The sequence below is a fragment of the Vibrio rotiferianus CAIM 577 = LMG 21460 genome (assembly GCF_002741985.1).
Classification (GTDB): Bacteria; Pseudomonadota; Gammaproteobacteria; order Enterobacterales; family Vibrionaceae; genus Vibrio; species Vibrio rotiferianus.
The window spans coordinates 1-57671 of sequence record NZ_APHW01000021.1 but is presented as its reverse complement, the minus strand read 5'-3'; the positions used below and the strand labels follow the sequence as shown (position 1 = coordinate 57671).

Here is a 57671-nt window from a genome sequence, read left to right as displayed (position 1 = left end):
AATACTCTAAGAGGGCAACTATGACTAAGTCAGAACTGATTGAAAGACTCTGCGCTGAGCAAACACACTTGTCAGCGAAAGAGGTAGAAGATGCTGTAAAAGATATTTTGGAGCATATGGCCTCTACACTAGAGACCGGTGATCGTATCGAGATCCGTGGCTTTGGTAGTTTTTCTCTTCATTACCGCGAGCCTCGCGTAGGTCGCAACCCTAAAACTGGCGACAAAGTGGAATTAGAAGGTAAGTACGTTCCTCACTTTAAACCAGGTAAAGAATTGCGTGAACGCGTAAATATTGGCAGTTAATTGTCAACTAACGGTTTGAAAAAGCGGCATACTCTACAGTATGCCGCTTTTTTATAGCCAAAAAGTGAGCAAGTAGAGTTGAATCTAGCACCTAGAAGTGACTTCGGTATAATATACGTGGTCTGAAGAAACATTTTCCTGCATAATCTTACCTACTTACTCCTCTAAGGGTGATGTAATATGAAAATTATAAAAATTATCGCTGTACTAGCTCTCTTTTTAATTGCACTGGCTTTAGGTTCTCAAAACCAAGAGATCGTAGCTTTTAACTACTTAATTGCAAAAGGTGACTTCCACCTTTCAACATTGTTAGGTGTTGTATTTGTGGTTGGCTTCGCATTGGCATGGGTAATCTTTGCTAGCATTCAGTTTAAGACGCAGCTTCAAGTTCGTCGTTTGAAAAAGAAACTGAAAAAATACGAGCCGATAGAAGCACAGAAACCTGCAAAACCTGCAGTAGAAAAACAGGCATAAGGATAAGGCCCAACTTTAATGCTTGAACTACTCTTCTTGTTATTGCCGATAGCCGCCGCGTATGGCTGGTACATGGGGCATCGCAGCGCTCAGCAAGACAAGCAGAAGCAATCTCATCAAATATCCCGTCAATACGTGACGGGTTTAAACCTGCTTTTGTCTGACCAGTCAGACAAAGCGGTTGATCACTTTATTGAATTGCTCCAAGTCGATAATGAAACGATAGATACCCATCTAGCGCTGGGTAATCTTTTCCGTTCTCGAGGTGAGGTGGATCGCGCAATTCGTATTCACCAAAATCTCATCTCACGTTCTGGCCTGACCTTGGATCAGAAAAATCTCGCTCTTCAGCAGCTAGCTAAAGATTATATGGCTTCGGGCTTTCTCGATCGTGCTGAAAAGATATTCGAGCAGTTAGTTGAAGAACCCGATCATAAAGAAGGCGCTTTGCAGCAGCTTGTCACCATTTATCAACAGACCCGAGAGTGGGATAAAGCAATTTTCTATGCCAATCAGCTTTCCAAGCTGGGTAAAAAGCGCACTCGAATTCGTGCCAATATCGCCCATTTCTGGTGTGAGCTTGCCATGCTTGACCAAGCTGACGGTAATACCAATAAAGCCATTCAACACTTCAAGAAAGCACTCTCGGAAGATCCGAAATGTGTCCGCGCCAGTATTTCGTTGGGACGACTGTATTTAGAGTCTGAAGACTATAAGCACACTATTAAGTATTTGACTGGCGTACTAGAGCAAGACAAAGACTTCGTCAGTGATGTACTGCCTACCATTGCGGAGTGTTACCATCACCTTGGTCAAGAAGAAGAGTTGGTAGAATTTCTACGTACCTGTATAGGTAAAAAAGCGGGCGTGTCGGCCGAGTTAATGTTGGCTCAGCTTGTTGCTCATCATGACAGTGTTGGTGCTGCTCAAGAACTGTTGACTAAACAGTTATTGAAAAATCCTACCATGAAGGGCTTTTATCGCCTTATCGACTACCATATTGCAGAGGCGGAGGATGGCCGTGCAAAAGACAGTTTGTCGACGCTTCAAGCAATGGTTGGTGAACAGTTAAAAGTTAAACCACATTACCGATGCAGGAAATGTGGTTTCTCCACTCATTCCCTTTACTGGCATTGTCCATCTTGTAAAGGATGGGGGACGATCAAGCCAATCCGAGGATTGGACGGTGAATAATTTTAATGCAGCTGGCAGAGTTTCTGTCCGCTGCATTTTTTTAACCTTTTATTTAATAAGAACCAAAACTAGTTAGGAGATGAAATGATCGACCAAAAAGTTATTGTCGCACTGGATTATGACAACCAAGCAGATGCACTTGCGTTCGTAGATAGAATTGATCCTGCGTCATGTCGCCTAAAAGTAGGCAAGGAAATGTTTACGCTATTTGGTCCTGATTTCGTACGTGAGCTTCATAAACGTGGTTTCTCTGTGTTCCTAGACCTGAAGTTTCACGATATCCCGAATACGTGTTCAAAAGCAGTTCGCGCTGCGGCTGAGCTAGGTGTATGGATGGTGAACGTTCACGCGAGTGGTGGTGAACGTATGATGACGGCATCTCGTGAGATTCTTGAACCTTACGGTAAAGACCGTCCACTGCTGATCGGCGTGACTGTGCTTACAAGCATGGAGCAAAATGATTTGGCAGGTATTGGCTTGAACGTTGCGCCTCAAGAGCAAGTGATTCGCCTAGCAACGTTGACAAAGAATTCAGGTCTTGATGGCGTAGTATGTTCTGCGCAAGAATCATCGCTACTGAAGAATGAACTTGGCAAAGAGTTTAAGTTAGTGACTCCGGGTATTCGTCCAGCAGGCTCAGAGCAAGGTGATCAACGCCGCATCATGACGCCAGTAGATGCAATCCAAGCGGGTTCTGATTACCTAGTGATTGGTCGTCCTATTACTCAAGCTGCTGACCCTTCAGCAGTACTCGCTACAATCAATGCAAGCTTGTTAAACATGTAAGTTGGAACAACATAAAATTAAGAAGGCGGAGTGGAAACACTTCGCTTTTTTGTTTACAGCTTCCCTCAAAAAGTCGAAAGGCTAGCGTCTTGATATTCTCGAAGACGCTAGGACTTCTAACTATAACGATCACACTTTAGTAACATAATGAGTTGTGATGATGGAAATGTGCAACCATGTGTTATTGATGGGTTGCGTTACAAATACGTAACGAATACTATGCAATAGATGCATTCACTGCGTTGTAAGGTCTAGGATGACCTAGTGAAACTCTCTGATTTTAATACTGAAATAGAATGGAACTTGCTTAGTATTATCTCCTTCATGATTTCTTGAACTGCGTTCACCGCATTCTCTCTGGGGTTCACTTGTTTTTCCTAGTTTACGACGTAAACACAACAAGGAAGAATACAATGATAAGAAACCTGCCACTTACGGCACTGGCAACCTTGGTCGCTACGAGCTTTCAAATAAACGCTACGGAACTGCCAGCTGATATCGAATGGATTTCAAATAATAACGAACCATTATTTGCTTCAGAAGAAGCAGTAAGAGGCGGGACGCTGCGTACTTATATGCTGAGTTTTCCTCAGACTCTTCGTAGTGTAGGCCCTGATGCTAACTCTGGCCTTCGTCAGTACTTTATGGATGGTGCTCCAAAACTGGCTCAGCGTCACCCAAATACGGGTAAATGGATTCCTCAGCTTGCTAAAGAGTGGGCGTTTGGTGATGACAATAAAACCGTTTACTTCAAGCTTGATGACACAGCGAAATGGTCGGATGGTGAAAAAATCACCGCGGACGATTACGTGTTTATGATGAAGTACTACACATCTAAAGACATTATTGACCCTTGGTATAACGACTTCTTCAAAAACAGCATCCTGAGCGTCGAAAAGATCGACGAGTATACCATTAAAGTTGGTCTCGCCGTTGCGCAAAGCCATGACTCATTGATGGTAATGATCAACATGCCAAGTAATGGTTTTCAACCTCGTCCAGAGCATTTCTTTGCTAAAGAAAAAGATGAAAATAATGATGGTATGCCGGACAACTTTGTTCGTAAGTTCAACTTTAAGGCTGAACCTACCGCTGCGCCATACTACTTAGATAAAGTTAAGAAAGGTAAGAGCGTAACGTTTAAACATGTTGGTGACGATTGGTGGGGTTACAACAATCGTTATTACAAGAATCGCTACAATGTAGATAAAGTGCGTATTACAGTGATTCGCGATCAAGACATTGCGATGAAGCACTTTGAAAAAGGCAATCTAGATTACTTTGACATGGTATTACCAAACCTTTGGCATGACAAAACAAGCGGTGATGTCTATAAAAATGGTTATGTGCAGAAGTATTGGGGATTCAACCAAGCACCTCAAGGCGCTGGTGGCTTATGGATGAATACTGCTATGCCAATGCTAGACGACTTAGAAGTACGTAAAGGTGTCATGGCTGCAACGGATTATGACGGCATGATTGAAAACATCATGCGTGGTGACTACTCGCGTAAACCTCATGGTCTTGGCTTTGGTCATGGTAACTATGATGATCCTAATAACACACCTCCAAAGTTTGATGCCGCAGCTGCGATTAAGCACTTTGAGAAGGCAGGCTTTGATAAAATTGGCGCTGACGGTGTTCGTATTAACGACAAGGGGCAACGCTTAAGTTTTGCAATTACCTATGGTTACAACTCATGGACTCCACGTATTGCTTACTTAAAAGAGCAAGCAAAACTGGCTGGCTTGGAATACACACTGAATCTTGTTGATGGTTCATCGGCATTTAAGTATATCCTTGAAAAGAAACACCAATTAGCCTTCTTGAATATGGGCTCTGGTGAGATTCCTGCGTACTGGGAGTACTTGCACTCTGATAACGCGAACAAACCACAAACTAACGCGCATACGAATTACAGCAGTCCTGAGCTAGATAAGCTGATTGAAGCGTATGACAATGAGTTTGAGCAGCAGAAACGCTACGACTTATCACGCCAGATCCAAAAGTATGTATCTGAAGCGAATATCATTGTTCCTGGATACATGGTTCCTTATACACGCGAAGCACACTGGCGTTGGGTTAAAGTACCAAAAGATGGTATGACGAAGAGCACAGATTGGATGTTCCACCCAATGGATGTTGGTAACTTCTGGATTGATAAGACAGCGAAGAAAGAAACAGAAAAAGCAATGAAAGCGGGGAAAACCTTCCCAGAAGTCACTTTCATTGATGAGCGATACAAGCTGTAATCGAACAGAGAATAAAGAGCCCACCATTAGGTGGGCTTTTTATTTTAAGCAACTTTAGAACTGGGTACGCCACTATGAAACTTAAAGTCGTCGTCTAGAGTGCTAATTAGTTCCGCTTCGATTTGGCCGAAATAAGTCACACGCTCACTAATATCTTTACCAGCAATTTGCTCTGCGAGTATCAAATAATCTTGATAGTGACGCGCTTCTGAACGTAGTAGGGATACGTAGAATTTTGCGATATCGTCATCCATGTGTGGGGCTAGTTTTGCAAAACGTTCACAAGAGCGAGCTTCGATGTACGCACCAATGATGAGCTTATCAATCAAAGTTTCTGGCTCATGTGTTTTCATGTGCGAAATTAGAGTTTTTGCATAGCGACTAGCTGGAATGTTTTTGTATTCCACCCCACGGCTCTCCATGATTTCCAATACTTGGTAGAAATGGTGCAATTCTTCTTTGATCAGCAAAACCATCTTATCAATTAGATCTTGGCTATATGGTGAATCTGATTTTGCAATGATCGCTTTAGAGATATTACTTTTACCCTTCAATGTCGCAAGTGAGCCCGTTTTGCGATAAGCGAAATCTTCGTAGGGTTTGAACCAATCGAGTAGGGTGTGGGCACTAGTCTGGTCTACTGCGTATTTACGGATTAAGAACATCGCTGACTGCCCAGCCTTGAGTTCACACAGTAGATGATCCAACAAAATAGTTTGAAGGTTTTCTGGCTTTTTTGCTTCCTCAACCCATTCATCTGGGGTGCTGCATTGTAAGAATTGGTTAATTGGAGCAAGAAGATCCTGATAGGCGTCGAGATTAATCATTTTAATTTTTAGCACTTTACATTCAAATTTTATTTATTCAGCTTATGCCTATTCAAAACGATAAGACGTAAAAAAGGCTGCAAACGCAGCCTTTAATCGAATAGGGTGGAAAGCTTTTATCGAGTTTACCACTTTTTCTTTTCACCGAAGAGTGCTTCCATATCATTGTCACGCTCTTTATCGGCAATTTGCTGGACCTCGGCATCATTCTTATCTTGACGTTTCTTATCTAAGTCACCAAGCATTTCTTCCAGTTTTTGTTTAGCTTGAACAGAGTAAGCATCATTTTTTGTGCTTAGAGCATCAATACCTTTACGAAGCAATTGTAGTGCAGTACCAGGCTGACCTCGAGCGATAGAGTCATTCGCTCGTTTGATTACGTTTTCGATGTTGATGCGGATTTGCATTGTTTCAAGACGAGCGTTCTCAGTCACGTACGTCTGAGTATCTAGGCGGCCTTTGTTGTGCTCATTTCGGATAGTGTCACGTAGGCGCTTAACCAGCTTAAGCATAACAATCGCTTGCTTATCACTGGTTGGTAGCTTAAAGCTGGTGCTATCTCCACCTTTATAGTTGGCTTTCAACTGGTCGATTTGTTGCTTCATATTTTCGATTCGTTGAACAAGCTGCTTATTCTTTGGATCTAGCTCTCGCATGCTTTCCAGTGCATCGAGAATGCGGTTATTAAGACACACTAAAAGTTCTTTACTGAAAGGAATATGGTGCGCATGTCCGATAAGTTCTTCAGTCCCATCTATGAGTGCTACATATCGAGCTGATTCCTGTCTTCTCGCAGTTTCAACTTTAACTTTATATTGCAGCATGATGTTATAGCCGAGCACCAACACCAATAAGATGGCAACTAAGGCAATGATTAAACCAATATTCATATCTTCTGTGTCTGCTTATATTTTTTTGATGGCTAGCGTTCAAGAATACATGAATCTTATCTTACTCGGCACCCCATTTGTTTGATTATTTTGCATTAGGCACATTTTGATGATGAATTGAACAAAGAATGCGGCCTAAAGAACAAATAAAGCGTTCTACGCGCAAGGATTTATGAAACTAGATTGCGCTGAGATACCGCTTTGCGGCATCAAATAGCAGCATGAGGATGACGTACTTGCGATTTTACCTAACGAATAGTGTGTTAACTTAACTCGCTGATCTTATATGGGTATAAGTTAGAAAGATCTGTTAATTTAATGGTTAACACGTTATAACTAAAGATTATATCGTGCCAGCTAAATAGCTTGATGCGCTTATGCGTTCGGCAAGACGACACGATGTCCAATGTTCATCTCCATTTGAGTAAGGGATTACTATGAAACTGCAGCAACTGAAGTACATTGTTGAGGTTGTTAACCATAATTTAAATGTGTCTGCTACCGCAGAAAGTCTATATACGTCCCAACCTGGTATCAGCAAGCAAGTTCGTTTGCTTGAAGATGAGCTTGGTATTCAAATATTTGAGCGTAGCGGAAAACATCTAACTCAAGTGACGCCTGCAGGTGAGGAAATTATTCGAATTTCTCAAGAGATTCTTGCTCGCGTTGAAAGTATCAAGGCGGTCGCAGGTGAACATACACACCCAGAAATGGGTACGCTGAACATCTCTACAACTCATACTCAAGCACGTTATGCATTGCCAGATGTAATCAAAGGCTTTACGGCTCGTTACCCGAAAGTATCGCTGCACATGCACCAAGGTACGCCTTCACAGATGTCTGAAGCGATTGCCAAAGGCACGGCGAACTTTGCGATTGCAACAGAAGCGCTTCATCTCTACCAAGATGCCATCATGTTGCCTTGTTACCACTGGAATCGTTCTATCGTGGTACCTAAAGATCACCCTCTTGCGAAAAAAGAGACGGTAACCATTCATGATTTGGCTGCATATCCTCTAGTTACCTACGTGTTTGGATTTACAGGGCGTTCGGAGTTAGATACCGCATTTAATCGTGAAGGCCTAACGCCACGCGTTGTGTTTACGGCAACGGATGCAGACGTAATCAAAACTTATGTCCGTATGGGTATTGGTGTTGGTGTGATAGCAAGTATGGCTGTCGATGAGGAGCAAGACGGTGATCTGGTTGCGATTGATGCTAGCCACTTATTTGGTGCAAGCACAACGAGTATTGGTTTCCGTCGTGGTACTTTCCTGCGTTCATACATGTTCGACTTCATGGAGCGTTTTGCTCCACATTTAACTCGCCCTGTCGTTGAGCAGGCGATTTCACTGAAGTCGAACGCGGAAATCGAAGAGATGTTTAAAGACATCGAACTTCCGGTTAGATAACACTTCATTGATGTTTCGATTCCCTCTACAATGCGCTCGTTGTAGGGGGAGCTATGAAAACGCAATTTCAATTTATTAATGACTGCTTAATCGAAAACCAATCTTTGTGGCGATTCGAGCCATTTAAAAGCAGCATTTACACATCACTACCATGGCAAGAACAACATCCTCAGCTGTGCCAGTGGCTAGCGTCTCTTAGTCCCTCTCAAATCGAAGAATACAAAGCAGAGCCCGAACTTGTGTTGAAAGCGCTTAGCCCGTTTTTACCTGAACTTGAGCAACTCGCTGATCTTACCCATTTAGAAACGTTGACTTTAAACGGTTTGGAGCTTGCCCGTGGTTTAGATAACGGCATCCCCGGTCGTAAATTGGAGCAAATTAGCTCGATGGGGGAAGCGGCTATTCAGTTTCATCATGGTGAAGAATGGTTAGAGTGGTGTTCAGGCAAAGGTTATTTGGGGCGAATCCTGACGACGCAAACCGATCAGCCCGTCACCAGTTTCGAATACCAACAAGCGCTGTGTGACTCGGGGCAACAAGTGGCGAATGAGCATCATTGGAAGATGACTTTTATTCAAGGTGACGCGTTCGATAGCAAAGCGAAGGCGGTGTTTAAGCCGACGCAACACGCGGTGGCACTGCATGCGTGTGGTGATCTCCATGTTCGTTTGATGCAGTATGGCAGCGAAAACGGTGTGGCAGCAATGACGATCTCGCCTTGCTGTTATCATTTGATTCAGTCTGAGCAGTATCAGCCGATGTCGGAGCGGGGCAGAGCGTCTTCTCTCTCGTTGTCTAAGCAAGAGCTACGTATTCCGCTACAGCAAACTGTGACAGGTGGTGAACGTGTACGCCGTCATCGTCAGCAAGAAATGGTATTTAGGCTGGGGTTTGATTTAATCACTCGACAAGGTTTGGGTATGGAAGGGTATCAGCCGGTGCCAAGCATTCGTAAGTCGCAGTTAAGTTATGGTTTTGAGTCTTTGTGCCGCTTGGCGGCGGATCAGAAGGGCATCGATCTTTCTCAACAAATCAACTTCGATTATTTTGAAAAGTTAGGCGAGCAACGCTTTTGGCAAATGGAGCGTTTGAGCCTGGTTCAGTTGGTCTTTCAACGGCCGTTGGAGATTTGGCTTGCTTTGGACAAAGCACTTTATCTTGAAGAACGTGGTTATCGTGTTAGATTGGCAGAGTTTTGCGCTAAATCTGTCACACCTAGAAACATATTAATTTGTGCTTATAAGGTTTAGTTATTTTTTATAATTAAATGCTCTATGCAAAAAAGCCCACTTTAGAGTGGGCTTTTGTAAACAAAACGTGACAATTTATGCGTTATTTTGTCATTAGTTGAACATTGCGATAGCTTGCGCTGGTTCAACGTATTCTAGGTCAAAGCTCTCAGCAACTTCTTTACAAGTCACTTTACCGTGGATAACGTTTAGACCTTCAAGGAAGCCGTTGTCTTCTAGAAGTGCTTCACGGTAGCCTTTGTTTGCAAGCTTCACGATGTATGGAAGCGTTGCGTTGTTCAGCGCGAATGTTGAAGTACGAGCAACTGCACCTGGCATGTTTGCAACACAGTAGTGAACTACTTCGTCAACGATGTAAGTTGGGTCTGCGTGCGTTGTTGCGTGAGAAGTCTCGAAACAACCGCCTTGGTCGATTGCTACGTCAACGACCGCCGCGCCTGGCTTCATCTTAGCAATGTGCTCTTTTGTTACCAGTTTAGGTGCTGCTGCACCAGGGATAAGAACCGCACCGATAACTAGGTCTGCTTCTAGAACATGCTTCTCAATAGCGTCTTCTGTAGAATAAACCACTTTAGCGCGACCTTGGAATTCCTCGTCTAGTTTACGTAGTGTGTCTACATTACGGTCTAGGATTGTAACGTCTGCGCGAAGACCAACAGCCATACGAGCTGCGTTTGCGCCAACGACACCACCGCCCACAACAACGACTTTCGCTGGTTCAACACCAGGAACGCCACCTAGAAGTAAACCACGACCCCCGTGTGATTTTTCTAGAGTTTGGGCACCAGCTTGGATAGACATACGACCAGCAACTTCTGACATTGGTGCTAATAGTGGCAAACGACCCATATTATCTGTTACAGTCTCATAGGCTATACAGACAGCTTTGCTCTTGATTAGCTCATCAGTTTGTGGAAAATCTGGTGCTAGGTGTAAATAAGTAAATAAAATCTGCCCTTCGCGGAGCATTGCTCTCTCGATAGCTTGGGGTTCTTTTACTTTGACAATCATGTCTGCTTTCGCAAACACGTCAGCAGCAGTAGGAAGAATGGATGCGCCTACAGCGATGTAGTCATCGTCTGAAAAACCGATGCCGGCACCTGCATTGGTCTCAACAAAAACTTGGTGACCATGTGAGATGAGTTCTCTCACGCTAGCTGGGATCATGCCCACACGGTATTCGTGGTTCTTGATTTCCTTAGGTACGCCAATGATCATCCTGTGTCCTCTTTCTATAATGGTTGTATTAACTGTTTGTAGGGTGTTATTGTCGAATTAATATCTAGTATAGATATTGTTTTACAAAATTTGGCCCTAAATATTAAAAAGTTGTAGTATATTTTTTTGCAAGGAAGTAATAAGGTGGAATAAAAAATGGCAGACAACTATAAAAAGCCGTCCAAGGAACTAGACCGTATCGACCGCAACATTCTTAATGAATTGCAGAAAGACGGTCGTATTTCAAACGTAGAGCTTTCAAAACGTGTAGGACTTTCTCCGACTCCATGTCTGGAGCGTGTACGTCGATTGGAGCGTCAAGGCTACATCACAGGTTACACTGCGTTACTAAACCCGCAGTATCTAGATGCATCTCTACTCGTGTTTGTAGAAATCACTCTAAACCGTGGTGCACCAGATGTGTTTGAGCAGTTTAATGCCGCTGTTCAAAAACTAGACGACATTCAAGAGTGTCATCTAGTATCAGGTGATTTCGACTATCTTCTAAAAACCCGTGTATCTGACATGGGTGCATACCGTCGACTACTAGGCGATACGTTACTGCGTCTTCCAGGCGTAAATGACACTCGTACCTATGTAGTTATGGAAGAAGTGAAACAAACTAACCAGCTAGTGATTAAAACTCGTTAAATTATTGCAAAGAAAGCGGTATATGCTTCCGCTTTCACCATTGAATAATTGGGTTTTTCTCTTTGATATGGTTAAATCAATTTACCGAGCGGCTTTTGCCGCTCGGATTGTTTTGCTTATTTATTACTCATATCGTATTCAAGTTGATTTATGTTCAAAGAGAACGCTAAGAAAGTCGAAACTATTATCAAAACCAGTGAAGAGCCTCAGTCTTCACGACTCAATGGCTTCCAACGCTTAAAAGAATGCTGCCTGATTGTTGGCGTTCTCAGTTCAGTTTTACTCGCCGTCGCATTATTCACTTTTAGTCCAGCCGATCCTTCATGGTCACAAACGGCTTGGGGAGGGGAGATTAATAATGCTGGCGGTGTGTTTGGAGCTTGGCTTGCTGATACCTTATTCTTTACGTTTGGTTCGCTCGCTTATCCTATACCTTTCCTATTGATCATCGGAGCGTGGGTTGCTTTTCGTAAACGCGGAGAGGATGACCCTATCGATCTGATGCTTTGGGGTACCCGCCTGCTTGGCTTGGTTATTTTGATCTTAACCAGTAGCGGCCTTGCGGATATTAACTTCGATGATATTTGGTACTTTTCATCAGGTGGTGTAGTCGGTGATGTTCTGACAAGCTTATCGCTGCCAACTCTAAACGTGCTAGGTACCACTCTGGTTCTATTGTTCTTATGGGGTGCCGGTTTTACCTTGTTTACTGGTATTTCATGGCTTTCGATAGTTGAATGGCTTGGAGATAAATCTCTAAGTTTGCTTTCTGCTATTTTGAACAAGGTTCGCGGAACAGAAAAAGAAACCATCGAGCCTCAGCTAGATGAAGTTGTTGCTGATAGTGTGCCTCAACGTCTCAATGAACAAGAGACTGAGACTGAGACTGAGACTGAGGATGAAGTACTTCCGCATCTTACTGCTTATGATATTGATGACAGTAAAGAGCCAGAGCCTGTACATGAATACCCAATCTACATGCCTCAATCGGCAGCAAAACCGTCTCAACCGCCAGAAGAGGCGCCAACTCCTGCTACGCCGGCGGTAATGGTCAATACAGACAATGTTGATCCAGAGGTTGAGCGAACTAAGCAGCTAAATGTCACGATTGAAGAGCTAGAAGCGGCGGCGCAACAAGCCGACGACTGGGCTGACGAAGTGCCACAAGTTCAGCAGCCAGTTATTGATACTGTTGTTACTCAGCCTGAAGTCTCACAACCTGTTTCTCAAGATTCAGTTCTACAGCAAGCTGTTCCTCAACAAGCTATTCATAAACAAGTTATTCATCAGCAAGAATTGCCGCAAGAATCGTTTGTTCAGCCTGAACCTGCTGTATCAGAACAGTACGATAACGAGCCAAGTTATGACGAATACGCTCAGTTTGCAGCAGAGCAAGCTCAGCACGAACAGCCTTCAATTCATGCACCGTTTGAGCAAGAAAATACAGAGAAACCTCAACACGAAGAGCCTGTGATTAACGCTGCAGCACTGGATAACATTGTTGAACAAGCTGAGCCAAGCCAGCACATCGAACCAACTATTTCGAATCTAGATATTTTAGATGAAGAAGATGAGTACCAAGCGCAGCAGGCTCAACCAACTTATATGGAGCCGCAACAAGCAGCTGTTAACCCACAAGAAGCTATGCAGGCTGTTCAAGAGCAACCTGTGCAGCAACACGTTGCGTCACAACCACAACCTGCATCGCCTTCAGCTACCTTTGAACCTGCACCTCAAGAAGTTGAGGTAGAAGAAGTTCAAGAAGGCGACCAAGATGTGGCCGCGTTCCAAAATATGGTATCGAGCGCTCAGGCGAAAGTGGTTGCTCAGCAAAATCCATTCTTGGTACAGCAAGAGCAAAACTTGCCAGTACCAGCAGAGCCACTACCAACGCTAGAATTGCTTTACCACCCAGAGAAGCGCGACAACTTTATCGATCGTGATGCTTTGGAAGAAGTGGCTCGTCTCGTTGAAACTAAGCTTGCAGACTACAAGATTAAAGCGGACGTGGTCGGCATTTATCCTGGTCCTGTTATCACTCGATTCGAACTTGATTTGGCGCCAGGCGTAAAAGTAAGCCGCATTTCTGGCCTATCTATGGACTTGGCACGTGCGTTGTCTGCAATGGCGGTACGTGTAGTAGAAGTGATTCCGGGCAAACCTTATGTCGGTCTAGAGCTGCCTAACATGAGCCGCCAAACGGTATTCCTATCTGATGTAATCAGTAGCCCTCAGTTTGAACAAGCAACGTCACCAACGACCGTTGTTCTTGGTCAAGATATCGCAGGTGAAGCGGTTATTGCTGATATTGCGAAGATGCCTCACGTGCTAGTAGCGGGTACAACCGGTTCTGGTAAATCAGTAGGTGTAAACGTGATGATCTTGAGTATGCTATACAAAGCATCACCTGAAGATCTGCGTTTCATTATGATCGACCCGAAAATGTTGGAGCTTTCCATCTACGAAGGTATTCCTCATCTTCTTTCAGAAGTTGTAACGGACATGAAAGATGCGTCTAACGCACTGCGTTGGTGTGTGGGCGAGATGGAACGTCGTTACAAACTGATGTCGGCACTGGGTGTACGTAATGTGAAAGGCTTCAACGAGAAGTTGAAGATGGCAGCAGAAGCGGGTCACCCAATTCACGACCCATTCTGGCAAGAAGGCGACAGCATGGACACTGAGCCGCCGTTGCTAGAGAAACTGCCTTACATCGTTGTGGTTGTCGATGAATTTGCCGACCTAATGATGGTGGTAGGTAAGAAGGTTGAAGAGCTGATCGCTCGCTTGGCGCAAAAAGCGCGTGCGGCAGGTATTCACTTGATCCTTGCGACGCAGCGTCCATCGGTTGACGTTATTACCGGCCTGATTAAAGCAAACATCCCAACGCGTGTGGCGTTTACTGTATCTACGAAGACGGACTCACGTACTATCCTTGACCAAGGCGGTGCAGAATCGCTATTGGGTATGGGTGATATGCTTTACTTACCACCGGGCTCAAGCCATACGACCCGCGTTCACGGTGCGTTTGCATCGGACGATGATGTTCACGCTGTTGTGAACAACTGGAAAGCGCGTGGTAAACCAAACTACATCGATGAAATCATCAGTGGCGACCAAGGCCCAGAAAGCTTACTTCCAGGCGAGCAGATGGACTCGGATGAAGAAGTGGATCCACTGTTCGATCAAGTTGTTGAGCATGTGGTTCAATCGCGTCGTGGTTCGGTTTCTGGCGTACAGCGTCGATTCAAGATCGGCTATAACCGAGCGGCTCGAATTGTTGAGCAGCTTGAAGCACAAGGCATCGTAAGTGCTCCAGGTCATAACGGTAACCGCGAAGTATTGGCTCCTGCGCCACCAAAAGATTAATGAACTTGTGTTACTCACCTCAGTCCAAATGAGGTGAGTAACTTTAGGTCTTTGACCCTCTGATAGGTATTTGAATGAAAAAACTATTTTCAGCGAAACTTTTTTCTACGCTTGTTTTAAGCTTTTCTCTCTTCTCTACTGCACATGCAGCGACACCTAAAGATGAATTAAACAAACGCCTTTCTATGAACGATGGTTTCAGTGCGGACTTCTCTCAGCAAGTTATCAGCCCTGAAGGCGAAACGGTAATGGAAGGAGAAGGCACGGTTGAGATTGCTCGTCCGAGCTTGTTCCGTTGGAGCACCACATTCCCTGATGAAAACTTGTTGGTTTCTGACGGTAAAACATTGTGGTACTACAGCCCGTTCATTGAACAAGTGAGTATCTACTGGCAAGAGCAAGCAACCGAGCAGACGCCATTTGTTTTGTTAACGCGTAACCGTGCAAGTGATTGGGATAACTACCAGATCTCTCAAAAAGGTGATCAGTTTACTCTTATTCCTACTGCGGTAGACTCCACACAAGGACAATTCCAGATTAATATTGATGCTAAAGGTGTGGTGAAAGGCTTTAACGTGGTTGAGCAAGACGGTCAGAAAGGCTTGTTCACCTTTAACAATGTGAAGCTTGGTAAACCTAAGGCAGATAGATTCACATTCACAATTCCAGATGGCGTGGAAGTGGATGACCAAAGGAATTAATTGGCAGTGAGCAATTACACATTAGATTTCTCGGGGGACGAAGATTTTCGTCCCCTTGCTGCTCGTATGAGACCGGAAACGATTGAACAGTACATCGGTCAGCAGCATATTTTAGGTCCTGGTAAGCCACTACGCCGTGCGCTAGAGGCTGGTCATATTCACTCTATGATTCTCTGGGGACCACCAGGCACAGGTAAGACGACATTGGCGGAAGTGGCAGCAAACTATGCCAACGCTGAAGTTGAGCGTGTGTCTGCGGTGACGTCTGGCGTGAAAGAAATCCGTGCAGCGATTGAGAAAGCGCGAGAGAACAAAATGGCAGGCCGCCGCACCATCTTATTTGTTGATGAGGTGCATCGCTTCAACAAATCTCAACAAGATGCGTTTTTACCGCATATTGAAGATGGCACCGTTACCTTTATTGGTGCGACGACAGAAAACCCATCGTTTGAGTTAAACAACGCATTGCTGTCTCGTGCGCGTGTGTACAAGCTAACGTCTCTCGATAAAGATGAAATCTCGTTGGCGCTGAATCAAGCGATCAGTGACAAAGAGCGTGGGTTGGGTAATACGCCTGCACACTTCGCCGACAATGTTTTAGACCGCCTAGCAGAACTGGTAAACGGTGATGCTCGCATGTCTCTCAATTACCTTGAACTGCTTTACGATATGGCAGAGGACAATGCGCAGGGTGAAAAAGAGATCACATTGAAGTTGCTTGCGGAAGTAGCAGGGGAGAAAGTCTCTCGCTTTGATAACAAAGGCGACATTTGGTACGACCTAATTTCTGCGGTCCACAAATCCATTCGTGGCTCAAACCCTGATGCTGCACTTTACTGGGCTGCGCGGATGATTGCTGCAGGTTGTGACCCTTTGTATATTGCCCGTCGATTGCTAGCGATTGCCTCTGAAGATGTGGGTAACGCGGATCCTCGTGCAATGCAAGTGGCACTGTCCGCTTGGGATTGCTTCACCCGTGTTGGTCCGGCAGAAGGTGAACGTGCGATTGCGCAGGCAATTGTGTATTTAGCATGCGCGCCAAAAAGTAATGCGGTGTACGTAGCATGGAAACAAGCCCTCACAGACGCCCATAACTTACCTGAATATGAAGTGCCGCATCACCTTCGAAATGCGCCAACCAGTTTGATGAAAGACATGGGTTACGGTGCAGAGTATCGTTATGCTCACGATGAGCCTGGCGCTTACGCCGCGGGTGAGCAATATTTGCCACCTGAAATGGACGATCGTAGGTACTATCAGCCTACAAATCGTGGTCTAGAGACCAAAATCGGCGAAAAGTTAGATTACTTGGCTACTTTAGACGCAAATAGCCCACAAAAGCGCTATGAAAAGTAGGCGTTTTTGGATACATTTGTTCAGTAAATTTTTTTAACGCGTACGCTTGGAAAGTGCGCGTGATTTCACAACACAAAGCATAGGATTAACAATGCTGGATTCTAAATTACTTCGTACAGAGCTGGATGAAACAGCTGCTAAACTGGCGCGTCGTGGCTTTAAGCTAGACGTAGATACTATTCGTAAACTTGAAGAACAACGTAAGTCCATTCAAGTAGAAGTAGAAAATTTACAATCCACGCGTAACTCCATCTCCAAGCAAATCGGCCAAAAAATGGCAGCTGGCGACAAAGAAGGCGCAGAAGAGATCAAGAAACAAATCGGTACTCTAGGTAGCGATCTTGATGCGAAGAAAGTTGAACTTGAGCAAGTAATGGCTCAACTAGACGAATTCACGCTATCTGTTCCAAACATCCCAGCGGATGAAGTGCCAGATGGCAAAGACGAGAACGACAACGTAGAAATCTCGCGTTGGGGTGAGCCAAAGACTTACGACTTCGAACTTAAAGACCACGTTGACCTAGGCGAAATGGGTGACGGTCTAGATTTCGCAAGCGCAGTTAAGATCACTGGCGCGCGTTTCATCGTGATGAAAGGCCAATTTGCTCGTCTACACCGTGCAATCGCTCAGTTCATGCTGGATCTTCACACTGAAGAGCACGGCTACACAGAAATGTACGTGCCTTACCTAGTAAACTCTGACAGCCTATTCGGTACTGGTCAGCTTCCTAAGTTCGGTAAAGATCTTTTCCACACTGAGCCGCTAGTAGAAAAAGTAAACGATGAAGAGCCACGTAAATTGTCTCTAATCCCAACGGCAGAAGTACCAGTAACGAACCTAGTTCGTGACACGATTTCTGACGAAGCGGATCTACCGCTTAAGATGACAGCTCACACGCCATGTTTCCGTTCTGAAGCAGGTTCTTACGGTCGTGATACTCGTGGTCTGATTCGTATGCACCAGTTCGACAAGGTTGAGCTAGTACAAATCACTAAGCCAGAAGATTCAATGAACGCGCTAGAAGAGCTAACAGGCCACGCTGAGAAAGTTCTACAACTTCTAGAACTTCCTTACCGTAAAGTGGTTCTATGTACAGGTGACATGGGCTTCGGCGCTCGTAAAACTTACGACCTAGAAGTTTGGGTTCCTGCTCAAGAAACTTACCGTGAAATCTCTTCATGTTCTAACATGTGGGACTTCCAAGCTCGTCGTATGCAAGCGCGTTTCCGTCGTAAAGGCGAGAAGAAACCTGAGCTTGTACACACGCTAAACGGTTCTGGTCTAGCTGTAGGTCGTACAATGGTTGCTATCCTAGAAAACAACCAAGAAGCAGACGGCCGCATTGCAATCCCTACAGTACTTCAGAAGTACATGGCGGGCGCAACGCACATCGGTTAATGCATTAACCACTAGAACACCAAAACCCAGCCTTAGCGCTGGGTTTTTTGTTATCTGCGTCGAGTGAAAACACGTTTGTATGTAATTAGCACACGCATTAACGACGAACTCGCCCAGAATTTGGCAGTACGAGATAAATGATATTTTTCTTAGCGGTTTTTCACGTGACAAGCTAACGTCCTCATCTGTCTTTGTTGTGAAATGTTATGCCAGTAAATCATCTTTTATTACGTGTTATTTTTGCGCTTACCTTGCTCGTTTTCGGTAGGGTTGTCGCAAGCGAACTTATCCAGCCTCAATACTTAGATAGTGAGCGAACAGACCGCTTTTTCGTGCGCGAAGTAGCGAAACCTTCCAAAGAAAATATGCAACTTCGTAACTCCCTCGATTGGGGCTATGAACTTGAATTGAGACGTTCGCCTGACAAAGAAAAATTGGTATCTAATTGCCAAGATTTAGCTAATGCAAGCTCAGCGGGTTTTACTGCGGCTAAAGCTTATGAATACGGCGCGTTCAAAGCTTATTTAATACAGTGTCGAACATGGAGTGAGATGGCAAAGTTAACTGCCTCTAAGCGTTCATATATATCGAAATTTAAGTTAGATAATAGCTTTCCTAGTTTAGCCCCAAGTGCGCTTGCTTTTGTTATTTCTAACGAAAGCGCTGAGAAAGCAAAAACACTATCAACGTGGGATGAAGCGGATCGTATCCAAAGAACTCAGGTCGCCAGTCCAGTGAGAGCAGAGTACTTCGACGCGACCGATGGTTTTCAAGTCATTACGATTGTGGCAAAAGGGGATTACAACGCTGACGGCATCGAGGATATCGTTATTGAGAAAGAGAATAGCGTACTCAGTGGCTCGTATTCTTCTTCACACGGCTATGTATTAACTCGCATGTCTGAGCAAGCGCTATTTAGTGTGTTGGCTGAATGGTAATGAAACGATTGGCGGTTATTTGTTTTTTAGGTGTTGCCATGGTGAGTACGTTTGCTGTCGTTGATACCTCGCCTAGAAAAGTCTTTGAATGTTCAGTAAACCAAACTATGAACTTTAGTATTTCGATAGAACAAGGCAAAGGCGAGCTTCTCTTTAATAAGTCCATTGTGAATCAAAGCCCAGTTTTTCAGCGGATAAAACCTCAAGATTATCGTGTCGAACATTACCATCGAGCGTTGGTAGATGAGAAGTCACTGGAATTTAGTATTGGTGAGCGCGTCATATTAGTCAGTGAGTACTTTAGCGAGGAGTTTAATGAGGTAGAGAAGATACTCAGTGTTACGTTGAAGCAGTCAGGGCAAACGCAATATTATGAGTGTGAGGAAGGGAGTATGAGTAACCTTGCATTGCTTTTTCAAGAGAGTAGCGATTAACCGATGATATAACAATTATTACCAATACGTAATAGTGTTTTCTTATACGCCCTAATTATCTTGTTAATTGTAACCGATATAATCATCCACCTTACCACGGTAAGTAGATTTTCTCATTCAAGTAACGAGGAGGGCTTATGGCCGTAGGGTGGGCAAACGACGATAGCGTCAGCCAACAAATTCAACATACCATCGACGACGAGATTTCCCGTGTTCGTGGCAATATCAAACAGGGCGAAAGTGCTCATTATTGTGATGAATGCGGAGATGAAATTCCTGAAGCGCGTCGAATAGCCATGAAAGGCGTTCGTTTATGTATCGAATGTCAGTCAACAATCGAATTGGTGTCTCAACGCCAAGCGTTATTTAATCGACGAGCAAGTAAAGATAGCCAATTGCGCTAATCATATTTCGTAGCGGCATTTAGATTATTAGCACGACGCTTAATAATATTGCTCTAAATAGTAAAAACGGTTTGAGTGGCATACTCAAACCGTTCCTGTTTTTATTTTTTAAGTGTTCTTCAAATTTAATGAGCGCATTAAGCGAAGCAATCTTGACGTTGAAGCGCAGCATCAATTGCGTTAACTAGCTTCTCAATATCTTCCGGCTTGCTAATAAATGGCGGCATCATATAAATCAGTTTGCCAAATGGACGAATCCACACACCGTGCTCAACAAACAGTGCTTGGATGGTTTCCATATTCACTGGGCGGTGTGTTTCTACAACGCCAATGGCACCCAACCAACGGGTGTTTTTAACCAAGTCGTATTTGTCCAGTTTTGGCAGTAGTTCAGAAAACAACGTTTCAATTTGCTGGGTTTGTAGCTGCCAGTTGCCTTGTTCTATCAATTCTAAACTTGCGGTGGCCACGGCGCAGGCGAGCGGGTTACCCATAAAGGTTGGGCCGTGCATAAAACACCCAGCATCACCGCCACAAACGGTATCTGCGACGTGTTTGCTAGCTAGGGTCGCTGAGAGGGTCATGTAACCTCCAGTGAGCGCTTTACCGACACACAGAATGTCTGGTTGAATGTCTGCATGTTCGCAGGCAAACAATTTGCCGGTACGCCCAAATCCGGTTGCGATTTCATCTACAATCAATAACAAGCCGTATTTGTCACAAAGCCTACGCACACCTTTGAGAAATTCTGGATGGTAGATACGCATACCGCCTGCACCTTGAACGATAGGCTCTAGAATCACCGCAGCGAGTTCTTGGTGATGCGTTTCAATCTTGTGCGCAAAGTCGGCAAGATCTTCCGGCTTCCATTCATCCCAATAGCCACAAGTAGGTGACTGGGCAAAGATATGCTCAGGCAAAAAACCTTTGTAGAGAGAGTGCATGGAATTATCAGGATCGGTGACCGACATAGCCGCAAAGGTGTCGCCGTGATAACCGTGTCGCAAAGTAAGAAACTTCGGTCGGCGTTCGCCCTTCGCATGCCAATATTGCAACGCCATCTTCAAGCTGACTTCTACGGCAACGGAGCCAGAATCAGCCAGAAAGACATGTTCAAGGTTGCTTGGTGCAAGGGCCAATAGCTTTTTACACAAACTGATTGCTGGCTGGTGGGTAATACCGCCAAACATCACGTGAGAGACTTGATCGATTTGCAGGTGAGCCGCTTGATTTAAGTGCGGGTGGTTGTAGCCGTGGATCGTTGACCACCAAGAAGACATACCATCTACAAGCTCTGTCCCGTCTTCCAATTTAATGTGGACACCACTTGCTGATGCCACTGGGTAGCAGGTCAGAGGTGTCAACGTCGAAGTGTAGGGATGCCAGATGTGCTGGCGGTCGAAGGCGAGATCCATGTGCTATTCCAATAGTAATTAAGATTAAAAAATAAACAGATGTAAACTTTGTTGTTTGGTGTTGTGTTGACAGTTTATCGAGACTCAGTAGACTGTCAACACAACAAAAAAAGTGACTAAAGGAATACACGTGGAAGTTCGTCATAACTGGACGCACGCTGAAGTGCGCGATCTCATGGAAAAACCGTTCATGGATCTGCTATTCGAAGCACAGCTTGTTCATCGTCAATACCAACAAACCAACCATGTTCAAGTAAGCACGCTTCTTTCGATTAAGACAGGTGCTTGTCCGGAAGATTGTAAGTACTGTCCTCAGAGTGCTCGTTACACCACAGACATAGAAAAAGAGCGTCTGATGGAAGTAGAACGCGTACTCGACGCTGCGCAAAAAGCGAAAAACGCGGGTTCTACTCGATTCTGTATGGGCGCAGCGTGGAAGAACCCTAAAGAGCGTGATATGCCGCACTTGACAGACATGATCAAAGGCGTGAAAGGCATGGGTTTAGAAACGTGTATGACGTTAGGCATGTTGACGCCAGACCAAGCAAAGCAACTGGCAACTGCAGGTTTGGATTACTACAACCACAATCTAGATACCTCACCTGAGTTCTACGGCAACATCATTACCACACGTACCTATCAAGACCGTTTAGATACCTTGTCCCACGTTCGTGATGCTGGCATGAAGATTTGTTCTGGTGGCATTATCGGTATGGGTGAGAGTGCCAATGACCGAGCGGGCTTGTTGGTTGAATTAGCTAACTTGCCAGTGCATCCTGAAAGCGTGCCAATCAACATGTTGGTTAAGGTGAAAGGCACACCACTGGAAGAGGTGGACGATGTTGAGCCGTTCGATTTCATTCGCTTGATTGCGATTGCACGTATCATGATGCCTCAATCAGCGGTTCGTCTATCGGCTGGCCGTGAAAACATGAACGAACAAATGCAAGCGCTGTGTTTTATGGCGGGTGCAAACTCAGTCTTCTATGGCTGCAAACTTCTGACCACGCCAAACCCTTCTGAAGATAAAGACATGATGTTGTTCAATAAGCTCGGCATTAACAGCCAAGAAGTGTCTCAAAAACCTGATGAAATCGAAGAAAACGAGTTGCTGGATCGCGTTGTAGAGCGTGTTGCTGCTCGTCCAACAAAAGACGACCTTTTCTACGATGCCAGCGTTTAAATCTCGTATCGAGTCCGCCCTTGCCGACCGTAAAGCGCAGGGGCTGAATCGTTCGATGAATGTGGTGTTTTCCGGCAACCAATCGATTTTGGAGTACGAAGGCAGACGCTACATCAACTTCTCAAGTAACGACTACTTAGGCTTGGCCAATGACCAAGCGCTTGTTCGTGCTTGGCAACAAGGTTTGAGTGTATACGGCAGCGGTAGCGGCGCCTCTCCAATGGTGACAGGCTTTAGTGCGGCGCATAGTAATTTAGAAGCTGCATTGACCGAATGGCTGGGTTACGAACGGGCAATCCTGTTTGGCTCTGGATTCAGTGCCAATCAAGCGTTGTTATTCACCTTGCTAGAAAAATCAGACGTACTCATTCAAGACCGTTTGAACCATGCTTCTTTGATGGAGGCAGGGATGTTGTCGCCAGCTAAAATGAAGCGCTTTAAACATAACGACATCGAGCACCTAAAATCGCTGCTGAGTAGCGAAGACAATCATCTGGTCGTAACTGAAGGGGTATTCAGTATGGACGGGGATTGTGCACCGCTTGCTGATATCGCAGAAGTTACAAGCAGCCACGATGCTTGGTTTGCCGTCGATGATGCACACGGTATTGGTGTTCTTGGTGAATCCGGTGGTGGGTCTTGCGAGCTGGCAACAGTTAAGCCTGAGTTGTTGATCGTTACTTTTGGCAAAGCTTTTGGTATGTCTGGCGCGGCTATCTTATGTGACCACGCAACGGGGGACTTTTTAACTCAGTTTGCTCGTCACCATGTGTATTCCACGGCGATACCGCCAGCACAAGCGTATGCGTTGACGCATGCTGTCTCTATGATTCAAGAGCAGTCTTGGCGACGTGAAAAGCTTGCAGAGCTAAGTGAAGTTTATCGAGATAGCCTCAACGAACTCGACGGTTTTGTTGAAACGAAAACCTCGATTAAGCCATTTATGATTGGTGAATCCGAACTGGCTTTACAGGTTGCAAGCGCTTGTCGTCAAAACGGTATTTGGGTGACAGCGATTCGTCCACCGACGGTACCTAAAGGAACATCTCGTCTTCGAATTACACTCACTGCCAATCACACTAATGAACAAGTTAAAACGCTTTCAGTGGCACTGAAGCAAGCATTAGGAGCGCTGTAATGGATAATGCAACCACCGCTTTAGCAGAAACGGCCGCATTGGAGAGTTTCTATCAAGACAAGGATGCGATTGCCTCTTCGTTTGGCAAAGCAGCAGAAACGTACGACAAACACGCGGCGTTTCAGCGTGATGTTGGACATCGCTTGCTTGATAAGCTTCCAGAGGACTTAACGGGTAAACGCGTTCTCGATTTGGGCTGTGGTACAGGCTACTTCTCTCACCTGCTCCAACAGCGTGGCGCAGAAGTGGTTTGTGGCGATATCTCACAAGCGATGTTAGATAAAGCGCAGCAGCGTTGTGGTACACAGCGAATGCAGTACCAGTTAGCTGATGCCGAAAACTTGCCATTTGATGATGAGAGCTTCGATTACGTTTTTTCAAGTTTAGCTTTGCAATGGTGTGTGGATTTAAGCTACCCACTGCGAGAATTGCGTCGTGTGCTAAAGCGAGGAGGGACGGGATGCTTCTCTACTCTGGCGGATGGCTCGTTGTATGAGTTACGCGAGGCGTGGTCAAAAATTGATACACATCAACACGTGAATAACTTTATTACCCACAATCAGGTAAAAATTGCGTTAGCGCAATCTTGGTGCCACAACCATCATCTAGACTTGACCCCCATCACAGTTTGGTACGACTCAGCGTTTTCTGTCATGCGTGATCTCAAAGGCATTGGTGCAAATCACGTAAGCGGGCGCTCACATGGCTTGACGAGCCGTCGCACTTTGTTGCAAGTTGAGCGTGCGTACCAAGCATTTAGAAACGATCAAGGTCTTCTACCTGCAAGTTATCAGGTTTGTTTTGGAGTCATAGTTAAATGATTGATGCATTTTTTATTGCTGGTACGGATACTGATGTAGGAAAAACGGTAGCGTCTAAAGCTATTTTGCAGGCACTTGGTGCAAAAGGGCTTAACACCATTGGTTATAAACCAGTGGCAGCAGGAAGCGACAAGACGGCTGAAGGTTGGCGTAACTCGGATGCATTGCATCTGCAGAAAGCCGCGACGTTAGATATCGCATACGACGATGTAAACCCATATGCTTTGGAATTACCTTCTTCTCCCCACATCGCCGCTAAGCACGAACACGTAGAGATTAAGTACGAAGTATTGAGCGAAAAACTAGCTCAGCACAAAGAGCAGTCGGATATTGTTCTTGTAGAAGGTGCCGGTGGTTGGCGCGTACCTGTATCTGACACTGATAGTTTGTCAACTTGGGTTCAGCAAGAGCAATTACCAGTAGTACTGGTTGTAGGTATTAAACTGGGTTGTTTGAGCCATGCATTGCTCACGGCTGAGATCATCAAAGCGGATGGTCTGAATCTAGTCGGTTGGGTTGCAAACCGCGTTAACCCAGGCACAGAGCACTATGCGGAAATCATCGATATGTTGGAAGATCGTATTGATGCACCAAAGTTAGGTGAGATTCCGTACATTCCAAGTGCGAAGCGTAAAGAGTTAGGTAAATACATCAATGTTGAGCCACTGCTTAACATATAAACCTACGAATGAGCTGTAAATATCAAAAGGGCTGCACAATGCAGCCCTTTTCTCATGTAAACCTATGTGTCTAATCGTAAGATTCGACGTTTAGTTTATTTCTCTTGGCTAAGCCCCATCAAAGCTTGTTGCGTTTCAGCAACGCGCTTTGACATGTGAGCATCGGTTGAAATACCTAGCTGTTGTTTTGCCTCATCCTCTGAGATACCTAGATGACAACAAAGTAGATCGATAGCCATTTGATAGTCGTTAGTTTCTACCATGATTTTTCCCTCAAGACATGGAAGTTTGGAACTGCTTTTTTGTCCTTAAAGCTCGCCCCGTTTCGTTCATCTAAGCTGAATCTAGCACGTACAGATAGTCGCACAATAAGACCAAAGTCTATACCTAGGCTAAGGCGCTGTTTCTATGGGAGTTAAATTTTGCAGTTTGTGTAAATATTTCAATCTCGAAAACAAATGTTGCAATTTATTGCTTAACCTTGTTTTTATCGAGGATAGACTATATCTATAACGCAACGGAGCACGAAACCAAGCAGAGCGAGCTTTTCAGACGTTCTGTTACTTAGATATAAATCTTGTTCCATATAATAATCCGTTTTAAAAAAACGATAAGCTTCCTCGGAGAAAAGTAATGAAGCGAATTATGTTATTCCTAGCAACTAACCTAGCAGTCGTGCTAGTGCTTAGTGTTGTTCTGAATATTGTTTACGCTGTAACTGGAATGCAGCCAGGCAGTCTGTCTGGTCTACTACTGATGGCAGCAGTGTTTGGTTTTGGTGGCGCATTCATCTCGCTAATGATGTCTAAGAGCATGGCACTACGCTCGGTAGGCGGCATGGTGATTGAGAGCCCACGTAACGAAACTGAACATTGGCTTCTAGAAACAGTTGGGCGCCAAGCTCAACAAGCGGGCATCGGTATGCCAACCGTCGCTATTTATGATGCGGCAGACATCAACGCATTTGCAACCGGTGCTAAGCGTGATGATTCGCTAGTTGCAGTATCTACTGGTCTTTTGCACAACATGACTCGTGATGAAGCGGAAGCGGTACTTGCGCATGAGGTTAGCCACATCGCTAACGGTGATATGGTGACCATGACGCTAATGCAAGGTGTCGTGAATACCTTCGTTATCTTCCTATCTCGTTTCATTGCTAACATTGTTGCTTCGAATGACGATGAGGAAGGTCAAGGCTCAAACATGATGGTTTACTTCATTGTGTCCATGGTGCTTGAACTGGTGTTCGGCTTCCTAGCTAGCTTCCTTACTATGTGGTACAGCCGTCATCGCGAATTCCACGCTGACGCGGGTGCAGCGCATCTAGTGGGTAAAGAGAAGATGATCGCTGCGCTTGAGCGTTTGAAGATGAGCCACGAATCTCAACTGGATGGCACTATGATGGCGTTTGGTATCAACGGTAAGCGTTCGATGACTGAGCTTCTAATGAGCCACCCACCGCTAGATAAGCGTATTGCGGCACTACGTAGCCAACAGTACTAATCATTCAGCAAGTAAATAGTTAATCTCCTGAAAAGGCTTGGTTTTTTGACCAAGCCTTTTTTTGTATCTATTGATCGCTACCGCACTCCATCACGTATCACTCTACAGAAACAAAGTTATACAAAAATATTTTTGTACAACTTTTCATGATTGAGCTATCTTGTACATATAATAATTTTGTACAACTGTTGAAGGTGATATAGGAGCGTAAGAATGGACATTCAGTCAGTTGGCAACATTTATCAAAAGCTGAGCAAGGCAAATTTGCACTTGCTAGAAGAGGTTTACCACCAGGATGTAGTGTTTGAAGATGCTGCTCATCGTCTAGAGGGGTGGCCTGCGCTGTCGGATTACTTTCAATCACTTTATACCAATGTCATTCGTTGTGATTTCGTCATTCATGACCATCAACAAGTCGGGGAGACTGGATTCCTCACTTGGACGATGGATTTGCAGCACCCAAAACTACAGAAAGGCTCACCTATTTCGGTGAACGGCGTTTCGCATCTTAAATTCTGCGACGGGCAGGTTATTTATCATCGAGACTATTTTGACTTGGGTGAAATGCTATACGAAAACCTGCCGCTACTTGGCTCTGTGGTTAAAACCATCAAACAGAGGCTAGGACAATGAGTGGTTCGGTACTGATTACAGGGGCGACTTCGGGGATTGGACGTCAGCTCGCATTGGACTATGCAAACTCAGGCTGGAAAGTGATTGCCTGCGGACGCAATGAGGCCGTGTTGGCAGAGCTTGAGGGCGCGTCGAAGAACGTCTCAACCTTACGTTTTGATGTGACGCAGTATGACGAAACGCTCCAAACACTGTCTGAATTGCCTTTTAATCCTGAAAACTGGATTTTCAACGCTGGCGACTGCGAATACATGGATGACGGCGTTGTTGACGCGAAACTCATGGCGCGCGTTATGAACGTGAATGTGGTTGGTGTCGCTAATTGTGTTGAAGCTTGTCAGCCTCGCTTTGAACGTGGTCATCGTGTCGTGATTGTTGGTTCCATTGCATCGGAAGTCGCATTGCCTCGAGCAGAGGCTTACGGCGCATCTAAAGCCGCAGTGAGTTATTTCGCACGCACGCTGGCAGTCGACTTAAAGAAGAAAGGGATCAAAGTCGTCACGGTTTTCCCCGGCTTTGTTGAAACGCCTCTCACTGACAAAAACACTTTTGATATGCCGATGATTGTGTCGGTAAAGCAGGCTTCTGCTGCCATCCGCAAACAGTTGGACGCAAATAAAAGCCACATCTATTTCCCAGCGAGATTCACTGGCATTTTGCGCTTTATCTCGCTGCTTCCCTACAGCTGGCAAGCACGGCTAACCGCAAAACTCGTATCATAAGAAGGAAGAAGCATGAACGTTGCAGGAAGAAAGAAAATCGCCATCGTTGGTACCGGGATTTCTGGTCTCACTTGTGGCTATTACTTGCATAAAGAACATGACGTAACGTTGTTCGAGGCGAATGACTACATAGGCGGGCATACGGCGACTGTCGACGTGAGCCTTGACGGAAAAGAGTACGCGATCGACACCGGCTTTATTGTTTACAACGACCGGACTTACCCAAACTTCATCAAAATGATGAACGAAATTGGTGTCGAAGGTTTGCCGACCCAAATGAGCTTCAGCGTCAGAAACGATGGTAATGGCTTGGAGTACAACGGCCACACCGTGTCGACATTGTTTGCTCAAAAACGAAACTGGGTGAACCCAAAATTCTACCGCTTTATCTCCGAGATCCTTCGTTTTAACAAACTGGCGAAAAGCTTTGCTAACGATAACTCGACAGACTCTCAGACTCTAGGGGAGTTTCTTGACGAACACGACTTCAGCCCGTTTTTTACTGATAACTACATATTACCGATGGGTGCCGCAATCTGGTCATCGACCTTGGCTGACATGCGCGCATTCCCGTTAATGTTCTTCTTGCGATTCTTCCTCAATCACGGATTGTTAGATATCACAAACCGCCCGCAATGGTATGTGATAAAAGGCGGCTCGCGCTCTTACATTGGGCCGTTGAGCAGAGGCTTTGCCGATAATATTCGTCTTAACAGCCCAGTCGAAAAAGTCATCCGTACTGATAACGGTGTTGGTATTGAAGTTCATGGTGAGACGCACTGGTTTGATGACGTTATCTTCGCATGCCACAGTGACCAAGCAATGCGAATGCTGGGCGATATAAGCTCTACCGAACAAGAAATCTTAGGCGACATGGCGTACCAAGCAAACGAGGTCGTGTTGCATACGGATATCGGCCTGTTGCCAAAACGCAAGGCGGCGTGGGCGGCGTGGAATTACCTACTTGATGGCAGTCAAGAAGAGCAAGAGCGTCTGCCTTCTTTGACTTATAACATGAACATACTGCAGCACATTCAGTCTGAGCATACTTTCTGTGTCACGTTGAACAGTATGAAAAAAATCAACCCAAACAAGATTCTACGTTCATTCACTTACCATCATCCAGTGTTTACCACGGAGTCTATTGCCGCCCAGCAACGTAAAGACGAAGTCCAAGGCAAACAGAGCACATGGTTCTGTGGTGCCTATTGGTACAACGGCTTCCATGAAGATGGTGTTCGTAGCGCGCTTGATGTCGTTCAAGGGCTAGAAGAAAAATACCGCGAGCAAAATGTGGTGCCCTTTGAAAAAGGCGCGGCGTGATATGAGTAGCCAGATAAACAGCCGATTGTTTATAGGCAATGTTCGCCACCGTCGATTCACGCCTGTGAGTCATGAGCTGAATTACTCACTATTTATGCCTGCCATCGACTTAGATGAACTTGAGGCGTTGGAGAAAAATGTCTGGGGCTTTGGAGCATGCTGGTGGCATTGGGCACGTTTTAAGCGCAGTGATTACATCGGTGGTAAAGGATGCATTAAGTCAGCCGTTCAAGACAAACTGGAAGCGCTCACTGGTGTTCGTTTGACGGGTAAAGTGATTGCCGTTTGTCACCTGCGTTACTTAGGGCTCTATTTCAGTCCGGTCAATTTCTACTACGTTTATAACAAGGAGGGCGAGTGGAAGTACCTGCTGGCAGAAGTCAGCAACACCCCTTGGAATGAACGTCATTATTACGCAATAGCGGCAAATGAACAGGATGAAAACTTTGGTTGGGAGCAAGACAAAGCGTTTCATGTGTCGCCTTTTAACCCAATTGACCAACGCTACCATTGGAAAATCAAACCTTTGACAGACAAGTTGAATATCCATCTTGAATGCCACAAAGGTGAAAAACATTTTGATGCCACCATGGCGATGAAAGCTCAGCCACTTTCAAGTAAAACCTTATTGAAGTGCTTGATCGTTACGCCGATTCAAACGGTAAAAGTCATGGTTGGTATTTACTGGCACGCTCTAAAACTTTGGATTAAAGGCGCGCCTTTTTACTCACATCCTAAATACGCTCAACCTGAAACAACAGAACCTGAGCAAGTGAGTAAAGAAGAAAAGAATAATAAGCACAAGGAGAACTCTGCATGTTAAATACGACTTCTATGGCAATGCCGCGTGAATTAACGACGACGCAAAAAGCGGCTCGTGGAGTTCTTTTTCAGTGTCTTCAAAAGATGGAAATCGGCTGCTTAACGGTTATTGAGAGCTTCAAAACAGAAACGACTGAGCGCAGTGAGAGATTCTCAACGCCAAATGGAGAATATAACGGTGAGCCAGTTGTGGCGACGATTGAGGTCAAGCATCCGGGCTTTTACTCACGCATTTTACAAGGCGGTAGTATTGCAGCAGGTGAAGCTTACATGGACGGCTGGTGGGATAGCCCAGATTTGACGGCATTGATGAAGTTGATGGCTCTCAACATGCGTGCACTGGATAAGCTCGAAGAGCAGGGCAGTTGGCTTACAAGGTTGTTGTATAAGTTCAGTCATTGGACTAACCGCAACTCGCAAGAAAACTCCCGTAAGAATATTCATGCTCACTACGACTTGGGTAATAACTTGTATGAAGCGTTTCTTGATACCAACATGCTGTATTCGTCAGCATTGTACAACGAAGTGGGCGACTCATTAGAACAGGCACAAATCAACAAAATGGATCGATTGTGTCAGCAACTTGAGCTGAAAGCTAGCGATCATGTCATCGAAATTGGCACCGGCTGGGGTGCAATGGCGATTTACATGGTTGAACAATATGGCTGTCAGGTGACGACGACAACCATTTCTGAAGAGCAGCATGCGTACGCGGAACAGAAGATCAAAGAGCGTGGCTTAGAAGGTAAAGTCATTTTGCTTAAAGAGGATTACCGCAACCTCACCGGAACTTACGACAAGCTTGTTTCTATAGAGATGATTGAAGCGGTGGGTAAGCAGTTTCTGCCTTCTTACATCAAGAAGTGTGAATCCTTGTTGAAGTCGGGGGGGGCTTGATGGCGATTCAAGCGATTACGATTGCCGACCAGCGCTACGATTACTACAGCAACAATGTCGATTTTATTCAGAAGTACATTTTTCCAGGAGGCTTTTTACCTTCAGTCACATCCCTTACTCAAGCAACGACGAAGTACAGTGACTTGGTTACCCGAGATCTGTTTGATATTGGGTTGGATTACGCTAAAACGCTTAACGAGTGGCATCATCGCTTTAATCAAGCTGAGAGTGAAGTGCGCTCGTTTGGTTACGATGATCGCTTCGTGCGCATGTGGCGTTATTACTTGAGCTACTGTGAGGGTGGCTTCTTAGCTCGCACGATCAGTGCCGTTCACATGACGTTTCAGCGTCCGTAGTTCGTTATGAGAGTGTTTGTTGCATCAACATGGTTCCAACTCTGCTGGTTTGCCGCGGTGCTTGGGACCTATCAATGGCAGTGGCTGACGTTAATACTCACGTTATTTACCTTGGTGTACTGCTGGAGAGCCGCCCCCTCCGCTCTCAAGAATATCGCCATGATTGTATCTATCGGCTTGGTCTTAGATACCTTCAATAAGCAATTTTCCCTCTTTATATTCCCAACCCCTTGGTTGCCCATATGGCTTGTTTGTCTGTGGGTTTTATTCTCATGGTATGCCTACCAACTCAAGCCAATTTTGTACCGTTTTCCAAAAACCTACGTATCTATAGTAGGCGGTATCGGAGGAACAGCGAGTTACTTTGCTGGCTACAAACTCCAAGCCGTTGAATTTGGCCTCAGCATTGGCACCACGCTTACGATCTTGTTCGTCGAATGGTGCGCAATGATGCTTCTGATACTCAAGGTGTACGGAAATGAAAAGCTTGAAGAGAAATTGGAGACGGAAACTGATTAGCAGTGTTATGGCAGCCTCCTTGTTCTATGCAGTGCCTTTGCAAGCCCAAAATGTGGTTGGTTTGAGTGAGATAATAACCACTAGCAATTGGCAACAATGGCAAACGGTCGGCGAAGCTCAACTCACTTGGTTTGTTTTTGATATCTACAAGTCCCGCCTTAAAGCACCCGATGGTCAGTACTCGGTGTCTAGAGACGTTTCTCCCCATCCTTTTGCTTTAGAGATCAACTACCAGCGCGATATCAGTAAAGAGCAGCTGCTCAATGTGACTGATGAGCAGTGGCAAAAGCTGGGCTTTACGGAGCCTTACCGACAAAAGTGGATCTTGGAGCTGGACACTATGTTTCCCAACATTAAGAAGGGTGATGAGCTTACCTATCTCACTGATGGTAAAAATGGGCAACTTATCTATCGAAAAGCCGGGAGCGAGCCGTATCAAACCGTCGGATATGTGAAAGATGAGCGACTTAATGATGCGTTTCTTTCGATTTGGTTATCACCGAAAACAGAGTTTCCTAAACTTCGTAAACAACTGATAGGGCAGGTAAGGTAGTGAAATTATTAAAACGAATGCTCAAAGCACCAGTGATTGCTGCGGTAACGCTTCTTAGCGCATGCTCTGCTGATATTGATAACTACCAAGCAGCATCGCCAGCCTTTGACCTGTTTGGCTACTTCGAAGGTGACGTCAAGGCCTGGGGAATGGTGCAGGACTATACTGAGAAACAAACTCGTAGATTTGAAGTCGATATAGTCGGCACAGTGGAAGGCAATGAACTAACGCTGGTGGAAGACTTTGTCTTTGATGATGGTGAGCTTGACCAGCGTATATGGGTCATTACCAGACTCGAAGACGGTACTTATCAAGGTAAAGCGGACGATATTATTGGTGTTGCGACCGGGAAAGAGATGGGTAATGCGCTGCAATGGCAATACGACTTCGAGTTGAAAATGGACGATTCAACCATCACGGTATCGTTCGATGATTGGCTCTACCGCCAAGATGACATGCACGTGTTTAACCTTACCAAGATTAAGAAGTTTGGGGTCGAGGTAGGGACGATTACACTGTTTTTCCAGAGGCAATAGAAATAAAGAATCGAGATGCGGGAACGCTTCGCTTTAGGAATCGAGAAGGCTCGCTGGTATTTCAGTAAAGGTAAGTTAAATTTGGGATGTATGGGTAGAAGTTGCTTCTTTAATGGATATAACTGAGCTTTATCCCTTATCCTGAAACTTAGCGTTCCATAGGGCGAATCCCGTTCCCCCTAAACGAAGAAAGGGTTGACGCTTTCACGTCAACCCTCAAATTTATCCGATTCTCGATTCTCGATTCTCGATTCTCGATTCTCTTAAAGCTTATCTGTCAGCTCGATTGCTTGACCGATGTAGTTTGCTGGCGTCATCTCTTTCAGACGTGCTTTCTCATGCTCAGGAAGCTCAAGACCGTCGATGAAGTTACGCATTGCTTCGCCATCTACACGCTTACCACGAGTTAGCTCTTTTAGCTTCTCGTATGGCTTCTCGATGCCGTAACGACGCATTACTGTTTGTACTGGCTCTGCTAGTACTTCCCAGTTCTTGTCTAGTTCAGCAAGAAGTGCTTCGCGGTTTACTTCTAGCTTGCTGATGCCTTTAAGCGTAGAAGTGTAAGCGATGATTGCGTAGCCAACACCAACACCAAGGTTACGTAGAACCGTTGAGTCAGTTAGGTCACGTTGCCAGCGAGAAACAGGCAGTTTTTGTGCTAGGTGACCGAACACAGCGTTCGCAAGGCCTAGGTTACCTTCTGAGTTTTCAAAGTCGATTGGGTTAACTTTGTGAGGCATTGTTGAAGAACCAATCTCACCAGCAATGGTTTTTTGCTTGAAGTGGCCTAGTGCAATGTAACCCCAAACGTCACGGTCGAAGTCAATCAGGATAGTGTTGAAACGAGCGATAGCGTCGAAAAGCTCAGCGATGTAATCGTGTGGTTCGATTTGAGTTGTGTAAGGGTTCCAAGTAACACCAAGAGACTCAGTGATGAACTCTTCAGAGAACTTGTGCCAATCTAGCTCTGGGTAAGCAGAAAGGTGTGCGTTGTAGTTACCTACTGCACCGTTGATTTTCGCTAGGATCTCAACGTTTTCGATTTGCTTGAATTGACGTTCCATACGGTACGCCACGTTTGCCATTTCTTTACCCATAGTAGATGGAGAAGCAGGCTGACCGTGTGTACGAGATAGAAGAGGAATGTCGCGGTATTCAACAGCTAGCGCCTTGATAGCGTCGATTAGGTTGCGAATTTCTGGAAGAATCACGTTCTCACGCGCTTCTTTAAGCATAAGAGCGTGTGAAGTGTTGTTGATGTCTTCAGAAGTACATGCAAAGTGGAAGAACTCGTTTACTGCGTGCAGTTCAGGAACGTCTGCTACTTTCTCTTTTAGGAAGTACTCAACCGCTTTAACGTCGTGGTTAGTTGTACGCTCGATCTCTTTGATACGGCGTGCATCTTCTTCAGAGAAGTTTGCAGCAAGGTCGTCTAGGAATTGGTTTGCTTCTGCGCTAAACGCTGGCACTTCTGCAATTTCAGCAGTAGCAGCAAGCTTTTGTAGCCAGCGGATTTCAACGATAGTACGGTATTTTAGTAGACCGTATTCACTGAAAATTTCGCGTAACGCAATTGTCTTGCTTCCGTAACGGCCGTCTACTGGTGAAACAGCAGTCAATGCTGACAGTTCCATGATGTTCTCCTGAATTGGGTTTCTAAATTTCGTGAGCTTTATACCAATAACTGTGGCAATTGTCACGAATATTGCGCAAACGTTTGCGCGAGATTTGTTTTGGTCTAAAAAAATGAGCTCGCGATAAACGCGAGCTGCTTACTAGATACCTTATTACATTCGAGCAAGAAGGATTTGCGCTTGCTCTACCATCTTTTTGCGTCCGAAGATTAGGTGGCGACGTTTACCGCCAACTTGACGCCAAAGTACTGCACTACGAATACCCGATAACAACAGCGCACGAACTTTGTGCTGGTTAGAGGTTTGTTGCAGTACCGATGGAGTACCAGTTACTTGAATACGAGGACCAATAGGGCTAACTACATCCAAGTAAATGCTTGCTAGGTTGCTGATCATTTGATCATCTAGCAATTCAAAATGTTCCGTTTGACGCTGAGCCATTTGGATGCGATCACCAAGTTGTGACATTGCATCGTTACGACCCGATAGCTTGCGCTCTAATGCCATTAGGCTGATGATGTAGCGAGTGACTTCACTTCCCGATGGGGTGCTATCAATCCCTTTCACCAAGCATTCAAGACCCAGCTTAAGATCGGCTTCGCGACCGAAAACACCAATGGTGTTCGCTGGGCTAGTATTCAAAATGGCGTTAATTGACGTTTCAAAGGCATCTTGATCACAATGTCCGTCTCTCGCTACCTGCTGAACTAAAGCAACAGCTTGGCAGATACCTGCAAAAGCGATAGTACGGTCATAAAGTGTATTCGCCACGTAACGACTCCTAAGCTTGAGAATATTTAATGCGTTGCTCGATGATGCCGCCACCTAGGCACACGTCATCTTTATAGAACACAGCTGATTGACCTGGCGTCACAGCAATTTGTGGCTCGTCAAAGATCACTTTAATGTTTTCATCATCGATAGGGATGATTGTACAAGGAATATCTTCCTGACGGTAACGAGTTTTCACTGTGCACTTCATAACATCGCGAATTGGCTCACGATCTACCCAGTGAAGTTGTGATGCAAGTAGACCTTCTGATTTCAGCATTGGGTGGTCTTTACCTTGAACGGCAATCAAAACGTTGCGCTTAAGATCTTTCTCGCCAACGAACCATGGGTCTTCGTTACCACCGCCGCCTTTACGGCCACCGATGTGTAGACCTTTACGCTGACCTAGTGTGTGGTACATAAGGCCTTGGTGCTGACCAATCACTTCGCCTTCAGGTGTTTCAATATCACCTGGTTGAGCCGGAAGATATTTACCAAGGAACTCTGTGAACTTACGTTCTCCGATGAAACAGATACCCGTAGAGTCTTTCTTTTTCGCCGTGATTAGATCTTGTTCTTCCGCGATGCGGCGCACTTCTGGCTTCTCTAGATCACCCACAGGGAATAGGCTACGCGCAACTTGCTCGTGGCTTAGCGTGTATAGGAAGTAGCTTTGGTCTTTATTGCCATCTAGACCACGCAGCATCTGTGGCTTTTCACCGTTTTCTGGGAAAGAGCGACGCACGTAGTGACCCATTGCAATGTAATCAGCATCAAGCACTTCATCAGCGAATTCTAGGAATGCTTTGAACTTGATTTCTTTGTTACAAAGAATGTCTGGGTTTGGTGTACGGCCTGCTTTGTATTCAGCAAGGAAGTACTCAAATACATTATCCCAGTACTCAGCAGCAAAGTTGATGGTGTGTAGGTGAATGCCTAGCTTGTCACATACTGCCTGAGCATCAGCAAGATCTTCTGCTGCTGTACAATATTCTTCGTTGTCATCTTCTTCCCAGTTCTTCATGAACAGGCCTTCTACTTGGTAGCCTTGTTGCTTGAGAAGATACGCAGAAACAGATGAATCAACGCCGCCGGACATACCGACGATGACTTTCTTTTGGCTGTTATCAGACATTACTAAACACCACTTAAATAAACGGGACGCAGATTCTACCAGAATCCACAGGCCGGTGACAGATCCGAGATCGAAATCACACTTCGATTTGCTGTACTTTTCTCCAACAAAATCGCAAGTTGGTAATTTCATAAGTATAGAGATGGTATATATGGCATAGTTGGCAAAAATCCAAGAGGAAAAATCAAATGACCGAAGAAAACCAATTTATGCAAGAAGCTGAGTTGATTGAAATTGTCGAAAATCAACTCGAAGACAGCAACCCACTTAAAGTAAAAGAAACGCTCATGCGCCTAATGATGACAGGCACTCCACGTGAAGACGCGATTGCAATGATGGCGTGTGCGATGTCGATTGAGATTTTTGACGTGATGAAAAATGAAGGGGAGTTCAACTTAAAGCGTTATAGCGAGCACCTGGAGCAATTACCTGATCTAAGCTTTATGGAAGGTGAATAAGTAGCCTGAAAGAAAAAAATAGAATGCAAACGTTTGCTATAATTGCTTTTATTGCTGCTTTTATAACAGCGGTATAGAATCCGTTCTCCTTTTCATCCCTTATTCAGACAAACAATATGAAATTTCCTGGACAACGCAAATCGAAGCATTATTTTCCTGTTCATGCTCGCGACCCTTTAGTGAGTCAAGCACAAGAAAGCAAGAAAATGACGCGTACTCACATTATCGGTATTGATCAGACGTTGGTAGATATCGAAGCTAAAGTTACCACGGATGTAATCGAAAAATATGGTTTGAGTAAGGGACACTCGCTGGTAATTGATGATGCAACGGCAGAAGCGCTTTACCAGCAGCTAAAAGAAGACAACCTAATTACGAATGAGTATGCGGGCGGTACGATCGGTAACACGCTACATAACTACTCTGTATTGGCAGATGACCGCTCTACACTTCTAGGCGTTATGAGCCAGGATATCAAAATCGGTAGCTACGGTTACCGCTACCTATGTAATACGTCAAGCCGTATGGACTTAAACTACCTTCAAGGTGTTGAAGGTGCAATCGGTCGTTGTTTTGCTCTTATTACTGAAGACGGTGAACGTACTTTCGCAATCAGCGAAGGCCAAATGAACCAACTTCACCCAGACAATATTCCTGAGAAAATCTTCAAGAGTGCATCTGCTCTGGTTCTCACAGCGTACCTAGTTCGTTGTAAAGAAGGCGACCCAATGCCTGAAGCAACCATGCGCGCGATTGAATACGCGAAGAAACACGACGTACCAGTGGTATTAACACTAGGTACTAAATTCGTTATTCAAGATGATCCTACATTCTGGCAAGAATTTATTCGCGATAACGTATCGGTTGTGGCAATGAATGAAGATGAAGCAGAGGCACTTACTGGTGAATCTGATCCATTGGCTGCGTCTGATAAAACATTAGAATGGGCTGATCTTGTATTATGTACAGCGGGCCCTGTTGGATTGTTTATGGCGGGTTATACAGAAGATGATGCTAAGCGCGAAACTTCACTTCCATTGCTTCCTGGCTCGATCGCGGAATTTAACCGCTACGAATTTAGCCGTCCAGCGAAAAAGGATGCAAGTGTAAACCCAATTAAAGTTTATTCTCATATTTCTCCTTATATGGGTGGCCCTGAGAAAATTAAAAATACCAATGGTGCTGGTGATGCTGCGTTATCTGCAGTACTTCATGATATGGCCGCAAATAAGTACCACAAAGAAAATGTGCCAAACTCCAGCAAGCATGCGCATCAGTTTTTAACGTATTCTTCGTTTTCGCAAGTATGTAAATACGCGAACCGTGCAAGCTATGAAGTGCTAGTGCAGCATTCTCCTCGTCTATCTCGTGGACTGCCTGAGCGAGAAGATAGCCTAGAAGAGGCGTACTGGGAGCGTTAACCGTTCTTCACCATGACTTTATAAGGCGCATATTTTTAATGCGCCTTTTTTGTCTGAGCTTTCTGAGTTTAGTGAAGAATACAAATGTGTAAGAGATAAAAAAGGCTCCTTAGAGGAGCCTTTTTAGTATGACTGTTGGTCGAGATTAGATTAGGAAATCATCTAGCGATTTACCGGCATCCAATTGCTCTTGAATTGCAGAAGGTGTACGGCCTTGGCCTGTCCAAGTTTTCTCTTCGCCAGTTGTATCTACATATTTGTATTTAGCTGGGCGTGGAGCGCGCTTAGACTTAGTTTTTGTTTTTGTTTTTGTTTCACCTGATAGTGCGCTAATTAGTGCATTAACGTCGATACCATCTTGGGCGATTTGTTCTGCAATTGCTGCTAGTTTTGCTTCTTGCTCTGCTTGTGCAGCGCGATCAGCTTCTTCAGCTTCTTTGCGTTCTTGAACTACGATAGTTAGTTTATCTAGTGCTTCTTCAAGTTGCTCTAGAGTTAGCTCACGTGAAAATGCGCGTAGGCTACGAATATTTAGAAGTGTTTTTGTCAGCTCAGACATAACTGTTCCTATTCTTTAAGTAGGGTGTTTGGTAATAATAATGCTAGTGATTAATTAAAACAAACAAAATAATAGAAATATTAAACTTTAATATTTAACGCCATCTTTCCGTGGTTGGCAAACAATAAGTAATTTTTTCTATAAAAGTTCAATATTGGAGCGTACTGTTTAATATAAGTTCAAACTTATTTGGCCTAGTAAGCATTATTGGCTTTAATACTCAGCGGGAATCACTTTAATCATAAAGTTGTTAATCTATTCTTTAGGTGAAAGGCCGCTGTATGACCGATAGAATTTAAATATGCGATATGAGACTTACTCTTATTTGGGGAATTGCTCCTTTTCGAATATTATGAGCTTAAATGCACAGTGCTAAAGGTAGAGTGTTTACGTCAACTTCTATTTATTTAATTAATGTGATTGCAGTTGCGTAATCCATGTTTCAGTTACATTTCATTTATAAATCATTGTGACGATTATTTATCGATTTAATTTAGTTTGATGTGTTGCATTGGTGGTCCTCATGAGTACAATGGCAAATACCTGATGCAATATTGCAGACAATATGTTGTTAATTTGTACAATTAATGGTTAATTGTTTGTTGTTGCCGTAGAGGCGCAGTCTCGAAGAGTAGCTATTATTGGGGTGATGCCAATGAATAATAGTGGAAGGCGAAGATTGCCGAAGTAAGTGGCCTATCGAAACCACTTGCTGGGGTTGTATCCGAAAGGAGCAACACTGCCATAGTATATAAACATTAAACTATGGAGCGCTACTGTAGGGTTGGGTGGAGTGTTCGCTTCCCTGTCGCTAAGTTCAACATGAGCACGTACCGTATGCTACGTGACTTGTCTGCAGTAGATCTCTAGCCAAACTTTGGTTTTTGAAGATCATGAATTTAATAGATTTTGCACATTCTCCTGTTTCGTTATTACCGCCTATTGTTGCTTTGACACTGGCGATTCTAACTCGACGCGTATTAGTTTCTCTTGGTGTAGGTATCGTACTTGGTGCGATTCTACTTAATGATTGGTCTATTGGTAATACAGTAGGCTATGTGAGTACTCAAGTTTCTTCTGTCTTTATTGAAGACGGTGGTATTAACACTTGGAATATGAGTATTGTTGGCTTCCTAATTCTTCTAGGTATGACAACAGCGTTATTGACACTGTCCGGTGGTACGCGCGCTTTTGCGGAATGGGCGCAAACACGAGTAAAAAGTAAACGCGGCTCTAAACTTCTTGCTGCCTTCTTAGGCGTATTCATTTTTGTCGACGATTACTTTAATAGCCTTGCCGTTGGTGCGATCTCTCGCCCAGTGACTGACCGTTTCTACGTCTCTCGCGCCAAGCTTGCGTACATCCTTGACTCAACCGCTGCACCAATGTGTGTGATCATGCCAGCTTCTAGCTGGGGTGCGTACATTATTACGATTATCGGTGGTATCTTGGTGTCACACGGTATCACGGAGTACTCAGCGCTTGGTGCTTATGTACGCCTTATCCCAATGAACTTCTACGCTGTCTTTGCGCTACTAATGGTATTTGCAGTTGCGTGGTTTGGTCTTGATATTGGTAAGATGCGTGACCATGAAATCGCAGCATCTCAAGGCCGTGGTTTTGACAAAGATAAAGAAAACGATACTCAAGAAGCTCACGAGCTTAACGAAGAGCTAGATATTCGTGAAAGCGAGAAGGGCAAAGTTTCTGACCTAGTGCTTCCAATCGTAACGCTTATCGTTGCTACTATCGCATCTATGCTTTACACCGGTGGTCAAGCACTAGCTGCGGACGGTAAAGAGTTTGCTCTTCTAGGTGCGTTTGAGAACACCGATGTTGGTATGTCTTTAATCTACGGTAGCTTGCTTGGCCTAGCTGTAGCACTGTTTACTGTGTTTAAACAAGGCATTCCAATGGCAGAGATTGGTCGCACACTTTGGATTGGTGCTAAATCGATGTTTGGTGCGATTCTAATTCTTGTATTCGCATGGACTATCGGCTCTGTTATCGGTGACATGAAGACGGGTTCTTACCTATCGACAATGGCGCAAGGTAACATTAACCCTCATTGGCTGCCGGTTATCCTATTCTTGCTTTCTGGCCTAATGGCATTCTCAACAGGTACTTCATGGGGTACGTTCGGGATCATGCTTCCAATTGCGGGTGATATGGCTGGTGCAACAGACGTAGCACTAATGCTACCAATGTTAAGTGCTGTTCTGGCTGGTGCTGTATTCGGTGACCACTGTTCACCTATCTCAGATACCACAATTCTGTCATCGACTGGCGCACGTTGTAACCACATTGATCACGTATCAACGCAGTTACCTTATGCGCTTTCGGTAGCACTTGTTTCATGTGTGGGCTTTATTGTTCTGGGTATGACAGCGTCTATTGCGTTCTCGTTTATTGCAGCATCAATTACGTTTGTGATTGTATGTGCAGTACTATCTTGGATCTCTAAGTCTAAAATGGCGTCATGTCAAAACGCTTAGCGCATCGAATGTAGCTTATTAAAAGAGGAAGCTCCGCCGAGGTCAGGCGGAGCTTTTTTTTAACGCGATATATAGGTGAGGGGGGGGCTATCGCGTTTTTGGGGTAACAGTTAGAGAAAAGTAGTGCTGTAAAATACACCTCAACTTACTTAAACAATATTGGTTATTAAGCAAGGGCTATGCCGGATTTAAGTCTATGATTTTATTATAGCTAGAATGGCAGTTATCTTGGCTTTTTGCTAAGTAACTGAAAGTGTGGATTACGTGTGTTACACAGTGTTACGTTACACTTTATACGTGTAAGTTATATTTCTTGATGAGACGATATAAGGTGGTTCTGGAAATACCAAGTTGCCTTGCAGCAGCGCTCATATTATGTTTGTTATCTTCAATAGCTTGAAGCAGGAACTCTAAGTCAATTTGTTCGCTATTAGGCAGGATTTCTCTATCTTTGCTATTTAATCCCAGATCAGCTTCTAAGATTGTGCCATCTTCACTCATTACAATAGCTCGCTGAATGACATTTCTCAGTTCGCGTACATTACCTGGCCATGAATGCGCCATTAATTTATCTTCAGCTTTTTTTGATATCTCGAATTCTTCTCCATTTTGCAGCTGATTTAAAAAATGCTGTGCTAATAACAAAATGTCATGACCACGACGCCTGACAGGAGGGACGGAGAGCGGAAGGATGTTTAGACGATAAAAGAGATCCTCTCGAAAGTTCCCCCTTACTACTTCACTTTTTAAATCCACGTGGCTAGCAGCGATAATACGACAATCAACGTTTAAGCATTTGTCCCCACCTAACTTTTGAATTTGCTTACTTTCCAAAAAGTGCAATAAATGTATTTGCGAATCAGGTGGCATATCGCCTATTTCGTCTAGAAAAAGCGTTCCCTTATTTGCTCTTTCGACAAATCCAGTGCGATCATGGATTGCGCCAGTGAAGGCGCCTTTCGTGTGTCCGAACAGCTCCGAAGCTACAAGACCTGAAGGTATAGCCCCGCAGTTGACCGAGACAAAAGGGTGTTCATGTCGTGACGAAAGTTCGTGAATTATGTGCGCACAGAGTCCCTTACCGACGCCTGTCTCACCATGAATCAGCACCTCAGCATCGCTTTTGGCGTATTTAGTGATGTTGGTGCGTAACTCGTTAATGCATGAGCTTTCTCCGATCAAAAGCTGAAGTTGTGGATGCTGGTCAGCAGTGGTCTGCTTAACTCCCACTTTGCGAATTTTCATTAATATTATTTCTTCCGATGCCCCATAAGAAGGATAGTCAGGATTAACTGTCTCAGGGATGATTCGCGCTCTCAAATATGAGAATGACATGTGGTTCTTTGTGTTCAACCTAACAGACTAACTTTTTGCGAAATGGGTTTACATGGTTTCACCAAGTTAAACATCTACAACGCGATTTGATGTGAGCTTAAGATTGAGCTAACTTTAATTCGTTTAAAAACAATTGGTTAAGTGGTGTTTTGCTAAAAGTTTAATTTTTGTGTTGAAAAAAATCAGAAGCTTAGTTAGTGTGGTTGTTAACGAAGCAATTCAATCGAGTTTAAATAAGTATGCGTAATTTTGTAATGAACATTCATCACCATCATCACCCAGCCTAGTCTTTCGGGAGATGTACGCATACCCGGGAGATAGGAAACTCCCGGAGGTGAAAATCAAAGTGAAAACAGATTTCAAACCCTCGGGAGACCAACATCTCTCGAGGGTTTTTTAGTTTTACTGGTTTATAAAATATTCAAATTACCAAATTTTGCACAGGGATAAAGCAATGCAAACACAACGCTTAAGAATCGCAATTCAGAAAAAAGGCCGCCTAAGCAAAGAGAGCCAAGCTCTACTGAAAAAGTGTGGCGTGAAATTCAACGTAATGGGTGAGCGTCTAGTCGTTCACTCAGAGAACATGCCAATTGATTTGCTTTTGGTTCGTGATGACGACATCCCTGGTCTGATTATGGATGGCGTAGTAGACCTTGGCTTTATCGGTGAAAATGAACTGGAAGAAGTTCGTCTAGATCGTAAAGCATTGGGTGAACCGTATGAATTTGTTCAACTTCGTCGTCTTGATTTCGGTGGCTGTCGTTTATCTATCGCAATCGACAAAGACGAAGAGTACAACGGCCCTCAAGACCTCGCTGGCAAACGTATCGCTACGACATACCCACAACTGCTAAAAGCTTACATGGATGAAGCGGGTGTTCCTTTCTCTGCATGTATGCTGACAGGCTCTGTAGAAGTTGCCCCTCGCGCGGGTCTTGCTGATGCCATCGCTGACTTGGTTTCTACAGGTGCAACGCTAGAGGCTAACGGTCTTAAAGAAGCTGAAATTATCTTCAATTCAAAAGCGACACTGATTCAACGCACTGGTGAGTTTGACGCAGACAAAGTGGCACTAATCGAAAAGCTCTTGACTCGTATGCAAGGTGTACAGCAAGCGAAAGAGTCTAAGTACATCATGCTACATGCACCAGCTGAGAAGCTAGACCAAATCAAAACACTACTGCCAGGTGCGGAAGATCCGACTGTATTACCTCTGTCTGCCGACAAGCAAAAAGTTGCGGTTCATTTGGTAAGTACTGAAAACCTGTTCTGGGAAACCATGGAACAACTAAAAGAACTGGGTGCGAGCTCAATTCTAGTACTACCAATTGAAAAAATGATGGAGTAATCGCAATGAGAACAGTCGTATGGCAATCGCTAAGTGAAACGCAACAAGACTCAATCCTAGAACGTCCTGCAATTGCAGAAGGTGCGAATATCACTGCCGCGGTTTCTGAAGTAATCGCAAAAGTTCGCAAAGAAGGTGATGCTGCATTATTGGAGCTGACTGAGAAGTTCGACCGTGTGAAACCGGAATCCATCCGTGTTTCCGCTCAAGAAATCGATGAAGCGTCAGCGCGTCTTTCTGAAAAGATGAAAAGCGCATTAGAGCAAGCGTATGAAAACATCACTAAGTTTCACAAAGCGCAAAAGCCACAGCCAATCAAAGTAGAAACTCAACCGGGTGTACTTTGTGAGCAGGTAACGCGCCCAATTCAAAAAGTGGGTTTGTACATTCCCGGTGGCAGTGCGCCATTGCCATCGACTGTTTTGATGCTTGGGGTTCCTGCAAAAATTGCAGGCTGTCGTAAAGTGGTGCTTTGTTCTCCACCGCCAATTGCTGACGAGATCCTTTATGTAGCAAAACTGTGTGGTATTGATGAAGTGTACAACGTTGGCGGTGGTCAAGCCGTCGCTGCAATGGCTTACGGTACAGAGACAGTATCCAAAGTCGATAAGATCTTTGGCCCGGGCAACGCCTATGTGACAGAAGCAAAACGTCAGGTAAGTAATGATTTCCGTGGCGCAGCGATTGATATGCCAGCAGGCCCATCAGAAGTGTTAGTGATTGCCGATGAAACCGCAGACCCAGACTTCATTGCTGCAGATCTTCTAAGCCAAGCGGAGCACGGCCCTGACTCTCAAGTGGTACTTGTGACACCTTCACCTGTGATTGCGGATCAAGTGACGGACGCGGTTCAACGCCAACTTAAAGAACTGTCGCGTGCGGATATTGCCGAGCAAGCATTAGCTTCAAGCTTGATTATTATCGCCGAGTCTCTGACTCAATCGGTTTCAATCTCAAATTACTACGGTCCTGAGCACTTAATTGTTCAGACTAAGAACCCACGCGAGCTTCTGCCTCTATTAGACAACGCAGGCTCTATTTTCCTTGGTGATTGGTCGCCTGAATCAGCAGGTGATTACGCATCTGGTACTAACCACGTTCTTCCTACTTACGGTTACACACGTACTTATTCAAGCTTAGGCTTGGCGGACTTCTCTAAGCGTATGACGATTCAAGAGCTGTCTGCTGATGGTCTAAAGAACCTTGCCCCTACAGTAGTCACAATGGCGGAAGCGGAAGGCTTAGATGCACACAAACGTGCAGTGACAATCCGTACTGAGAAACTAACCCGCACAGAAAAACTGGCAGCTAAGTAAGAGGATATTGAGATGGAAAAGCTAGCGCGTAAACAAGTCCAACAACTTACCCCTTATTTATCTGCTCGCCGAATTGGTGGTACCGGTGACGTGTGGCTAAATGCCAACGAATCACCATTTAACAATGAATACAAAACAGACTTTGCTCGTCTTAATCGTTACAGCGAATGCCAACCGAAAGAACTGATTTCCGCTTACGCAGCGTATGCGGGTGTGAAACCAGAACAAACGCTGACTTCTCGCGGTGCAGATGAAGGCATTGAACTACTGATTCGTGCTTTCTGTGAGCCGGGTGAAGATGCGATTCTTTACTGTCCACCAACTTACGGTATGTATGCCATCAGCGCAGAAACCATTGGTGTCGAGCGAAAAACCGTGCCACTAACGTCAGATTGGCAACTAGACCTTGCAAGTATCGAAGCTAATCTGGATAACGTGAAACTGGTTTTTGTATGTTCGCCAAACAACCCAACGGGTAACTTAGTTAAGCGTGAAGATATTGTCTCTCTGCTTGAGATGACAAAGGACCGAGCAATCGTGGTGATGGATGAAGCGTACATTGATTTTTGCCCTGAAGCATCAACGGTAGATTTACTGGCGCAATACCCGAATCTCGCAATTCTGCGTACTCTGTCGAAAGCTTTTGCGCTTGCTGGTCTGCGTTGTGGATTTACGCTTGCGAACGAAGAGCTGATTAATGTACTTCTTAAAGTTATCGCACCATATCCAGTACCGGTTCCAGTGGCAGAAATTGCTACTCAAGCGCTGTCTGAAGCAGGTCTAGCGCGAGCGAAGTTCCAAGTTCTCGACTTGAATGCAAACCGAGCTTATTTACAAGTTGGTTTGTCAATGATTCCGGGATTGGAAGTCTTTGAAGGATGGGGGAATTACCTATTGGTGAAGTTCCCAGATGGCGATGATCTTTTCAAAGCCGCTTGGGAGACGGGTATTATTCTGCGTAACTCGCCAATCGAAAACTGTGTACGTATCAGTGTAGGGAACCGTGACGAGTGCGAAAAAACACTTGGATTTATTAGAAACTACTACTCATAAGTAGAGAAAAAATTTATCGCTCTCGCTCAATAGTGGGAGCGCCAAAAGAATAGCAATAAGGAAGTTCGAGTGAGCAAACAACAAAAAATCCTTTTTATCGACCGTGATGGCACCTTAATTGTTGAGCCGCCAGTTGATTTTCAAGTAGACCGTTTAGATAAGCTAAAACTAGAGCCATTTGTTATCCCAAGCCTGTTGTCGTTACAGGATGCAGGATACCGCCTAGTGATGGTAACTAACCAAGATGGTTTGGGTACCGACAGCTACCCACAAGCAGACTTTGATGCTCCACACAACATGATGATGGAGATCTTTGAATCTCAGGGTGTGAAGTTTGATGACGTGCTGATTTGTCCTCACTTCGATGAAGATAACTGTTCTTGCCGTAAGCCTAAATTAGGCTTGGTAAAAGAGTATCTTCAAGGTGGCAAAGTCGATTTCCAAAACTCTGTTGTGATTGGCGATCGTCAAACCGATCTTCAACTCGCAGAAAATATGGCAATTCGTGGCATTCAATACAACCCAGAAACCATGGGTTGGAAACAGATCTTGAAAGATCTAACGGTGAAGACTCGCGTTGCTGAAGTGATACGTACTACGAAAGAAACAGACATCAAAGTTGCGGTGAACCTTGATGAACAAGGCGGCAATGACATCTCTACAGGTCTTGGCTTCTTCGACCACATGCTGGATCAAATCGCGACGCACGGCGGATTCCAGATGGTATGCAAAGTACAAGGTGACCTGCACATTGATGATCACCACACGGTAGAAGATACCGCTCTTGCTTTGGGTCAGGCGTTGAAAGAAGCATTGGGTGACAAACGTGGTATTGGTCGCTTTGGTTTCAGCCTGCCAATGGATGAGTGCTTGGCACAATGTGCACTGGACCTATCTGGTCGTCCTTACCTTAAGTTCGACGCGCAGTTTAGCCGTGAGCAAGTGGGTGACCTTTCAACAGAGATGGTGGTTCACTTCTTCCGTTCTCTGACTGACACCCTAGCGTGTACGCTGCACCTTTCTTCTGCGGGTAACAATGATCACCACATCATTGAAAGCTTGTTTAAAGCGTTTGGTCGCACTCTGCGCCAAGCAATCAAAGTAGAAGGCACTGAGCTACCGAGTAGTAAAGGCGTACTTTAAGGCTAACGTTAGCAAGGAGAAAAACAGTGACAGAACAGAAAGTTGTCATTATCGATACTGGCTGTGCCAACGTCTCTTCGGTGAAGTTTGCTATTGAACGCCTAGGTTATGACGTAACGATTTCAAAAGATCCACAAGTTGTATTGGCGGCAGATAAGCTATTCCTACCGGGCGTGGGAACCGCCAGTGAAGCGATGAAAAACCTAGAAGAGCGTGACCTAATCAGCTTGGTAAAACAGGTAGAGAAGCCGCTACTAGGTATCTGTTTAGGCATGCAACTGTTGGGCAAAGTGTCTCAAGAAAAAGGCCAGAAAGCAGACGAGTTAGTTGAGTGTCTTGGACTTTGTGACGGTGAAGTGAAGTTGCTACAGACTGGCGACTTACCGTTGCCGCATATGGGCTGGAACACGGTGTCTGCAAAAGCAGGTAACCCACTATTCAAAGGTATTGAAGTAGGTGAGTACTTCTACTTCGTGCACAGCTTTGCGATGCCAGTTGGGGATTACACGATTGCTGAATGTGAATACGGCAACCCGTTCACAGCCGCAGTACAAAGTGGCAACTACTACGGTGTGCAGTTCCACCCTGAGCGTTCTTCAAAAGCGGGCGCGAAGCTTATTCAAAACTTCTTAGAATTATAAAAGGGATTTAGTGTGATTATTCCAGCTCTTGATTTAATTGAAGGACAGGTGGTTCGCCTTTATCAAGGTGATTACGGCCAAGTAACCGAGTACAAAGTCGACCCAGCAGAGCAGTTCAACTTGTACCATCAAGCTGGTGCAAACTGGCTACACTTAGTGGATTTGACTGGCGCGAAAGACACAACAGCACGCCAGCTTGATTTGATTGCAAAGCTACTAGCAAGCACGCCAGCGAACATCCAAATCGGTGGTGGTGTGCGTACAGAGCAAGACGTGATTGATCTGTTAGAAGCCGGTGCTCAGCGTGTTGTCGTTGGCTCAACAGCAGTAAAACAGCCAGAGCTCGTGAAAGGTTGGATGGAAAAATACGGCGCAGAGAAAATCGTTCTTGCGCTGGACATCAACATCGACCAAGACGGCACGCGTAAAGTGGCGATCTCTGGTTGGCAAGAAGATTCAGGCGTGACCATCGAAGCTTTGATCAACGATTATCTGACGGTAGGTCTACAGCATGTGCTTTGCACGGACATTTCTCGTGACGGTACGCTAGAAGGCTCAAACGTTGAGCTTTACGTCGACTTATGTAAACAGTACCCACAAGTGCAGTTCCAATCTTCAGGCGGCATCGGTTCATTAGCAGATATCGAAGCACTAAAAGGCAGCGGTGTTGCTGGCGTGATTGTTGGTCGTGCATTGTTAGATGGTAAGTTCACAGCAGAGGAGGCGTTTGCATGTTGGCAAAGCGAATAATTCCATGTCTTGATGTTCGTGATGGACAAGTGGTAAAGGGCGTCCAGTTCCGCAACCACGAAATCATTGGCGACATCGTCCCTCTGGCGCAGCGTTATGCAGAAGAAGGGGCTGACGAGCTTGTGTTCTATGATATTACCGCTTCTAGTGATGGTCGTGTCGTCGATAAAAGTTGGGTCGCTCGCGTTGCAGAAGTGATTGATATTCCGTTTTGTGTGGCTGGTGGCATTAAGTCAGCAGAAGACGCAGCACGCATTCTTGAATTTGGCGCAGACAAGGTGTCTATCAACTCACCTGCACTGGCGAACCCTGAGTTGATTACTGACCTTGCTGATAAATTTGGTGTGCAATGTATTGTCGTTGGTATCGATTCATACTACGACAAAGAGACCGGCAAGTATCAGGTTTACCAGTTTACTGGTGATGAAGAACGCACCAAAGCGACCCAATGGGAAACCCGTGATTGGGTGCAAGAAGTACAAAAACGTGGCGCTGGTGAAATCGTACTGAACATGATGAACCAAGACGGTGTGCGTAACGGCTACGACATCGAACAACTGAATATGGTGCGCGAAGTATGTAACGTACCGCTGATTGCATCGGGTGGTGCTGGTGCCATGGAGCACTTCGCAGAAGCCTACCAAAAAGCCAATGTGGATGGCGCGCTTGCTGCATCGGTATTCCACAAACAAGTCATCAATATTGGTGAACTAAAGCAGTATTTGAAACAACAAGGCATTGAGGTACGACTATGAGTGTAAAAGCCGCCGAAGTAAGTTCGCTAGCTGAGCGAATCAACTGGGAAAAGGTGGATGGTCTGGTACCTGCCATCGTACAAGATTTCCAATCAAGCCAAGTGCTGATGATGGGTTATATGAACCAAGATGCGTTGGCAAAAACGGGCGAAACGGGTCAAGTGACGTTTTTCTCTCGTACCAAGCAGCGTCTTTGGACGAAAGGTGAAACCTCTGGCAACGTATTGCAATTGGTGAACATTCAGCTCGATTGCGACAACGATACGCTACTGGTGAAAGTGAATCCCATTGGTCCTACGTGTCACTTGGGTAACACAACTTGCTGGGATGTGGACCCTCAAGAGGAGTCACAAATGGTGTGGCTTCATCAACTTGAGCAGCTATTGGCTGCCCGCAAGAGTGCCGACCCAGATTCCTCTTATACTGCCAGTCTTTATGCCCGTGGCACCAAGCGTATTTCGCAAAAAGTGGGCGAAGAAGGCGTTGAAGTTGCGCTTGCGGCGACGTCGGGCGATAAGGCGGAGTTAGTGTGTGAATCGGCAGACTTGATTTATCACTTAATGGTATTGCTTCAAGACCAAGGCCTATCGATGAATGACGTAGTGAATAAACTGAAAGAGCGTCATAAATAAGCTGCGATAGTTAAATGAAAGCCCCTATGACTCAAGAGTCTAGGGGCTTTTTTAATGTAATATTGTTGATTCGGTGGGGAAACCTGACAGCAGAGCTTAAGGTGATTAGATTCTGAATCACGCTTGTTCTTCGTTGTTGAGAATGACGATATATTTTCTAACGGTATTTGAAGTAGAGTTATCTATTTCAAACGAAAGCACATATCCACGTTATTCCGACGGGCTTAGGTGAGATCAGAAATCTCATTAAAGCGGGCTCAATAAGCTAGGTGTGGGTGCGATTACCCACAACACTTCTTGAATTTCTTACCGCTTCCACAGATACACGGGTCGTTACGGCCGACCTTTAGACTGCTTACTGTTTGGTTCAAACGTGGATCTTGTTCCGGCTCTTCTTCTGGGAACGTGCCATCAATGTAGTACCAAAGCCCATCTTCTTTCACGAAACGAGAACGTTCTGTCATACAGTAGCGTTTGCCGTCCTCATCAAAGTAAGCGTTGAATTCAACAAAACCTTCATTCTCACTGCTACCCGCTTCAGCTTTTACTACCTCAAGCTTGCACCAATCGCTATCTATCGACTGGGCAATGCCTTCGCGTTGCTCTTCTGCATTACAGCTTGGGTGATAAGTGTTTACCACGTAATCCACTAAACCTAGTACATGTGCACAGAAACGAGAGCGCATCAGTTGCTCTGGTGTGGTGACGTCTGCATGGTTGTTGTGGGCAATTTCACAACACTGTTGGTAGGTGCGGTTAGATCCGCAAGGACAAGAGGAGGCCATAAAATGAAATCTCGATTAATTAAGCGATAAAAACAAACAACCTCACGTAAAGGTCGAGGTATTCTAGGGCGCATTATAGCGTTCTAAGATGTTTGAGACAGCAGTTCTTGAGCCCAGGCAGTTGATTGATTGAACGCTTTTGCCAGTTGAGGTTCTGTTAGTTTAAGTGCCTGACAGTATTTTTCAGTAGTTTCCCAATCGGCTTTTTCATACGAGATGATCATTGACAACAGGTAACCTAGAACGCCCTTTTTGCTGGTTAATGCCGTTTTGATTTCTTCATCAACAGGAATGTCTTCAATCACATCAGCAAGAGGCTGGTCTAATAACGAGTCCAGCAATGAAAACATACCGGTTAGGAATGCTTGACCGGGATCGTACTTAGTGTTCATTTGGCTCAGTAGTATCTCACACATACGCGCGCGTTGAATGGCTAATGAGTATAGGGAATCTGGTTTGTCTTCATGTACAGAAGCGATGGCGACGAGTGATATAAACCGTCTTAAACGATCTTCCCCTAAATATACCAAGGCTTGTCTAAAGGATTTCAACTTTGTCGTCAGTGTGTAGCCTGAGTTTACATAAGTCATTAGCTTATAAGACAAGGTTACATCGATTGAAAACAGTCGCTCGACTTCATTGAAATCAATTGGCTTATCAGCAATCTCTTTACACAGTTGAATGACGGTTAAAAAGGCAGGATTTAAGCGCTTTTTTTGAATCATTTCAGGTTTGCTAAAAAAGTAACCTTGGAAGTAATTGAATCCAGCATCTAGGGCTTGTTCAAATTCTTCATAGGTTTCTACTTTTTCTGCAAGAAATTCAATATCTAGATGACTTAGCGCACGAATAAATATCGACGCTTTTTCAATGGGTACGACCCTGATATCAAACTTAATTATCGAAATAAAAGGCAAGAAGCGCTTCCAAGCTTTCGTTGGCACAAAGTCATCTAATGCCACTCGATACCCAGAAGAATGCAAATGTTTTATCGCATTGAGCAGTTCATCGCTTGGCTCACAATCTTCCAGAACCTCAACAACTAAAGATTCTTTTGGAAAAAGAGTCGGAACAAGGTTCACTAAGCTTTGATAAGGGAAATTTACGAAGCCAAGCTTGTCGCCCAAAGTACTGTAGTGAGTTGATAAGAAATGATCCGACAGTAAACGACTAGTAGCCAGCTCAGGCTCTACTTCTGGAAAGGTATTTTTTGGCCCATCGCGGAAGAGAAGTTCATAACCGATAGTTTTCTTTTCTCTATCAAGAATAGGCTGACGAGCTACATACGAATACTTCAATGCGGTACTTTATTCTGTTAAATCTATTAGTAATGATAATAACGAGTTTTCACAAAAGATCTATGGGCTATACGTCAATCTTAAACATCCAAATGATACATTGGTGAAATTACGTTCGAAAAGGTCGATTGTGAAGGTGAAAATTTTCAGAATCTACTTGTAAAACTGAGCCTTGTGTATACCAATCACCTAAGACAATACGAGTAGTTTTAACACCATTTAGCTCAAAAATATGTGTATTTGGGCGGTGTGTGTGACCATGAATCATTAGGTTGACGCAGTTTTGAGACATGACACGCTCAACTTCGCCTTGGTTAACGTCCATGATGTCGAGAGACTTGGTTTTTTTGTCGTCTCGAATATCAGACTGAACTTTGGCGACAATTCTTTTTTTAACGAACCAAGGAATACGATTAAATAACCATTGAAGCCAAGGCTTATGAACGGTTTTCCTGAATTCTTGATATTTCTCGTCGTCGATGCAAAGTGTATCGCCATGCAGGATCACGACCTTTTGCCCATAAAGATCGATAGTGCAAACATCATCGAGCAATGTCATGCCAGTTTCTTTGCAAAAGCGTTTACCTAGTAAAAAATCTCGATTGCCTTGGATGAAGAAAACAGGGACACCAGAATCCGTCAGTGCTTTAAACTCGGCACGGACTTGGTCTGCAAAAGGGGTGTTATCATCGTCACCAATCCAGAACTCAAATAAATCACCAAGCACGTAAAGTGCATCGGCATGAATCGCTTCTGTACGCATAAACGTGACAAAGCACTCCGTGATATCCGGACGAGAAGGGGTAAGGTGGAGATCAGATATAAATAATGTCGTCATAGAAATAAGGGGAGGCGACGCCTCCCCACAAACTTATCTCTTGGTAGCAATTCTATAGAATTACTCTTCGATTGTAGTACCAGTGATCAGTACGTCTTCTAGAGGTACGTCTTGGTGCATGCCGTAAGAACCAGTGCTAACGCCTTTGATCTTATTTACGATGTCCATGCCTTCGATTACTTCACCGAATACACAGTAACCCCAACCATCTAGGCTTTCGCTGCGGAAATCTAGGAACGTGTTGTTGTTTACGTTGATGAAGAACTGAGAGCTTGCTGAATGCGGCTCCATAGTACGTGCCATAGCAAGTGTACCCACTTTGTTGCTAAGACCGTTGTTTGCTTCGTTCTTGATTGGTGCACGTGATGCTTTCTCACGTAGACCAGACTCCATACCACCGCCTTGGATCATGAAGCCGTCAATAACACGGTGGAAAAGAGTGTTGTCGTAGAAACCGTCGCGGCAGTACTGAAGGAAGTTTGCGCTTGTTTCTGGCGCTTTCTCTTCGTTTAGTTGAATCTTGATGTCACCAAAATTAGTGTGAAGGGTGATCATGCTACTTTCCTTTACTGTGTTGTATTGAAACTGCGATTCTAGCCTAAGTTATTACGCTTTAAAAACTCAGGAAGAACAAATTAATAGTTTTGTGCTTGAAGTTTAGCCGATTATCGTTTTATCCGTGAATTGCTATTACCTAATAAGGTCTGAGTTGTTATACTCGGCCTTCTTGTTATCCATTCACAATCATAGATAGAGATCATGTTAAAGATATATAACACACTCACAAGACAGAAAGAGGAATTCAAACCAATTACAGCCGGCAAAGTTGGCATGTATGTCTGTGGAGTTACCATCTACGATCTCTGTCATATCGGTCACGGTCGTACATTTGTTTCTTTCGATGTAGTGTCTCGCTACCTTCGTTACCTTGGCTATGACCTAACATTTGTACGTAACATCACTGACATCGATGACAAAATCATCAAGCGTGCTGCTGAAAACGGTGAATCTTGTGATTCATTGACTGAACGTCTTATCGGCGAAATGCACGCTGACTTCGATGCTCTGAACATGAAACGTCCTGACGTCGAGCCTCGTGCGACTCAGTTCATTGCTGAAATCATCGAATTGGTTGAAAAGCTAATCGAGCGTGGTTTTGCTTACGTTGCAGACAACGGCGACGTAATGTTTGAAGTCGGTAAGTTCAACGAATACGGCAAGCTGTCTAAGCAAGATCTTGATCAGCTTCAAGCTGGTGCTCGTGTCGATATCGAAACAGCAAAACGCAGCCCACTAGACTTTGTACTTTGGAAGATGTCTAAGCCAGGCGAACCAACATGGGAATCACCTTGGGGTCCTGGTCGTCCAGGTTGGCACATTGAGTGTTCTGCAATGAACTCTTCAATCCTAGGTAACCACTTCGATATTCACGGCGGCGGTTCTGATCTTCAGTTCCCACACCATGAGAACGAAATCGCGCAATCATGCTGTGCACACGACACTCAATACGTGAACACATGGATGCACAGCGGCATGGTAATGGTAGACCGTGAGAAAATGTCTAAGTCTCTGGGTAACTTCTTTACTATCCGTGACGTTCTTGGTCACTACGATGCCGAGACGGTTCGTTACTTCCTAATGTCAGGTCACTACCGTAGCCAGTTAAACTACAGCGAAGATAACCTAAACCAAGCACGCGCTTCTCTTGAGCGTCTATACACGTCTCTACGTGGTCTAGATCTAAATGCAGCGCCAGCGGGTGGTGAAGAGTACGTGTCGCGCTTTACTGCAGCGATGAACGATGACTTCAACACGCCAGAAGCTTACTCAGTACTGTTTGACATGGCGCGTGAAGTAAACCGTGTGAAGACAGAAAACCTAGAGAAAGCAAGCGAGCTAGGTGCGCTAATGCGCGAGCTTGCGGAAGTGATTGGTATTCTCCACCAAGATCCGGAAGCGTTCCTAAAAGGTGACGCAGGTAATGATGATGAAGTGGCTGAAATCGAAGCACTAATCAAGCTACGTAACGACTCTCGTGCAGCAAAAGACTGGGCTAACGCAGATATGGCTCGTGACAAGCTGACTGAAATGGGTATCGTTCTAGAAGACGGGCCGGAAGGCACAACGTGGCGTCGTAAGTAATGGATACTTATGCCATCAACTAACTGTTCATTCTTGCTGGTTAAAATCGCTGATAACTGCGTTATAGATTTGGAAGTTAGAGCCACTAGCTCGCTGCAATCTATGCCTTGTTCTAAGCGATTTTCTCTGCGCAATAAACTGAACATCCAGTCAATGGCATTAGTATAAGAATATTTAAGGGCTGATGATTCAGCCCTTTTCTTTACAAGCTTTTATAAATTCTAAACTTTAACGAAGGTAGTGCTCTGTGGCTCAGATGTATTTCTATTACTCAGCAATGAACGCGGGTAAATCGACAACTCTTCTTCAATCTTCATTTAACTACCAGGAGCGTGGCATGACGCCTGTGATTTTCACAGCAGCGTTAGATGACCGTTACGGTGTAGGTAAAGTGAGCTCTCGTATTGGTTTGCAATCAGACGCGCAATTGTTCCGTCCAGATACTAATCTATATCAAGAGATTGCAGCCCTGCATGAAGTCGAAAAGCGTCACTGTATTCTTATTGACGAGTGTCAGTTCCTATCGAAAGAGCAGGTTTATCAACTTACAGAGGTGGTGGATAAGCTGCATATTCCAGTACTTTGCTATGGTCTTCGCACCGATTTTCTAGGCGAACTTTTTGAAGGCAGTAAGTACCTGCTATCTTGGGCTGACAAGTTGGTTGAACTCAAAACCATCTGTCACTGTGGTCGCAAAGCAAACATGGTTATCCGTACTGATGAGCATGGCGTCGCAATTAAAGAAGGTGATCAAGTCGCAATCGGTGGTAACGATCGTTACGTATCCGTTTGTCGCCAGCACTACAAAGAAGCACTTGGCAAATAAGTGAGTCTAGATAAGAGAAAGCCACCGAATCCGGTGGCTTTTTTGTAGTTTGTTAACTGATAAGCGTATTACGCTAGGCCGAATTCAAACTTTTCTCTTAGTGCCTGATAAGATGACTCAACGTGAGCTGGGATTTCTTGTTCCGTTTGAAAGCCTTTCTCTGGGTATGTTTTCACGCGAGAAAAATCTTCCATTAGTGCCTCAAGTACCATCATTAGTGTCATCTCTTCGTTGATATATTCAAAGAAAGGATGCGCAGTGGACGTGACTTGCAGTTGTGAATAAGGCGATTGCCACTGTTTTTCGAAGGTCGCAATAGCGCGTCGTTCCATAAATGGTTTTTGGACCAAGATAAGAGACTCGCACTTAATCTCTTTTTCTCTCAACAATTGTTCGGTGAAGCGAACATTCTCACCGCTATTGCTCGACTTTGTTTCGACCAATATTGCTTCATTTGGCACGCCTGCAAGCTTGGCGATTTCTGCAAAGGTTTCAGCTTCGCTTTTGTCAAACAAGCCATCCGTAAAACGGCCTTCACCGCCAGAAAATATAATCAGAGGTGCAAGCTTTTGGTGGTATAGCTTTGCGGCGTATTCGGCAACACGTAAATCATTGCTACACATAACAAATATGCAGTCAGCCGGTGTGAGTTCCTGGTTGAGTTGCATGTAATCCCACAAGGTTTCAATGTGTTGATAAAGCTTCATAGTGCATCCAGCGTTGAGTTGAATTGGAACTGGTAGCCAAGCGCAATAAGCTTGTCTGCAAGGATTCGTTTATCGGTAGTTTCAGTGACTGGCGGAAGGGCAATATCCAAATCACTTCTCGTAATGGCCGCTTGGTAAAACTCGGCTTTGCTGAAGGTGTTCGGCGTAGTGGCGTTAACCACTTCATTGCTGATCTGATTGAGAGCGAAGGCGGTTGCTGCGACAGCGTCGTTTTGATGCAACATGTTTGCAGGGGCTTTGCGGCTTACTTGTTTTAATCGCAGAGCAAAGCGAGAAGGGTGGCGGTCGGAGCCGATCAAACCACTACAACGTACGATGCATAGTCGATGCCAGAATCAATCACGTATTGCTCGGCTTGCAGCATAATACGTGCGTTATCCGAGAAATGTGGATTGTCTTGTGCTAAAGCGAATGTGGCGTCTTCCTCTCTCATATCGACGGGCAAATTTGGATAGACCGTCGTTGAACTGACCATCAAAAGCTTTTCCACGCGGCTTACTTTTGCAGCTTCAACTAGGCGTTGCCATTGCAGTGCATACTCTTCACCGTTGCCTTTGCGAAAACCTGGCGGAAAAGCTCCCACAACGCGCTCGATATGGTGCTGTTTGATAATATCAATGAGGTGTTGCTCGTTGAGTTCATTG

At 44.8% G+C, this 57671-nt stretch carries 55 protein-coding genes, 2 pseudogenes, 1 riboswitch and 1 other annotated feature; of the genes and pseudogenes, 41 read left to right on the top strand and 16 right to left on the bottom strand.

Annotated elements, in window-relative coordinates; all coding sequences use genetic code 11:
- Positions 1-20: 20 nt before the first annotated feature.
- The 5 genes from ihfB to B853_RS09675 all read left to right on the top strand — a co-directional run bounded on the left by ihfB (position 21) and on the right by B853_RS09675 (position 5011).
- Positions 21-305, top strand: a complete 285-nt coding sequence (gene ihfB, locus B853_RS09695; protein ID WP_010449239.1) for an integration host factor subunit beta — start codon at positions 21-23, stop codon at positions 303-305.
- A gap of 180 nt (positions 306-485) precedes the next feature.
- Positions 486-779, top strand: coding sequence for a lipopolysaccharide assembly protein LapA domain-containing protein (locus tag B853_RS09690; protein ID WP_010449238.1), 294 nt, complete (start codon positions 486-488; stop codon positions 777-779).
- Positions 780-797: 18 nt separating this feature from the next.
- The gene (gene lapB / locus B853_RS09685) at positions 798-1973 is read left to right on the top strand and encodes a lipopolysaccharide assembly protein LapB (protein WP_010449237.1); all 1176 of its coding nucleotides are present in this window, start codon (positions 798-800) and stop codon (positions 1971-1973) included.
- A gap of 84 nt (positions 1974-2057) precedes the next feature.
- Entirely contained in the window at positions 2058-2759 is a 702-nt protein-coding gene (gene pyrF, locus B853_RS09680; RefSeq protein WP_038882779.1) for an orotidine-5'-phosphate decarboxylase, read from the top strand.
- Between the two features lie 413 nt (positions 2760-3172).
- On the top strand, positions 3173-5011 hold the full coding sequence (locus B853_RS09675) for an extracellular solute-binding protein (RefSeq protein WP_038882780.1): 1839 nt from the start codon (positions 3173-3175) through the stop codon (positions 5009-5011).
- Between the two features lie 44 nt (positions 5012-5055).
- Here the strand turns inward: B853_RS09675 and miaE are convergent, their stop codons facing one another.
- Positions 5056-5838 (bottom strand): tRNA isopentenyl-2-thiomethyl-A-37 hydroxylase MiaE, encoded by a 783-nt coding sequence (gene miaE, locus B853_RS09670; RefSeq protein ID WP_010449234.1) that lies wholly within the window; start codon positions 5836-5838, stop codon positions 5056-5058.
- Positions 5839-5963: 125 nt separating this feature from the next.
- Positions 5964-6728 carry a hypothetical protein gene (locus B853_RS09665; RefSeq protein WP_010449233.1) on the bottom strand — a complete coding sequence of 255 codons (765 nt, stop codon included), beginning with the start codon at positions 6726-6728 and terminating at the stop codon, positions 5964-5966.
- A gap of 437 nt (positions 6729-7165) precedes the next feature.
- Between B853_RS09665 and cysB the strand changes: the two genes are divergently transcribed.
- Together cysB and B853_RS09655 are read left to right on the top strand one after the other, a co-directional pair.
- Complete coding sequence (cysB, locus tag B853_RS09660) at positions 7166-8140, top strand: HTH-type transcriptional regulator CysB (protein ID WP_010449232.1); 975 nt, start codon at positions 7166-7168, stop codon at positions 8138-8140.
- Positions 8141-8193: 53 nt separating this feature from the next.
- Entirely contained in the window at positions 8194-9390 is a 1197-nt protein-coding gene (locus B853_RS09655) for a methyltransferase (RefSeq protein WP_038882781.1), read from the top strand.
- A gap of 93 nt (positions 9391-9483) precedes the next feature.
- Here B853_RS09655 and ald read toward each other — a convergent pair whose 3' ends face one another.
- Complete coding sequence (gene ald, locus B853_RS09650; RefSeq protein WP_010449229.1) at positions 9484-10608, bottom strand: alanine dehydrogenase; 1125 nt, start codon at positions 10606-10608, stop codon at positions 9484-9486.
- A gap of 156 nt (positions 10609-10764) precedes the next feature.
- On the opposite strand from ald, the gene lrp reads away from it, so the two are divergent.
- The 8 genes from lrp to B853_RS09610 all read left to right on the top strand — a co-directional run bounded on the left by lrp (position 10765) and on the right by B853_RS09610 (position 19860).
- On the top strand, positions 10765-11259 hold the full coding sequence (lrp, locus tag B853_RS09645; protein WP_038882782.1) for a leucine-responsive transcriptional regulator Lrp: 495 nt from the start codon (positions 10765-10767) through the stop codon (positions 11257-11259).
- 150 nt (positions 11260-11409) lie between these two features.
- On the top strand, positions 11410-14628 hold the full coding sequence (locus B853_RS09640; RefSeq protein ID WP_038882783.1) for a DNA translocase FtsK: 3219 nt from the start codon (positions 11410-11412) through the stop codon (positions 14626-14628).
- 74 nt (positions 14629-14702) lie between these two features.
- The gene (gene lolA, locus B853_RS09635; protein ID WP_038882784.1) at positions 14703-15329 is read left to right on the top strand and encodes an outer membrane lipoprotein periplasmic chaperone LolA; all 627 of its coding nucleotides are present in this window, start codon (positions 14703-14705) and stop codon (positions 15327-15329) included.
- Positions 15330-16685 (top strand): replication-associated recombination protein A, encoded by a 1356-nt coding sequence (locus B853_RS09630; protein ID WP_029561011.1) that lies wholly within the window; start codon positions 15330-15332, stop codon positions 16683-16685.
- A 91-nt stretch (positions 16686-16776) separates the two neighbouring features.
- Complete coding sequence (gene serS, locus B853_RS09625) at positions 16777-18084, top strand: serine--tRNA ligase (RefSeq protein ID WP_010449217.1); 1308 nt, start codon at positions 16777-16779, stop codon at positions 18082-18084.
- Positions 18085-18290: 206 nt separating this feature from the next.
- The gene (locus tag B853_RS09620; RefSeq protein WP_038882785.1) at positions 18291-19022 is read left to right on the top strand and encodes a hypothetical protein; all 732 of its coding nucleotides are present in this window, start codon (positions 18291-18293) and stop codon (positions 19020-19022) included.
- Positions 19016-19456: a hypothetical protein gene (locus B853_RS09615; protein ID WP_038882786.1), complete on the top strand. Its 441-nt coding sequence runs from the start codon at positions 19016-19018 to the stop codon at positions 19454-19456. The genes B853_RS09620 and B853_RS09615 overlap by 7 nt, the downstream gene beginning before the upstream one ends.
- A gap of 137 nt (positions 19457-19593) precedes the next feature.
- Positions 19594-19860 carry a DksA/TraR family C4-type zinc finger protein gene (locus tag B853_RS09610; protein WP_012127608.1) on the top strand — a complete coding sequence of 89 codons (267 nt, stop codon included), beginning with the start codon at positions 19594-19596 and terminating at the stop codon, positions 19858-19860.
- Between the two features lie 137 nt (positions 19861-19997).
- Here B853_RS09610 and bioA read toward each other — a convergent pair whose 3' ends face one another.
- Complete coding sequence (gene bioA / locus B853_RS09605) at positions 19998-21275, bottom strand: adenosylmethionine--8-amino-7-oxononanoate transaminase (RefSeq protein ID WP_038882787.1); 1278 nt, start codon at positions 21273-21275, stop codon at positions 19998-20000.
- A 130-nt stretch (positions 21276-21405) separates the two neighbouring features.
- Here bioA and bioB point away from each other — a divergent pair, with 130 nt between their 5' ends.
- From bioB to bioD, 4 genes are read left to right on the top strand one after another with little or no spacing between them, the layout of a single operon-like run.
- Positions 21406-22458 (top strand): biotin synthase BioB, encoded by a 1053-nt coding sequence (gene bioB, locus B853_RS09600; RefSeq protein ID WP_005378222.1) that lies wholly within the window; start codon positions 21406-21408, stop codon positions 22456-22458.
- Positions 22445-23596: an 8-amino-7-oxononanoate synthase gene (gene bioF, locus B853_RS09595; RefSeq protein WP_038882788.1), complete on the top strand. Its 1152-nt coding sequence runs from the start codon at positions 22445-22447 to the stop codon at positions 23594-23596. Before bioB ends, bioF begins: the two co-directional genes overlap by 14 nt.
- Positions 23596-24417, top strand: coding sequence for a malonyl-ACP O-methyltransferase BioC (gene bioC / locus B853_RS09590; RefSeq protein WP_038882789.1), 822 nt, complete (start codon positions 23596-23598; stop codon positions 24415-24417). The genes bioF and bioC overlap by 1 nt, the downstream gene beginning before the upstream one ends.
- Positions 24414-25097 carry a dethiobiotin synthase gene (gene bioD / locus B853_RS09585; protein WP_010449200.1) on the top strand — a complete coding sequence of 228 codons (684 nt, stop codon included), beginning with the start codon at positions 24414-24416 and terminating at the stop codon, positions 25095-25097. The genes bioC and bioD overlap by 4 nt, the downstream gene beginning before the upstream one ends.
- A 95-nt stretch (positions 25098-25192) precedes the next feature.
- Here the strand turns inward: bioD and B853_RS09580 are convergent, their stop codons facing one another.
- Complete coding sequence (locus B853_RS09580; protein WP_010449198.1) at positions 25193-25360, bottom strand: hypothetical protein; 168 nt, start codon at positions 25358-25360, stop codon at positions 25193-25195.
- Between the two features lie 370 nt (positions 25361-25730).
- Between B853_RS09580 and htpX the strand changes: the two genes are divergently transcribed.
- From htpX to B853_RS09535, 9 genes and pseudogenes are all read left to right on the top strand, one after another.
- Complete coding sequence (gene htpX, locus B853_RS09575; protein ID WP_081641135.1) at positions 25731-26600, top strand: protease HtpX; 870 nt, start codon at positions 25731-25733, stop codon at positions 26598-26600.
- A 213-nt stretch (positions 26601-26813) separates the two neighbouring features.
- Positions 26814-27233 (top strand): nuclear transport factor 2 family protein, encoded by a 420-nt coding sequence (locus B853_RS09570; RefSeq protein ID WP_038882791.1) that lies wholly within the window; start codon positions 26814-26816, stop codon positions 27231-27233.
- Entirely contained in the window at positions 27230-27955 is a 726-nt protein-coding gene (locus B853_RS09565) for an SDR family oxidoreductase (RefSeq protein WP_038882792.1), read from the top strand. Before B853_RS09570 ends, B853_RS09565 begins: the two co-directional genes overlap by 4 nt.
- Positions 27956-27967: 12 nt before the next feature.
- On the top strand, positions 27968-29278 hold the full coding sequence (locus tag B853_RS09560; RefSeq protein ID WP_038882793.1) for an NAD(P)/FAD-dependent oxidoreductase: 1311 nt from the start codon (positions 27968-27970) through the stop codon (positions 29276-29278).
- A gap of 1 nt (position 29279) precedes the next feature.
- Positions 29280-30101 carry a DUF1365 domain-containing protein gene (locus tag B853_RS09555; protein ID WP_038882794.1) on the top strand — a complete coding sequence of 274 codons (822 nt, stop codon included), beginning with the start codon at positions 29280-29282 and terminating at the stop codon, positions 30099-30101.
- Positions 30095-31353: pseudogene (locus tag B853_RS09550) on the top strand (class I SAM-dependent methyltransferase). The gene B853_RS09555 and the pseudogene B853_RS09550 overlap by 7 nt, the downstream one beginning before the upstream one ends.
- Positions 31354-31359: 6 nt before the next feature.
- Entirely contained in the window at positions 31360-31872 is a 513-nt protein-coding gene (locus B853_RS09545; RefSeq protein WP_038882796.1) for a DUF2878 domain-containing protein, read from the top strand.
- On the top strand, positions 31832-32425 hold the full coding sequence (locus B853_RS09540) for a chalcone isomerase family protein (protein ID WP_038882797.1): 594 nt from the start codon (positions 31832-31834) through the stop codon (positions 32423-32425). The genes B853_RS09545 and B853_RS09540 overlap by 41 nt, the downstream gene beginning before the upstream one ends.
- A 17-nt stretch (positions 32426-32442) precedes the next feature.
- Positions 32443-32961, top strand: coding sequence for a DUF3833 domain-containing protein (locus B853_RS09535; protein ID WP_038882798.1), 519 nt, complete (start codon positions 32443-32445; stop codon positions 32959-32961).
- 263 nt (positions 32962-33224) lie between these two features.
- Here the strand turns inward: B853_RS09535 and purB are convergent, their stop codons facing one another.
- The 3 genes from purB to mnmA all read right to left on the bottom strand — a co-directional run bounded on the left by purB (position 33225) and on the right by mnmA (position 36501).
- Positions 33225-34595 carry an adenylosuccinate lyase gene (gene purB, locus B853_RS09530; RefSeq protein ID WP_010449178.1) on the bottom strand — a complete coding sequence of 457 codons (1371 nt, stop codon included), beginning with the start codon at positions 34593-34595 and terminating at the stop codon, positions 33225-33227.
- A 153-nt stretch (positions 34596-34748) separates the two neighbouring features.
- Positions 34749-35366, bottom strand: coding sequence for a high frequency lysogenization protein HflD (gene hflD / locus B853_RS09525; protein ID WP_005427511.1), 618 nt, complete (start codon positions 35364-35366; stop codon positions 34749-34751).
- Positions 35367-35376: 10 nt separating this feature from the next.
- Complete coding sequence (mnmA, locus tag B853_RS09520; RefSeq protein WP_038882799.1) at positions 35377-36501, bottom strand: tRNA 2-thiouridine(34) synthase MnmA; 1125 nt, start codon at positions 36499-36501, stop codon at positions 35377-35379.
- A 188-nt stretch (positions 36502-36689) separates the two neighbouring features.
- Here mnmA and B853_RS09515 point away from each other — a divergent pair, with 188 nt between their 5' ends.
- Both B853_RS09515 and B853_RS09510 read left to right on the top strand, forming a co-directional pair.
- Positions 36690-36959 (top strand): hypothetical protein, encoded by a 270-nt coding sequence (locus B853_RS09515; protein WP_010449173.1) that lies wholly within the window; start codon positions 36690-36692, stop codon positions 36957-36959.
- Between the two features lie 116 nt (positions 36960-37075).
- Complete coding sequence (locus B853_RS09510; protein ID WP_010449171.1) at positions 37076-38380, top strand: inosine/guanosine kinase; 1305 nt, start codon at positions 37076-37078, stop codon at positions 38378-38380.
- Positions 38381-38525: 145 nt separating this feature from the next.
- Here B853_RS09510 and B853_RS09505 read toward each other — a convergent pair whose 3' ends face one another.
- Positions 38526-38939 (bottom strand): H-NS family histone-like protein, encoded by a 414-nt coding sequence (locus B853_RS09505; RefSeq protein ID WP_038882800.1) that lies wholly within the window; start codon positions 38937-38939, stop codon positions 38526-38528.
- Between the two features lie 603 nt (positions 38940-39542).
- Positions 39543-39723: riboswitch (Lysine riboswitch) on the top strand.
- A gap of 109 nt (positions 39724-39832) precedes the next feature.
- Here B853_RS09505 and tet(35) point away from each other — a divergent pair.
- Positions 39833-41434, top strand: a complete 1602-nt coding sequence (gene tet(35) / locus B853_RS09500; protein WP_010449167.1) for a tetracycline efflux Na+/H+ antiporter family transporter Tet(35) — start codon at positions 39833-39835, stop codon at positions 41432-41434.
- 291 nt (positions 41435-41725) lie between these two features.
- Here the strand turns inward: tet(35) and B853_RS09495 are convergent, their stop codons facing one another.
- The gene (locus tag B853_RS09495) at positions 41726-42679 is read right to left on the bottom strand and encodes a sigma-54 interaction domain-containing protein (RefSeq protein ID WP_038882813.1); all 954 of its coding nucleotides are present in this window, start codon (positions 42677-42679) and stop codon (positions 41726-41728) included.
- A 352-nt stretch (positions 42680-43031) separates the two neighbouring features.
- Positions 43032-43170: a sequence feature (His leader region), on the top strand.
- A gap of 53 nt (positions 43171-43223) precedes the next feature.
- Between B853_RS09495 and hisG the strand changes: the two genes are divergently transcribed.
- The 8 genes from hisG (at position 43224) to hisIE (ending at position 50410) form a co-directional block, all read left to right on the top strand.
- Positions 43224-44120, top strand: a complete 897-nt coding sequence (gene hisG, locus B853_RS09490; protein WP_038882801.1) for an ATP phosphoribosyltransferase — start codon at positions 43224-43226, stop codon at positions 44118-44120.
- Between the two features lie 5 nt (positions 44121-44125).
- Positions 44126-45436, top strand: coding sequence for a histidinol dehydrogenase (gene hisD, locus B853_RS09485; protein WP_038882802.1), 1311 nt, complete (start codon positions 44126-44128; stop codon positions 45434-45436).
- 12 nt (positions 45437-45448) lie between these two features.
- Positions 45449-46489, top strand: a complete 1041-nt coding sequence (gene hisC / locus B853_RS09480) for a histidinol-phosphate transaminase (RefSeq protein WP_038882803.1) — start codon at positions 45449-45451, stop codon at positions 46487-46489.
- Between the two features lie 69 nt (positions 46490-46558).
- Complete coding sequence (hisB, locus tag B853_RS09475; RefSeq protein ID WP_038882804.1) at positions 46559-47632, top strand: bifunctional histidinol-phosphatase/imidazoleglycerol-phosphate dehydratase HisB; 1074 nt, start codon at positions 46559-46561, stop codon at positions 47630-47632.
- A 26-nt stretch (positions 47633-47658) separates the two neighbouring features.
- Positions 47659-48273 (top strand): imidazole glycerol phosphate synthase subunit HisH, encoded by a 615-nt coding sequence (hisH, locus tag B853_RS09470; protein ID WP_038882805.1) that lies wholly within the window; start codon positions 47659-47661, stop codon positions 48271-48273.
- A gap of 12 nt (positions 48274-48285) precedes the next feature.
- The gene (gene hisA / locus B853_RS09465; protein WP_005390889.1) at positions 48286-49023 is read left to right on the top strand and encodes a 1-(5-phosphoribosyl)-5-[(5-phosphoribosylamino)methylideneamino]imidazole-4-carboxamide isomerase; all 738 of its coding nucleotides are present in this window, start codon (positions 48286-48288) and stop codon (positions 49021-49023) included.
- Positions 49005-49778, top strand: coding sequence for an imidazole glycerol phosphate synthase subunit HisF (gene hisF, locus B853_RS09460; protein ID WP_038882806.1), 774 nt, complete (start codon positions 49005-49007; stop codon positions 49776-49778). Before hisA ends, hisF begins: the two co-directional genes overlap by 19 nt.
- Complete coding sequence (hisIE, locus tag B853_RS09455; RefSeq protein WP_038882807.1) at positions 49775-50410, top strand: bifunctional phosphoribosyl-AMP cyclohydrolase/phosphoribosyl-ATP diphosphatase HisIE; 636 nt, start codon at positions 49775-49777, stop codon at positions 50408-50410. The genes hisF and hisIE overlap by 4 nt, the downstream gene beginning before the upstream one ends.
- 281 nt (positions 50411-50691) lie before the next feature.
- Here hisIE and B853_RS09450 read toward each other — a convergent pair whose 3' ends face one another.
- The 4 genes from B853_RS09450 to B853_RS09435 all read right to left on the bottom strand — a co-directional run bounded on the left by B853_RS09450 (position 50692) and on the right by B853_RS09435 (position 53886).
- Positions 50692-51195 (bottom strand): YchJ family protein, encoded by a 504-nt coding sequence (locus B853_RS09450; RefSeq protein WP_038882808.1) that lies wholly within the window; start codon positions 51193-51195, stop codon positions 50692-50694.
- An 83-nt stretch (positions 51196-51278) separates the two neighbouring features.
- Positions 51279-52493 carry an EAL and HDOD domain-containing protein gene (locus B853_RS09445; protein ID WP_010449139.1) on the bottom strand — a complete coding sequence of 405 codons (1215 nt, stop codon included), beginning with the start codon at positions 52491-52493 and terminating at the stop codon, positions 51279-51281.
- A 109-nt stretch (positions 52494-52602) separates the two neighbouring features.
- The gene (lpxH, locus tag B853_RS09440; RefSeq protein ID WP_038882809.1) at positions 52603-53331 is read right to left on the bottom strand and encodes a UDP-2,3-diacylglucosamine diphosphatase; all 729 of its coding nucleotides are present in this window, start codon (positions 53329-53331) and stop codon (positions 52603-52605) included.
- Between the two features lie 60 nt (positions 53332-53391).
- Complete coding sequence (locus B853_RS09435) at positions 53392-53886, bottom strand: peptidylprolyl isomerase (protein WP_010449136.1); 495 nt, start codon at positions 53884-53886, stop codon at positions 53392-53394.
- A gap of 204 nt (positions 53887-54090) precedes the next feature.
- On the opposite strand from B853_RS09435, the gene cysS reads away from it, so the two are divergent.
- Together cysS and B853_RS09425 are read left to right on the top strand one after the other, a co-directional pair.
- Positions 54091-55473 (top strand): cysteine--tRNA ligase, encoded by a 1383-nt coding sequence (gene cysS, locus B853_RS09430; protein ID WP_038882810.1) that lies wholly within the window; start codon positions 54091-54093, stop codon positions 55471-55473.
- A gap of 247 nt (positions 55474-55720) precedes the next feature.
- A complete protein-coding gene (locus B853_RS09425) occupies positions 55721-56299 on the top strand; it encodes a thymidine kinase (RefSeq protein ID WP_010449131.1) in 579 nt (192 codons plus the stop codon).
- Between the two features lie 68 nt (positions 56300-56367).
- Here the strand turns inward: B853_RS09425 and B853_RS09420 are convergent, their stop codons facing one another.
- Together B853_RS09420 and B853_RS09415 are read right to left on the bottom strand one after the other, a co-directional pair.
- Positions 56368-57006 (bottom strand): YdcF family protein, encoded by a 639-nt coding sequence (locus B853_RS09420; RefSeq protein ID WP_010449130.1) that lies wholly within the window; start codon positions 57004-57006, stop codon positions 56368-56370.
- A pseudogene (locus B853_RS09415) lies at positions 57003-57671 on the bottom strand (NAD(P)H-binding protein); the annotation flags it as partial. The gene B853_RS09420 and the pseudogene B853_RS09415, both read right to left, overlap by 4 nt.

Bases quoted from the DNA above. Each gene is read 5' to 3' on its own strand.
- ihfB (WP_010449239.1), top strand. From the start codon at position 21: ATGACTAAGTCAGAACTGATTGAAAGACTCTGCGCTGAGCAAACACAC.
- B853_RS09690 (WP_010449238.1), top strand. From the start codon at position 486: ATGAAAATTATAAAAATTATCGCTGTACTAGCTCTCTTTTTAATTGCA.
- lapB (WP_010449237.1), top strand. From the start codon at position 798: ATGCTTGAACTACTCTTCTTGTTATTGCCGATAGCCGCCGCGTATGGC.
- pyrF (WP_038882779.1), top strand. From the start codon at position 2,058: ATGATCGACCAAAAAGTTATTGTCGCACTGGATTATGACAACCAAGCA.
- B853_RS09675 (WP_038882780.1), top strand. From the start codon at position 3,173: ATGATAAGAAACCTGCCACTTACGGCACTGGCAACCTTGGTCGCTACG.
- miaE (WP_010449234.1), bottom strand. From the start codon at position 5,838: ATGATTAATCTCGACGCCTATCAGGATCTTCTTGCTCCAATTAACCAA.
- B853_RS09665 (WP_010449233.1), bottom strand. From the start codon at position 6,728: ATGAATATTGGTTTAATCATTGCCTTAGTTGCCATCTTATTGGTGTTG.
- cysB (WP_010449232.1), top strand. From the start codon at position 7,166: ATGAAACTGCAGCAACTGAAGTACATTGTTGAGGTTGTTAACCATAAT.
- B853_RS09655 (WP_038882781.1), top strand. From the start codon at position 8,194: ATGAAAACGCAATTTCAATTTATTAATGACTGCTTAATCGAAAACCAA.
- ald (WP_010449229.1), bottom strand. From the start codon at position 10,608: ATGATCATTGGCGTACCTAAGGAAATCAAGAACCACGAATACCGTGTG.
- lrp (WP_038882782.1), top strand. From the start codon at position 10,765: ATGGCAGACAACTATAAAAAGCCGTCCAAGGAACTAGACCGTATCGAC.
- B853_RS09640 (WP_038882783.1), top strand. From the start codon at position 11,410: ATGTTCAAAGAGAACGCTAAGAAAGTCGAAACTATTATCAAAACCAGT.
- lolA (WP_038882784.1), top strand. From the start codon at position 14,703: ATGAAAAAACTATTTTCAGCGAAACTTTTTTCTACGCTTGTTTTAAGC.
- serS (WP_010449217.1), top strand. From the start codon at position 16,777: ATGCTGGATTCTAAATTACTTCGTACAGAGCTGGATGAAACAGCTGCT.
- B853_RS09620 (WP_038882785.1), top strand. From the start codon at position 18,291: ATGCCAGTAAATCATCTTTTATTACGTGTTATTTTTGCGCTTACCTTG.
- B853_RS09615 (WP_038882786.1), top strand. From the start codon at position 19,016: ATGGTAATGAAACGATTGGCGGTTATTTGTTTTTTAGGTGTTGCCATG.
- B853_RS09610 (WP_012127608.1), top strand. From the start codon at position 19,594: ATGGCCGTAGGGTGGGCAAACGACGATAGCGTCAGCCAACAAATTCAA.
- bioA (WP_038882787.1), bottom strand. From the start codon at position 21,275: ATGGATCTCGCCTTCGACCGCCAGCACATCTGGCATCCCTACACTTCG.
- bioF (WP_038882788.1), top strand. From the start codon at position 22,445: ATGCCAGCGTTTAAATCTCGTATCGAGTCCGCCCTTGCCGACCGTAAA.
- bioC (WP_038882789.1), top strand. From the start codon at position 23,596: ATGGATAATGCAACCACCGCTTTAGCAGAAACGGCCGCATTGGAGAGT.
- bioD (WP_010449200.1), top strand. From the start codon at position 24,414: ATGATTGATGCATTTTTTATTGCTGGTACGGATACTGATGTAGGAAAA.
- B853_RS09580 (WP_010449198.1), bottom strand. From the start codon at position 25,360: ATGGTAGAAACTAACGACTATCAAATGGCTATCGATCTACTTTGTTGT.
- htpX (WP_081641135.1), top strand. From the start codon at position 25,731: ATGAAGCGAATTATGTTATTCCTAGCAACTAACCTAGCAGTCGTGCTA.
- B853_RS09570 (WP_038882791.1), top strand. From the start codon at position 26,814: ATGGACATTCAGTCAGTTGGCAACATTTATCAAAAGCTGAGCAAGGCA.
- B853_RS09565 (WP_038882792.1), top strand. From the start codon at position 27,230: ATGAGTGGTTCGGTACTGATTACAGGGGCGACTTCGGGGATTGGACGT.
- B853_RS09560 (WP_038882793.1), top strand. From the start codon at position 27,968: ATGAACGTTGCAGGAAGAAAGAAAATCGCCATCGTTGGTACCGGGATT.
- B853_RS09555 (WP_038882794.1), top strand. From the start codon at position 29,280: ATGAGTAGCCAGATAAACAGCCGATTGTTTATAGGCAATGTTCGCCAC.
- B853_RS09545 (WP_038882796.1), top strand. From the start codon at position 31,360: ATGAGAGTGTTTGTTGCATCAACATGGTTCCAACTCTGCTGGTTTGCC.
- B853_RS09540 (WP_038882797.1), top strand. From the start codon at position 31,832: ATGAAAAGCTTGAAGAGAAATTGGAGACGGAAACTGATTAGCAGTGTT.
- B853_RS09535 (WP_038882798.1), top strand. From the start codon at position 32,443: ATGCTCAAAGCACCAGTGATTGCTGCGGTAACGCTTCTTAGCGCATGC.
- purB (WP_010449178.1), bottom strand. From the start codon at position 34,595: ATGGAACTGTCAGCATTGACTGCTGTTTCACCAGTAGACGGCCGTTAC.
- mnmA (WP_038882799.1), bottom strand. From the start codon at position 36,501: ATGTCTGATAACAGCCAAAAGAAAGTCATCGTCGGTATGTCCGGCGGC.
- B853_RS09515 (WP_010449173.1), top strand. From the start codon at position 36,690: ATGACCGAAGAAAACCAATTTATGCAAGAAGCTGAGTTGATTGAAATT.
- B853_RS09510 (WP_010449171.1), top strand. From the start codon at position 37,076: ATGAAATTTCCTGGACAACGCAAATCGAAGCATTATTTTCCTGTTCAT.
- B853_RS09505 (WP_038882800.1), bottom strand. From the start codon at position 38,939: ATGTCTGAGCTGACAAAAACACTTCTAAATATTCGTAGCCTACGCGCA.
- B853_RS09495 (WP_038882813.1), bottom strand. From the start codon at position 42,679: ATGAAAATTCGCAAAGTGGGAGTTAAGCAGACCACTGCTGACCAGCAT.
- hisG (WP_038882801.1), top strand. From the start codon at position 43,224: ATGCAAACACAACGCTTAAGAATCGCAATTCAGAAAAAAGGCCGCCTA.
- hisD (WP_038882802.1), top strand. From the start codon at position 44,126: ATGAGAACAGTCGTATGGCAATCGCTAAGTGAAACGCAACAAGACTCA.
- hisC (WP_038882803.1), top strand. From the start codon at position 45,449: ATGGAAAAGCTAGCGCGTAAACAAGTCCAACAACTTACCCCTTATTTA.
- hisF (WP_038882806.1), top strand. From the start codon at position 49,005: ATGTTGGCAAAGCGAATAATTCCATGTCTTGATGTTCGTGATGGACAA.
- hisIE (WP_038882807.1), top strand. From the start codon at position 49,775: ATGAGTGTAAAAGCCGCCGAAGTAAGTTCGCTAGCTGAGCGAATCAAC.
- B853_RS09450 (WP_038882808.1), bottom strand. From the start codon at position 51,195: ATGGCCTCCTCTTGTCCTTGCGGATCTAACCGCACCTACCAACAGTGT.
- lpxH (WP_038882809.1), bottom strand. From the start codon at position 53,331: ATGACGACATTATTTATATCTGATCTCCACCTTACCCCTTCTCGTCCG.
- B853_RS09435 (WP_010449136.1), bottom strand. From the start codon at position 53,886: ATGATCACCCTTCACACTAATTTTGGTGACATCAAGATTCAACTAAAC.
- cysS (WP_038882810.1), top strand. From the start codon at position 54,091: ATGTTAAAGATATATAACACACTCACAAGACAGAAAGAGGAATTCAAA.
- B853_RS09420 (WP_010449130.1), bottom strand. From the start codon at position 57,006: ATGAAGCTTTATCAACACATTGAAACCTTGTGGGATTACATGCAACTC.